The 57,671-nt window shown below is 71.2% G+C and carries 48 protein-coding genes, 2 tRNA genes, 1 other RNA gene and 3 pseudogenes (1 of these 54 only partly in view); 30 read left to right on the forward strand and 24 right to left on the reverse strand.

Annotation, left to right across the window (positions count from 1 at the left end; all coding sequences use genetic code 11):
• The 3 genes and pseudogenes from AB0959_RS11390 to AB0959_RS11400 all read left to right on the forward strand — a co-directional run.
• Positions 1-502, forward strand: a pseudogene (locus AB0959_RS11390) (glycosyl transferase); the annotation flags it as partial.
• 225 nt (positions 503-727) lie between these two features.
• On the forward strand, positions 728-2,218 hold the full coding sequence (locus AB0959_RS11395; RefSeq protein WP_366826114.1) for an MFS transporter: 1,491 nt from the start codon (positions 728-730) through the stop codon (positions 2,216-2,218).
• Between the two features lie 148 nt (positions 2,219-2,366).
• The gene (locus AB0959_RS11400) at positions 2,367-3,158 is read left to right on the forward strand and encodes a TetR/AcrR family transcriptional regulator (protein ID WP_366826115.1); all 792 of its coding nucleotides are present in this window, start codon (positions 2,367-2,369) and stop codon (positions 3,156-3,158) included.
• A 173-nt stretch (positions 3,159-3,331) separates the two neighbouring features.
• Here the strand turns inward: AB0959_RS11400 and AB0959_RS11405 are convergent, their stop codons facing one another.
• From AB0959_RS11405 to AB0959_RS11420, 4 genes are all read right to left on the reverse strand, one after another.
• Positions 3,332-3,802: a PPOX class F420-dependent oxidoreductase gene (locus AB0959_RS11405; protein WP_366826116.1), complete on the reverse strand. Its 471-nt coding sequence runs from the start codon at positions 3,800-3,802 to the stop codon at positions 3,332-3,334.
• A gap of 99 nt (positions 3,803-3,901) precedes the next feature.
• Positions 3,902-4,726, reverse strand: coding sequence for a YceI family protein (locus tag AB0959_RS11410; RefSeq protein ID WP_366826117.1), 825 nt, complete (start codon positions 4,724-4,726; stop codon positions 3,902-3,904).
• A 99-nt stretch (positions 4,727-4,825) separates the two neighbouring features.
• On the reverse strand, positions 4,826-7,336 hold the full coding sequence (locus AB0959_RS11415) for an MFS transporter (RefSeq protein WP_366826118.1): 2,511 nt from the start codon (positions 7,334-7,336) through the stop codon (positions 4,826-4,828).
• A gap of 24 nt (positions 7,337-7,360) precedes the next feature.
• Positions 7,361-7,966, reverse strand: coding sequence for a MarR family transcriptional regulator (locus AB0959_RS11420; RefSeq protein WP_366826119.1), 606 nt, complete (start codon positions 7,964-7,966; stop codon positions 7,361-7,363).
• A gap of 246 nt (positions 7,967-8,212) precedes the next feature.
• Between AB0959_RS11420 and AB0959_RS11425 the strand changes: the two genes are divergently transcribed.
• Positions 8,213-8,404 (forward strand): hypothetical protein, encoded by a 192-nt coding sequence (locus AB0959_RS11425; protein ID WP_366826120.1) that lies wholly within the window; start codon positions 8,213-8,215, stop codon positions 8,402-8,404.
• A 40-nt stretch (positions 8,405-8,444) separates the two neighbouring features.
• Here the strand turns inward: AB0959_RS11425 and AB0959_RS11430 are convergent, their stop codons facing one another.
• From AB0959_RS11430 to AB0959_RS11470, 9 genes are all read right to left on the reverse strand, one after another.
• The gene (locus AB0959_RS11430; protein ID WP_366826121.1) at positions 8,445-9,236 is read right to left on the reverse strand and encodes a hypothetical protein; all 792 of its coding nucleotides are present in this window, start codon (positions 9,234-9,236) and stop codon (positions 8,445-8,447) included.
• 126 nt (positions 9,237-9,362) lie between these two features.
• A complete protein-coding gene (locus tag AB0959_RS11435; RefSeq protein ID WP_366826122.1) occupies positions 9,363-10,283 on the reverse strand; it encodes an RNA polymerase sigma factor SigF in 921 nt (306 codons plus the stop codon).
• A 406-nt stretch (positions 10,284-10,689) separates the two neighbouring features.
• The gene (locus AB0959_RS11440) at positions 10,690-11,652 is read right to left on the reverse strand and encodes an RNA polymerase sigma factor SigF (protein WP_366826123.1); all 963 of its coding nucleotides are present in this window, start codon (positions 11,650-11,652) and stop codon (positions 10,690-10,692) included.
• A gap of 282 nt (positions 11,653-11,934) precedes the next feature.
• Positions 11,935-12,228 carry a Dabb family protein gene (locus AB0959_RS11445; RefSeq protein ID WP_366826124.1) on the reverse strand — a complete coding sequence of 98 codons (294 nt, stop codon included), beginning with the start codon at positions 12,226-12,228 and terminating at the stop codon, positions 11,935-11,937.
• A 27-nt stretch (positions 12,229-12,255) separates the two neighbouring features.
• A complete protein-coding gene (locus AB0959_RS11450) occupies positions 12,256-12,432 on the reverse strand; it encodes a hypothetical protein (protein WP_366826125.1) in 177 nt (58 codons plus the stop codon).
• A gap of 149 nt (positions 12,433-12,581) precedes the next feature.
• Positions 12,582-12,666, reverse strand: a tRNA-Ser gene (locus AB0959_RS11455).
• A gap of 90 nt (positions 12,667-12,756) precedes the next feature.
• On the reverse strand, positions 12,757-13,188 hold the full coding sequence (tadA, locus tag AB0959_RS11460) for a tRNA adenosine(34) deaminase TadA (protein ID WP_366826126.1): 432 nt from the start codon (positions 13,186-13,188) through the stop codon (positions 12,757-12,759).
• Between the two features lie 119 nt (positions 13,189-13,307).
• A complete protein-coding gene (locus AB0959_RS11465) occupies positions 13,308-13,844 on the reverse strand; it encodes a hypothetical protein (protein ID WP_366826214.1) in 537 nt (178 codons plus the stop codon).
• Positions 13,845-14,224: 380 nt separating this feature from the next.
• The gene (locus AB0959_RS11470) at positions 14,225-14,407 is read right to left on the reverse strand and encodes a hypothetical protein (protein WP_366826127.1); all 183 of its coding nucleotides are present in this window, start codon (positions 14,405-14,407) and stop codon (positions 14,225-14,227) included.
• A gap of 137 nt (positions 14,408-14,544) precedes the next feature.
• On the opposite strand from AB0959_RS11470, the gene upp reads away from it, so the two are divergent.
• On the forward strand, positions 14,545-15,180 hold the full coding sequence (gene upp, locus AB0959_RS11475) for a uracil phosphoribosyltransferase (protein ID WP_366826128.1): 636 nt from the start codon (positions 14,545-14,547) through the stop codon (positions 15,178-15,180).
• A 124-nt stretch (positions 15,181-15,304) separates the two neighbouring features.
• On the opposite strand, the gene AB0959_RS11480 is transcribed toward upp, so the two are convergent.
• From AB0959_RS11480 to AB0959_RS11490, 3 genes are all read right to left on the reverse strand, one after another.
• Complete coding sequence (locus AB0959_RS11480; protein WP_366826129.1) at positions 15,305-15,973, reverse strand: LytR C-terminal domain-containing protein; 669 nt, start codon at positions 15,971-15,973, stop codon at positions 15,305-15,307.
• Positions 15,974-16,160: 187 nt separating this feature from the next.
• On the reverse strand, positions 16,161-16,460 hold the full coding sequence (locus AB0959_RS11485; RefSeq protein ID WP_016472209.1) for a type II toxin-antitoxin system VapB family antitoxin: 300 nt from the start codon (positions 16,458-16,460) through the stop codon (positions 16,161-16,163).
• A 397-nt stretch (positions 16,461-16,857) separates the two neighbouring features.
• Positions 16,858-17,442 carry an HhH-GPD-type base excision DNA repair protein gene (locus AB0959_RS11490; RefSeq protein WP_366826130.1) on the reverse strand — a complete coding sequence of 195 codons (585 nt, stop codon included), beginning with the start codon at positions 17,440-17,442 and terminating at the stop codon, positions 16,858-16,860.
• 233 nt (positions 17,443-17,675) lie between these two features.
• Between AB0959_RS11490 and AB0959_RS11495 the strand changes: the two genes are divergently transcribed.
• The 5 genes and pseudogenes from AB0959_RS11495 to AB0959_RS11515 all read left to right on the forward strand — a co-directional run bounded on the left by AB0959_RS11495 (position 17,676) and on the right by AB0959_RS11515 (position 23,213).
• Complete coding sequence (locus tag AB0959_RS11495; protein ID WP_366826131.1) at positions 17,676-19,304, forward strand: IS200/IS605 family accessory protein TnpB-related protein; 1,629 nt, start codon at positions 17,676-17,678, stop codon at positions 19,302-19,304.
• Positions 19,305-19,348: 44 nt separating this feature from the next.
• A pseudogene (locus AB0959_RS11500) lies at positions 19,349-19,450 on the forward strand (siderophore biosynthesis protein); the annotation flags it as partial.
• 24 nt (positions 19,451-19,474) lie between these two features.
• Positions 19,475-19,954, forward strand: coding sequence for a cupin domain-containing protein (locus AB0959_RS11505; protein WP_366826132.1), 480 nt, complete (start codon positions 19,475-19,477; stop codon positions 19,952-19,954).
• Positions 19,951-20,724 carry an SDR family NAD(P)-dependent oxidoreductase gene (locus AB0959_RS11510; RefSeq protein ID WP_366826133.1) on the forward strand — a complete coding sequence of 258 codons (774 nt, stop codon included), beginning with the start codon at positions 19,951-19,953 and terminating at the stop codon, positions 20,722-20,724. Before AB0959_RS11505 ends, AB0959_RS11510 begins: the two co-directional genes overlap by 4 nt.
• A 560-nt stretch (positions 20,725-21,284) precedes the next feature.
• Positions 21,285-23,213: a copper resistance protein CopC gene (locus AB0959_RS11515; RefSeq protein WP_366826134.1), complete on the forward strand. Its 1,929-nt coding sequence runs from the start codon at positions 21,285-21,287 to the stop codon at positions 23,211-23,213.
• A 148-nt stretch (positions 23,214-23,361) separates the two neighbouring features.
• On the opposite strand, the gene AB0959_RS11520 is transcribed toward AB0959_RS11515, so the two are convergent.
• Entirely contained in the window at positions 23,362-27,303 is a 3,942-nt protein-coding gene (locus tag AB0959_RS11520; RefSeq protein ID WP_366826135.1) for a glycoside hydrolase family 2 TIM barrel-domain containing protein, read from the reverse strand.
• 336 nt (positions 27,304-27,639) lie between these two features.
• The gene (locus AB0959_RS11525) at positions 27,640-28,344 is read right to left on the reverse strand and encodes a helix-turn-helix domain-containing protein (RefSeq protein WP_366826136.1); all 705 of its coding nucleotides are present in this window, start codon (positions 28,342-28,344) and stop codon (positions 27,640-27,642) included.
• Positions 28,345-28,468: 124 nt separating this feature from the next.
• Between AB0959_RS11525 and AB0959_RS11530 the strand changes: the two genes are divergently transcribed.
• On the forward strand, positions 28,469-28,912 hold the full coding sequence (locus tag AB0959_RS11530) for a hypothetical protein (RefSeq protein ID WP_366826137.1): 444 nt from the start codon (positions 28,469-28,471) through the stop codon (positions 28,910-28,912).
• A 96-nt stretch (positions 28,913-29,008) separates the two neighbouring features.
• Here the strand turns inward: AB0959_RS11530 and rutA are convergent, their stop codons facing one another.
• Positions 29,009-30,091, reverse strand: coding sequence for a pyrimidine utilization protein A (gene rutA / locus AB0959_RS11535; RefSeq protein WP_366826138.1), 1,083 nt, complete (start codon positions 30,089-30,091; stop codon positions 29,009-29,011).
• A 312-nt stretch (positions 30,092-30,403) separates the two neighbouring features.
• Between rutA and AB0959_RS11540 the strand changes: the two genes are divergently transcribed.
• The 4 genes from AB0959_RS11540 (at position 30,404) to AB0959_RS11555 (ending at position 37,604) form a co-directional block, all read left to right on the forward strand.
• Positions 30,404-33,406: a SpoIIE family protein phosphatase gene (locus AB0959_RS11540; protein ID WP_366826139.1), complete on the forward strand. Its 3,003-nt coding sequence runs from the start codon at positions 30,404-30,406 to the stop codon at positions 33,404-33,406.
• Between the two features lie 219 nt (positions 33,407-33,625).
• A complete protein-coding gene (locus tag AB0959_RS11545; protein WP_366826140.1) occupies positions 33,626-34,414 on the forward strand; it encodes a DNA-formamidopyrimidine glycosylase family protein in 789 nt (262 codons plus the stop codon).
• Positions 34,415-34,742: 328 nt separating this feature from the next.
• A complete protein-coding gene (locus AB0959_RS11550; protein ID WP_366826141.1) occupies positions 34,743-36,254 on the forward strand; it encodes an SDR family oxidoreductase in 1,512 nt (503 codons plus the stop codon).
• An 18-nt stretch (positions 36,255-36,272) separates the two neighbouring features.
• Entirely contained in the window at positions 36,273-37,604 is a 1,332-nt protein-coding gene (locus AB0959_RS11555) for a deoxyribodipyrimidine photo-lyase (RefSeq protein ID WP_366826142.1), read from the forward strand.
• A gap of 20 nt (positions 37,605-37,624) precedes the next feature.
• Here AB0959_RS11555 and AB0959_RS11560 read toward each other — a convergent pair whose 3' ends face one another.
• Positions 37,625-38,518: a phosphorothioated DNA-binding restriction endonuclease gene (locus tag AB0959_RS11560; protein ID WP_366826143.1), complete on the reverse strand. Its 894-nt coding sequence runs from the start codon at positions 38,516-38,518 to the stop codon at positions 37,625-37,627.
• Positions 38,519-38,732: 214 nt separating this feature from the next.
• On the opposite strand from AB0959_RS11560, the gene AB0959_RS11565 reads away from it, so the two are divergent.
• The 4 genes from AB0959_RS11565 (at position 38,733) to AB0959_RS11580 (ending at position 43,613) form a co-directional block, all read left to right on the forward strand.
• Entirely contained in the window at positions 38,733-41,015 is a 2,283-nt protein-coding gene (locus AB0959_RS11565; RefSeq protein WP_366826144.1) for a hypothetical protein, read from the forward strand.
• 5 nt (positions 41,016-41,020) lie between these two features.
• A complete protein-coding gene (locus AB0959_RS11570; RefSeq protein ID WP_366826145.1) occupies positions 41,021-42,640 on the forward strand; it encodes an amino acid ABC transporter substrate-binding protein in 1,620 nt (539 codons plus the stop codon).
• Positions 42,641-42,736: 96 nt separating this feature from the next.
• Positions 42,737-43,141 carry a hypothetical protein gene (locus AB0959_RS11575; protein ID WP_366826146.1) on the forward strand — a complete coding sequence of 135 codons (405 nt, stop codon included), beginning with the start codon at positions 42,737-42,739 and terminating at the stop codon, positions 43,139-43,141.
• 118 nt (positions 43,142-43,259) lie between these two features.
• A complete protein-coding gene (locus AB0959_RS11580) occupies positions 43,260-43,613 on the forward strand; it encodes a DUF1330 domain-containing protein (RefSeq protein WP_366826147.1) in 354 nt (117 codons plus the stop codon).
• 13 nt (positions 43,614-43,626) lie between these two features.
• Here AB0959_RS11580 and AB0959_RS11585 read toward each other — a convergent pair whose 3' ends face one another.
• Positions 43,627-43,767, reverse strand: coding sequence for a hypothetical protein (locus tag AB0959_RS11585; RefSeq protein WP_366826148.1), 141 nt, complete (start codon positions 43,765-43,767; stop codon positions 43,627-43,629).
• Positions 43,768-44,136: 369 nt separating this feature from the next.
• Here AB0959_RS11585 and AB0959_RS11590 point away from each other — a divergent pair.
• Positions 44,137-44,346 (forward strand): annotated as a pseudogene (locus AB0959_RS11590) (hypothetical protein); the annotation flags it as partial.
• Positions 44,347-44,396: 50 nt separating this feature from the next.
• Here the strand turns inward: AB0959_RS11590 and AB0959_RS11595 are convergent.
• Positions 44,397-44,882 (reverse strand): ArsI/CadI family heavy metal resistance metalloenzyme, encoded by a 486-nt coding sequence (locus AB0959_RS11595; protein WP_366826149.1) that lies wholly within the window; start codon positions 44,880-44,882, stop codon positions 44,397-44,399.
• A gap of 80 nt (positions 44,883-44,962) precedes the next feature.
• Between AB0959_RS11595 and AB0959_RS11600 the strand changes: the two genes are divergently transcribed.
• The 6 genes from AB0959_RS11600 (at position 44,963) to gap (ending at position 50,006) form a co-directional block, all read left to right on the forward strand.
• A complete protein-coding gene (locus tag AB0959_RS11600) occupies positions 44,963-45,385 on the forward strand; it encodes a metalloregulator ArsR/SmtB family transcription factor (protein ID WP_366826150.1) in 423 nt (140 codons plus the stop codon).
• Positions 45,382-46,125, forward strand: a complete 744-nt coding sequence (locus tag AB0959_RS11605; protein WP_366826151.1) for an MIP/aquaporin family protein — start codon at positions 45,382-45,384, stop codon at positions 46,123-46,125. The genes AB0959_RS11600 and AB0959_RS11605 overlap by 4 nt, the downstream gene beginning before the upstream one ends.
• 27 nt (positions 46,126-46,152) lie before the next feature.
• The gene (locus AB0959_RS11610) at positions 46,153-46,626 is read left to right on the forward strand and encodes an arsenate reductase ArsC (protein WP_366826152.1); all 474 of its coding nucleotides are present in this window, start codon (positions 46,153-46,155) and stop codon (positions 46,624-46,626) included.
• Positions 46,627-46,746: 120 nt separating this feature from the next.
• On the forward strand, positions 46,747-47,832 hold the full coding sequence (locus tag AB0959_RS11615) for an FUSC family protein (protein ID WP_366826153.1): 1,086 nt from the start codon (positions 46,747-46,749) through the stop codon (positions 47,830-47,832).
• Between the two features lie 89 nt (positions 47,833-47,921).
• Entirely contained in the window at positions 47,922-48,878 is a 957-nt protein-coding gene (locus AB0959_RS11620) for a helix-turn-helix domain-containing protein (protein ID WP_366826154.1), read from the forward strand.
• Positions 48,879-49,001: 123 nt separating this feature from the next.
• On the forward strand, positions 49,002-50,006 hold the full coding sequence (gene gap / locus AB0959_RS11625) for a type I glyceraldehyde-3-phosphate dehydrogenase (RefSeq protein WP_366826155.1): 1,005 nt from the start codon (positions 49,002-49,004) through the stop codon (positions 50,004-50,006).
• A gap of 54 nt (positions 50,007-50,060) precedes the next feature.
• On the opposite strand, the gene AB0959_RS11630 is transcribed toward gap, so the two are convergent.
• A complete protein-coding gene (locus AB0959_RS11630; RefSeq protein ID WP_366826156.1) occupies positions 50,061-51,482 on the reverse strand; it encodes a DUF234 domain-containing protein in 1,422 nt (473 codons plus the stop codon).
• A gap of 291 nt (positions 51,483-51,773) precedes the next feature.
• Positions 51,774-51,861, reverse strand: a tRNA-Ser gene (locus AB0959_RS11635).
• Positions 51,862-51,956: 95 nt separating this feature from the next.
• Here AB0959_RS11635 and ffs point away from each other — a divergent pair.
• The 4 genes from ffs to AB0959_RS11655 form a co-directional block, all read left to right on the forward strand.
• Positions 51,957-52,053: signal recognition particle sRNA small type (gene ffs / locus AB0959_RS11640), an RNA gene on the forward strand.
• 246 nt (positions 52,054-52,299) lie between these two features.
• Positions 52,300-54,903 (forward strand): DNA polymerase III subunit gamma and tau, encoded by a 2,604-nt coding sequence (locus AB0959_RS11645; RefSeq protein ID WP_366826157.1) that lies wholly within the window; start codon positions 52,300-52,302, stop codon positions 54,901-54,903.
• A 167-nt stretch (positions 54,904-55,070) separates the two neighbouring features.
• The gene (gene purD / locus AB0959_RS11650; protein ID WP_366826158.1) at positions 55,071-56,336 is read left to right on the forward strand and encodes a phosphoribosylamine--glycine ligase; all 1,266 of its coding nucleotides are present in this window, start codon (positions 55,071-55,073) and stop codon (positions 56,334-56,336) included.
• 400 nt (positions 56,337-56,736) lie between these two features.
• Positions 56,737-57,671: the start of a hypothetical protein gene (locus AB0959_RS11655; protein WP_366826215.1), read on the forward strand. Its footprint extends 994 nt past the window's final position; the window shows 935 of its 1,929 coding nt (coding positions 1-935); it begins with the start codon at positions 56,737-56,739; its stop codon lies beyond the right edge, outside the window.

Raw genomic sequence — 57,671 nt, forward strand, 5'->3', positions numbered from 1 at the left:
GGGCCAGCCCCCGACCGGCGGCAACGGCGGCGCCTTGCCCGGCGGCGGCCAGAACCAGCAGGGTCAGCAGGGTCAGCAGAACCAGCGGGATGGCATGGGTGGCGGCGGCGGTGGCGGTGTGGGCGGCCTGCTCAACGGCGCGTCCGTCAGCTCCGAGGCCAAGGAACTGCTGGAGAAGAACGCGAGTGACTACACCTGGGCCGCCGCGGCCATCGGCGCCCAGAACGCCGCGAGCTACCAGCTCTCCACCGGCGAACCGGTCATGGCGATCGGAGGCTTCAACGGCACCGACCCGTCCCCGACGCTGGCCGAGTTCAAGAAGTACGTGGAGGAAGGCAAGATCCACTACTTCATCTCCAGCGGCACCGGCGGCGGCATGGGCGGCAACAGCAACGGCACCTCCTCGCAGATCAGCTCCTGGGTCCAGGAGAACTTCAAGGAGGTCACGGTGGGCAGCTCCACCTTCTACGACCTGACGCAGCCGACGAGCGGCGACAGCTGACGAGCGGCGACTGACCGTTCGGGTCTCCTCAAGGGCGGTGGCCCGGGGCTTCGTGCCTCGGGTCACCGCCTTTTCGTACGCCTTTTCGTACGCCCTCTCGTACGCACTCTCGTGCCGCCTCTCGTGCCGCTTCTCCGTCCGGCCCGGATACTGCCTTGTACGGTGTATGGGAGTCGTTCTACGGTGTATGGCGACTCATTCCCGTACACCGTAGAAGGGCCTCCCATGACGGCGCCGACGACCGCCGACACCTCACCGACCGTCCCGCAGGGGCACCCCCAACGCTGGCTGATCCTCGGCGTCATCTCGACCGCGCTGCTCACCGTGGTGCTGGACAACACCGTCCTGAACGTCGCCATCCCCTCGCTCACCCGGGAACTGGGCGCGGCCACCTCGGACATCCAGTGGATGATCAACACCTACTCGCTGGTGCAGTCCGGACTGCTGCTCACCCTGGGCAGCGCCGCCGACCGCTACGGCCGCAAGAAGATGCTGGCCGCGGGCCTGACCCTGTTCGGCGTGGGCTCGCTGGTCGCCGGACTGGCCGACTCCACGGCCCAGTTGATCGCGGCGCGGGCCGGCATGGGCATCGGCGGGGCGCTGCTGATGACCACCACCCTGGCCGTGGCGATGCAGATCTTCACGCCCGAGGAACAGCCCAAGGCGATCGGCATCTGGGCCGCGGTCAACGCGCTCGGCTTCGCCAGCGGCCCGCTCCTCGGCGGCTTCATGCTGGACCACTTCTGGTGGGGCGCGATCTTCCTGATCAACCTGCCGATCGCGGCGCTCGCCCTGGTGGCGGTCCTCGTCCTCGTCCCCGAGTCCAAGAACCCGCGGGGCGACCGCCCCGACCTGTTCGGTGCCCTGCTGTCCACGATCGGCATGACCTCCCTGGTGTTCGCGATCATCTCCGGTCCCGAACACGGCTGGACCTCCGGCCGGGTCCTGGTGACGGCGGCCGTCGCGGTCCTGGTGCTGGCGGCGTTCGCGTACTGGGAGAGCCGGATCCCGTACCCCATGCTCGACATGCACTTCTTCAGGGACCGCCGGTTCACGGGAGCCGTCTCCGGAGCGGTCCTGATCACCTTCGGCATGGGCGGCTCGCTCTTCCTCCTCACCCAGCACATGCAGTTCGTCCTCGGATACGGCCCCCTGGAGGCGGGCCTGCGCACGGCCCCGCTCGCCCTGACGATCGTGGCCCTGAACTTCTCCGGCCTGGCGGCGAAGTGGGCGACCAGGCTCGGGCACCCGGCCGCCATCGGCCTTGGCATGACGCTGATGGCCGCCGGCCTGGCGTCCATCGCCACGCTCGCCTCCGGCGGTTACGCCGGGACACTGCTGGGGCTGCTCCTCATCGGCGCGGGCGCGGCGATCGCCAACCCGGCGATGGCGCACGCCATCATGAGCGCGATTCCGCCGGAGAAGGCGGGGATCGGGGCCGGGATCAACGGCACGGTGGCGGAGTTCGGACAGGGGCTCGGCGTCGCGGTGCTGGGTGCCGTACTGAACTCGCGGTTCGCCGCGTTGATTCCGATGGCGGCCAGCTCGTTGCCGGCGGCGCTGGCCTCGGCCTCGTCGACGGAGGAACGGGCGCGGATCACCGATGCGTTTGCCTCCGGGCTGGAGACCAGTCAGTTGGTGGGGGCGGTCGCTGTGTTGCTCGGGGGTGTGGTCGCGGCGATGTTGCTGCGCAGGGCTGAGAGGGTGGGTGCCTGAGAGCTCGGTCGGTGCGGTGCGTGTGTGGCTGCGGGTAGTTCGTGGTTGATCGCGGCCACGCGGCGGAGCCGCAAATTGACACAGCCCCGCGCCCCTTGCGGGGCGCTTAGCATCGTGACCAGCTGTTGAGTGTCGAGGAAGGTGCGCCATGGTGGCAGCCGAGGGGGCGAAGCGTCGTCCTGCGCGGGCCAGCGTATGGCTGGAGGACAGGGCGCGACGCGGCGGGACGGCGCGTGGCGGTCAGCCCTCCGGCCTCGACCGGGACCGGATCGTCGCGGTGGCGGTGGCGCTGCTGGACTCCGAAGGGCTGGCGAAGTTCTCGATGCGGCGGCTGGCCGCGGAGCTGAACGTGACCGCGATGTCCGTGTACTGGTACGTGGACACGAAGGACGATCTGCTGGAGCTGGCCCTGGACGCCGTGTTCGGCGGGATGGGGGCGCCGGCCCGTATCCCGGGCGACGACGAGGAGTCCACGGCGGACTGGCGTGACCTGCTGCGCGAACTCGCCGTGGACTACCGGGCGGTGCTGGTGCGCCACCCGTGGGTGTCACCGCTCGCCGGGGCCTTCCTCAACATCGGGCCGAACTACCTGGAGTTCTCCTACGCCGTTCAGCGCGTGATCCGCAGGACGGGGCTGCCGCTCTCCGAGCAGACGGGGGCGATCTCGGCGGTCTTCCAGTTCGTGTACGGGTTCGGGACGATCGAGGGGCACTTCGTCGAGCGCTGCGCCGCGGCCGGGGTGAGCCGCGACGAGTACCTCAGCGACGCGATGGCCGAGGTGATGCGGGTTCCGGAGATCAGCCACGTCATGGAGGGGTCGAAGGAGATCATGGAGGCCCGTGGGGGCGACACGGTGGCCGAGATGTTCGAACGTGACTTCTCCACCGCCCTGGAGATCGTGATCGGCGGCATCGACGCGAGGGTGACCGCCGTCGGCTGAACGCGCTTCGGGTTCGTACGGGGCCGGGGGTGCGCCGGGAGGTCTCCGCGTGGGCGCGCCCCAGGTTTTTAGGGGCGCGGGGAACTGCGCGACCAGCCACAACGCACCCGCACCCGCACCCGCCCCGCCCCGCCCACGGACAGAACCCGGCAGAACCCGGCAGACGAGACCCGCTACTCCTGCGGAGCAAGCCGCGCAGGAAAGCCCCCCGTGGCCACCGGCCCCCACTTCACGGGCGTGACCCGGATGATCGACTTCCCCTGCTTGACCATGGCCTCCCGGTACTCGTCCCAGTCCGGGTGCTCGCCGGAGATGTTGCGGAAGTACTCGACGAGGGGCTCGACCGAGTCGGGGGAGTCGATGACCTCGGCGGTGCCGTCGATCTGGACCCAGGGGCCGTTCCAGTCGTCGCTGAGGACGATCAGGCTGACCTGGGGGTCGCGCTTGGCGTTGCGGGTCTTGGCGCGCTCGGGGTAGGTCGAGACCACGATGCGGCCCGAGTCGTCGACGCCGCAGGTCAGGGGCGAACCCTGGGGGCTGCCGTCGGTGCGGCGGGTGAGCAGGATCGCGCGGTGGCGCGGGCGTACGAAGTCCAGCAACTCGTCGATGCCGACGGAGGTGTTCGTCGCGATGTTCGGTGCCATGGTCGCAGCCTAGGCCCTGTGCGCGGGACGAGCCTGACCCTGTCGTTCCTACGCCTGCGCCCGTCCTACGCCTACGCCCGTCCTACATCTGCGCCCGTCCTACATCTGCGGCAGTGTCTCGCCCTGGACCGCCTGGATGTCCAGTTCCACCTTGAGGGTCGTGCCGATCGCGGCGATCCCGGCCTGGAGCACCTGGTTGTAGTTCATCGCGAAGTCCTCGCGGTGGAGCTGCGTCGTGGCGTGGAAGGCGGCTCGTATGCCACCCCAGGCGTCCTTGCCGGTGCCCAGGTAGGTGAGGGTGAGGTCGACGGGGCGTGCGACGCCGTGCATCGTGAGCTCGCCGTGCAGCGTCCACTGGTCGGGGCCGGCCGCCGGGGTGAGGCCGGTCGAGTGGTACGTGATCGTCGGGTGCGCCGTGACGTCCAGGAAGTCCGGGGAGCGGAGGTGGTCGTCCCGCATGCCGTTGCCCGTGTCGATGGAGTCGGCGGTGATGACGGCCTCCACACGGGACTTGGCCACGTCGTCGGGGGCCACCTCGATCCGGCCGGAGAAGTCCGTGAAGCGGCCGTGGATGGTGGAGATGCCCAGGTGCCGGGTGACCGCGGTGACCGAGGAGTGGGCCGGGTCGATGGTCCAGGGGCCGGGCGGGGGCAGCTCGGTGCCGCCCTGGCGGGTCAGGGTCACGGTGCCGATCTCCGCGCGACCGCTCGCCGTGACGATGGCCGTGGAGGCGGTGGGCGCGTAGCCGACGGCCGTGATGATCGCGGTGTACGCGCCGGGCGCGAGGGCGGTGGTGTCGTGCACCGTGCCCTCCTCGTCGGCCGACGCCCGCAGCACCTGCGCGCCGGTCATGTCGATCAGCGTGACGACCGCGTGTGACACGGCCCAACCGTCACGGGTGAGGATCTTCGCGGTCAGTCCCATCGTGGGTGACTCCTTTCATGGGGCCGGCCCGCGGGGCGCGCGTCCGCTCTGCGCGTGCTCCACGGGCCGGGGTTCGGGTGACTTCGCTTGTCGGGTGGACTACTCGCCCGGGTGGGCCAGTTCGATGTCGTGGCCGTCGACTCCCGGGCCGGTGACCGTGAGGGCGGTGGCCACCGGCGGGTAGCCCGTCGCGATGACGGTGTACTCGCCGCCGTCCAGGTCGGTGAAGGCGTACGCCCCGTCCGAGCCGGTCGTGGCCGTGCCGGCGACGTTGCCCGCGGCGTCGACCAGGGTGACGCGGGCGTCGGTCAGGGGGCCGCCGGAGGCCCGTACGACACCCTGGAGGCGGGCGCCGGAGCGCAGGTCGACCTCGACCCTGGTGACGCCGGTGCCGCCGATGTCGACGGGGAGGGCACGGGGGCGGTGGCCCGCCGCGTTCACGGCGACCGTCACCGTGCCGGGCACCAGGTCGGCGAAGGTGAACTCGCCCTGCTCACCGGTGGTGCCGGTGGCCAGCACGTCTCCGCGCACGTCCGTGACGACGACCATCGCGTCCTTGACCGGCAGGGCCGATCCGGCGTCGCGGACCATGCCGCTCAGCCCGCTGGTGCCGCTGAGCAGGATGTCGTACGAGACCGGCTCGCCGTCCACCACGATCGTGGACGCCTGGGGCTGGAAGCCGTCGGCGGCGGCGATCAGGACGTAACTGCCCGAGCCGGGCGCGTCCAGGGCGTAGGCCCCGTCGGCCTGGGCGATCGCGCGGCCCAGCTGACGTCCCCCGAGGGAGATCAGCGTGACGGAGGCCTGCGGCACCGGCGTGCTCTCGGCGCCGCGGACGTGGCCGTGGATCGGGGTGCCGCCGGAGGAGGGGCGCTCGTCGGTGGCCACCATGGCGACCGCGGCGAGCCTCTGGGTGCCGTCGGGAACGGCCTCCGCCCGGGCGGTCGTGGTCGTACCGGCCGGCACCTGCTCCTCGGCAGGGGCGGCGGCCTCGGCCACCGGCGGGAACTCCTCGGCGCCGGCCGGCTCGGCGGACGCGACCTTGGTCTTCAGCGGGACCTCCTTGATGAAGAAGGACACCAGGAGGGCCAGCAGCGCCAGGGGCGCGGCGTAGAGGAAGACGTCCGCGACGCCATGGCCGTAGGCGCTCTCCACGACGGTGCGCACCGGTGCGGGAAGCGCGGCAAGGTCGGGGATGCCCCCTCCGCCCGTACCGGCGTGGCCGAGGGCGGAGCCCTGGGCGCCGAGACCGGCGAGGCCGTCCTTGACGTAGTCGGTGATCCGGTTCGCGAGGACCGCGCCGAGCGCCGAGACGCCCATGGCACCGCCGAGGGACCGGAAGAAGGTCACCGTGGAGCTGGCGGCACCCAGGTCGGTGGGGGACACCTGGTTCTGCGTGCAGAGCACCAGGTTCTGCATCATCATGCCGACGCCGAGGCCCAGCAGGGCCATGAAGATCGCGATGTGCCAGTACTCGGTGTCGTACCGGATCGTGCCCAGCAGTCCGAGACCCGCGGTCACCAGCACGCCACCGCCGAGCAGCCACGCCTTCCAGCGCCCGGTCCGGGTGATGACCTGACCGGAGACGGTGGAGGAGACGAACAGACCGGCGATCATCGGGATGGTCATGACGCCGGACATCGTGGGCGACTTGTCCCGGGCCAGCTGGAAGTACTGGCTGAAGAACACGGTGCCCGCGAACATCGCGACACCCACGAACAGTGAGGCCAGCGAGGCCAGCGTGATGGTGCGGTTGCGGAACAGCCGCAGCGGGATGATCGGCTCGCTCGCCTTGGCCTCGACGAGGACGAAGATCAGCAGCAGCGCCAGCGTGCCGCCGACCATCGCGTACGTCTGCCAGGACACCCAGTCGTACTTGTCGCCGGCGAAGGTCACCCAGATCAGCAGCAGGCAGACCGCCGCGGTGATGAAGAGGGCGCCCGCCCAGTCCACCTTGACCTGCCGCTTGACGACCGGGAGGTGCAGGGTCTTCTGCAGCACGATCAGGGCGATCACGGCGAAGGGCACGCCGACGTAGAAGCACCAGCGCCAGCCCAGCCAGCTGGTGTCGGTGATGACACCGCCGATCAGCGGGCCGCCGACCATCGCGGTGGCGAAGGTGGCGCCGAGGTAGCCGTTGTAGCGGCCGCGCTCACGCGGGGAGATCATCGCGGCGAGGATGATCTGGGCCAGCGCGGACAGACCGCCCATGCCGATGCCCTGGACCGCGCGGAACCCGATCAGCATGCCGGGGTTCTGCGACAGGCCGGCCGCCGCCGAGCCCAGCACGAAGATGATCAGTGCGACCTGGATCAGCAGCTTCTTGGAGAACAGGTCGGCGAGCTTGCCCCACAGCGGGGTGGACGCGGTCATCGTCAGCAGGGACGCGGTCACGACCCAGGTGTAGGCGCTCTGGCCGCCGCCGAGGTCGCCGATGATCCGGGGCAGGGCGTTGGACACGATCGTCGACGACAGGATCGCGACGAACATGCCGAGCAGCAGCCCGGTCAGCGCTTCCATGATCTGCCGGTGCGACATCGGGGCGCCGCCGGGGGCGGCACCCCCGTGCTTGGCATGGGCCCGCACACCGGCTGGTGTGGTCGTTGCCATGGACTTCCTTCTCTTCGTTGCTGTTTATGCGGGTGTACGGGGGGTGTTACCTGAGGTGTTGCTTGTGGTGTTGCGGGGGGTGACTTCGGTGGAGATCTCTTCTGCAACGGGTGCGACGGGCGCGGTAACGGGTGCGGCGGGCGCGGTAACGGGTGCGGCGGGCGCGGCAACGGGTGCGGTGTGCGTGATCCGCGGGCCCGTCCGGCAGTCGCCGAAGCTTTCGCGCAGCCGGTTCAGGAGCTGGATCAGCTGACCGACCTCGTCGTCGGACCAGTCGCCCAGCCGGTCGGCCAGCAACTGGGTCGTGGCTCGGTAGAGCTCGTCGAGCCGGGCCCGCCCCTCGGGGGTCAGGCGCAGGATGCGCGAGCGCTTGTCCGCCGGGTCGGGCAGCCGTTCGATCCATCCGCGTCCGGCGACGTGGGCGACATGGCGGCTGGTCACCGACATGTCCACGGCGAGCAGCTCCGCGAGCCTGCTCATCCGCATGTCGCCGTGGCGCCCGAGCAGCGTCAGCACGCCCGCCGATCCGCCCGGGCAGTCCGGCGGCATGATGCGCTCCATGTCCCGCTTGACGACCCCGACGGCACTGAGCGAACGCGCCAGCTCCTCGTACTGCGCCTTCTCGGCCATCGCGCCTTGCCTCCCACCTTTGTTGCTTAAGGCAACCGTAATATTGATTGGTTGCTGCAGGCAAATGGATGTGGGGGTCCGAGGGCTAAAAGCTTGGCAAAGACAAGTATTGGCGAGCGTAAATGTGCAGGTCTCACGGGAGGTGTCGGGTGTGGACCGGACGGCCCACTTCCGGCGTTACCGCACCCAACAGGACAGCGCACCCGCACTTGGGCGGCTCCCCCGCATTCGCTAGGGTCCTGGGCCATGGCTAACACCCAGGGCCCCCAGGGCAACCACGACCCTGCCGGCAACACCCAGATGTTCCGCGCCTTCGTCGACGAGCCCCAGGGCCGTCAGCAGGCGGCCCCGTCCTCCGGCCCCCGTGTCGGCGTGATCGTCGGCGTCATCGTGGCCGTGGCGGTCGTCGTCGCCGTCGCCTGGCTCGCGCTGAAGTAGTCACGCGGCGGCTTGCGTCGGGCGCGGTCACTTCGGTCGTTCACTTCCACTTGACCGAGACGTCCTGTGTCTCGATGTGCATGCCCAGGGGTACCCGCCACTCCTCGACGCACACCGTCCAGGTCTTCTCGCGGCTGCTCCCGACGGCGATGGGTGCGGGGAGTTTCCTCGTGGACTCCACGGTCGCCCAGTCGATGCCGAGAGCATCGATGACATGCGTACCGAGGGTGACCTTGCCTGAACGCACCGTGGCGCCACCGGTGTTGCGGAACTCGACGGTGACCTTCTCGCACCAGCGCTTGTCGGTGGGTTTCCGCCCGGGCTCGCTCGCGCTCAGGCCCGCGGGGCCCGTGGGAGACGGTGTCGCCGTGGCGCCGCCGGCCGGTGGGCCGGAGGCGGGCGGTGGCGTGGATGCGGGGGGCCCGTCCGTCGTCGTACGACCGGAGCCGGAGCCGGAGCCGGAGCCTTGCGCCGCGGAGCCGGAGTCCGAGTCGGAGCCGTCCGGAGTGCCGGGGAGGGCCGGTTGAGCGCCCGGGCCGTTCGCCGTGCCCGAAGTGCCCTTCTCCTCGCGAGAGCCGGGCGAGCCGGGAGAGCCGGACGAGTCGGGGCGCCCGGAGTCCGCCGGTGGTCGCTCGCCCTCCAGAGGTACGAAGGCCACGTCCCCCGTCGGTCCCACGGTCGGCCGGGGAGAACCGGCTCCCGAGCCCACGGCCACGTAGCCGTCGCCGTCGGCACTCCCGCAGGACGCCAGCGCCCCGCCCAGACACACGAGTGCCGCCGAGGCACCGGCCACGGCGCCCCGACGGCCACGTATCCATGTCGCGTGAGGCATCGCGCCAGTGTGACTGACGGGGCGTCAGTTAGGAACCCCGTCGACAACGGCCGGCACGCTCGCCCAGCGGTAGATCGGCCAGTTGGCCAATCGGCCAGTCGGCCAATCGGCCAGTTGGCCAATCGGTCAGTCGGAGATCAGCCCGTCCCGCAGCTGGGCCAGCGTGCGGGTGAGGAGACGGGAGACGTGCATCTGGGAGATGCCGACCTCCTCGCCGATCTGCGACTGCGTCATGTTCGCGAAGAAGCGGAGCATGATGATGCGGCGCTCGCGGGGTGGCAGCTTGGCGAGCAGGGGCTTGAGGGACTCGCGGTACTCGACGCCCTCCAGCGCGGTGTCCTCGTAGCCGAGGCGGTCCGCGAGGGAGCCCTCGCCGCCGTCGTCCTCGGGGGCCGGGGAGTCGAGCGAGGACGCCGTGTACGCGTTGCCCACGGCGAGGCCGTCGACCACGTCCTCCTCGGAGACGCCCAGCACGGCCGCGAGTTCGGTGACCGTCGGGGAGCGGTCGAGCTTCTGGGAGAGCTCGTCGCTCGCCTTGGTCAGGGCCAGGCGCAGCTCCTGGAGGCGGCGCGGGACCCGGACCGACCACGAGGTGTCGCGGAAGAACCGCTTGATCTCGCCCACGACCGTCGGCATCGCGAACGTCGGGAACTCCACGCCCCGTTCGCAGTCGAAGCGGTCGATCGCCTTGATCAGGCCGATCGTGCCGACCTGGACGATGTCCTCCATCGGTTCGTTGCGCGACCGGAAGCGGGCGGCGGCGTAACGCACCAGCGGGAGGTTGAGCTCGATGAGGGTGTCGCGGACGTAGGCGCGCTCGGGGCTGTTCTCGTCCAGTGCGGCCAGCCGCAGGAACAGGGAGCGGGACAGGGTGCGGGTGTCGATGGACTCCGAGGCCGGCGCGGCCGGGACATCAGCAGCCGTGAGGACCGGGGGACCGGGAAGGTCCTGCGGGTCCTGAAGGTCCTGAGGGGCCTGGAGAGCGTCGGGCGCGGACTCGATCTTGTCGAGCGTGAGCACCTTCGAGCTGCCCTGGTCTGCGGACATGCCACCCCCTTTGGGTCGCGGACGGAACGCGGCGGACGCTCCGTCATAGGGAACGCAGCCTCCACCTGAATACCGGCTGCGAGGCTGCGGCAAACGCGCTTCCCGCAGAATGTCACATGTCGGCAACACGCTGTAGTGACATGTCGACATAACCAGGGTGTATCTGCCCTGGTTGATGATGGTCTGAGGGGGTTTCGGAGCACATCTGTCGGAAAGTGGGCCGATGTGTGATTCGCTCGCGGCGGTGACGACCCGGCCTTACTTTCGGTTACCCGTGATGGCCTGGGACCATGTCGGAGCCGGCGTTTCTGTGCGCCCCGCCTGCCTTTGTGCGCCCCGCGTGCCCCGCCTGCCACCTCCGACTTTCGCAGGTCATCCCGGATGCTGGACACCGTCGCGGCGTGCGTCAGGCCTCGATCCGGTTCGCCGACCGGAGCCGGGCGAAGCTACGGGCGAGTAGCCGTGAGACGTGCATCTGGGAGACGCCGAGTTCGGCGCTGATCTGTGACTGGGTCAGATTGCTGTAGTAGCGCAGGAGAAGGATGCGCTGCTCCCGTTCGGGCAGTTGGACGAGCAGGTGCCGTACGAGATCGCGGTGTTCGACGCCGTCGAGCGCCGGGTCCTCGTAACCGAGCCGGTCGAGCAGGCCCGGCAGTCCGTCGCCCTCCTGGGCGGCCTCCAGTGAGGTCGCGTGGTACGAGCGTCCGGCCTCGATGCAGGAGAGGACCTCCTCCTCGGTGATGCGCAGCCGCTCGGCGATCTCGGCGGTCGTCGGAGTGCGCCCGAAGGAGGTGGTGAGGTCCTCGGTCGCGCTGTTGACCTGCACCCACAGCTCGTGCAGGCGGCGCGGGACGTGGACCGTGCGGACGTTGTCGCGGAAGTAGCGCTTGATCTCGCCGATCACGGTCGGCATGGCGAAGGTGGGGAACTGCACGCCCCGGTCCGGGTCGAACCGGTCGATGGCGTTGATCAGCCCGATCGTGCCGACCTGGACCACGTCCTCCATGGGTTCGTTGCGGCTGCGGAAGCGGGTGGCGGCGTAGCGGACGAGGGGGAGGTTCGCCTCGATGAGGGCACAGCGCACGCGGTCGTGGTCGGGGGTGCCGGGTTCCAGGTCCTTGAGCTCGGCGAAGAGCACCTGGGTGAGGGCGCGGGTGTCGGCGCCCCGGCTGCGCTGGGGCGCGGGCTCCGGGGGTGGTTCGGCCGGCTGCTCGGGAGGCTTGGCGGGCTGCTCGGGAGGCTTGGCCGGTGGCCCGGAGGACTGGGATGGCCCGGACGGCTCGGTCGGCGGCCCCGGGGGCTCGCCCTGGGTGCGGGACGGTTCGTCTGTCGACCTGGGCGGCGCTTGAGGCGCAGTACTGGCCGGCACGGTCAACTCCACCTCCGACGCCACCTCGTGATCTGTCGACGAATCCGTCAAAACCGGTCATAGCATCACAAGTAATGCGCGTTGCGATCAAGCACCGCATATCGCCGTGTTGAGGATGCGCGGGGACGAGGGACGGCGGGTTGGGCCGTACGACGCAGCAGAGCCCTCCACCACTTCGGTGAAGGGCTCCGGCGGAGGCTCCGGCCGAGGCTCCGGCGGAGACGCTGGCGGACGCGCCGGCGGAGGCGCCGGCTGAGGGCTCTGGTGGGGTGGGGCGGCGGCTCAGAATTCGTAGTCGGCGACCACCCAGGTGGCGAACTCGCGCCACAGCGCGACGCCCTCCTGGTGTGCCGGGTGCTCCAGGTACCGCTTCAGCGAGTCGGCGTCGTCGACCGCCGAGTTGATCGCGAAGTCGTACGCGATGGGCCGCTCGGAGATGTTCCAGCCCAGCTCCCAGAAGCGCAGCTCCTCGATCAGCCCGCCGAGGGCGCGGAAGGCCTCGACGCCGGCCACGACACGGGGGTCGTCGCGCTCGACGCCGTCGTTGAGCTTGAAGAGGACCAGGTGGCGGATCATGAATGCTCCCGGGGGATTACGGGTCGGTCACTTGCCCCCGTTGGCGATCCACGTCATGAAGTCGCCGATGGCCTGGGCGGCGTTCGAGATGCCCTCGAACCCTATCTGGACGTACTCGGCGGCCTTGGCCGGGTCGGTGATGATCACGTAGAGCACGAAGACCACAGCCACGTAGACCGCGACCTTCTTTCCCTGCATTGCCACGAGGCCTCCCCCGTCTCTTGCGCCCCATGGGCCTCCGACAGACGGCGGTGAGTGTATCCCGCGCATGTGTTCGCGGGAATTGTGCCGATCGTGATGCTCACGAGGTCCACGCACGAAGGGCCCCGTCTCTCGACGGGGCCCTTCATCAGCGGTAGCGGAGGGATTTGAACCCTCGGTGACTTGCGCCACACTCGCTTTCGAGGCGAGCTCCTTCGGCCGCTCGGACACGCTACCGAGGGAGACATTACCCCAACGTGGGCCGTGGTTTGAAATCGGTATTGGTGGGCCCGGGTTCCCGCTCGGCGCCGGGGTGCCGGGCGGGTCTCAGCGGGTGCGGAAGAAGTCGGTGAGGAGCTGGGCGCACTCGGCGGCGAGCACGCCTTCGATCACCTCGGGGCGGTGGTTGAGGCGCCGGTCGCGTACGACGTCCCAGAGGGAGCCCGCCGCGCCGGCCTTCTCGTCGCGGGCGCCGTAGACGACCCGGTCGACCCGGGACTGCACGAGGGCGCCCGCGCACATCGTGCAGGGTTCGAGGGTGACGACCAGCGTGCAGCCGGTGAGCCGCCACTCTCCCAGCCGCGCGGCCGCCCGGCGGATGGCCAGCACCTCGGCGTGGGCCGTCGGATCGCCGGTCGCCTCGCGTTCGTTGTGCCCCGTGGCCAGCACGGTCGTGCCGTCCGGGGCCAGTACGACGGCGCCGACCGGGACGTCTCCGCCCGCGGTCGCGCGCTCCGCCTCGTCCAGGGCGAGCCGCATCGCGGCCCGCCAGCGGTCGCGTATCGGGTCCGGGGCGGCCGGGTCCGGGGTGACCTGGTCCGGGGCCGGGGCGACCGCTGTCTCCTCCGCTTCGGGGGTCCGGTGTGCCGGCCAGCGGCTCAGCGGACCGTCTCCAGGACCTCCGAGGCGCCCAGGGCCTCGGCGATCGCGTTCAGCGCGTCGTCGGCGTCGAGGGAGCGCAGCTCCTTCTCGCCGACGCCCAGGTCGTCGAGGACCTCGCTGTCCCCGACGGGACCGTGCGGCACGGCGGCATCGGCGGCCGGGCCGTCGTCATCGTCGTCGTCGTTCTCGGGCTCGCCGTCCTCGGTGCCATCGAGGTCGAGGGAGTCCAGGTCGGCGGCGTCGTCGCCGGGCTCCCTTCCGAGCAGTTCGTCCGTGAGCAGGATCTCGCCGTACGAGCTGCGGGCGGCTGCGGCGGCGTCCGAGACGTAGATCCGAGGGTCGTCCTCGCCGTCGACGCGGACGACGCCGAACCAGGCGTCCTCCTGCTCGATGAGCACCAGCACCGTGTCGTCCTCGGGAGAGGCTTCACGGGCCAGGTCGGCGAGATCCGACAGCGTTTCCACATCGTCGAGCTCTGTGTCGCTCGCTTCCCACCCGTCTTCGGTGCGCGCGAGCAGTGCGGCGAAGTACACCGTGACTCTCCCACTGGTCATAGGCGTGCCGGTTGGGGGTCCCCCCGGCGGAGGTTGCGGGCGGGGAGTGCGTGCTCCGAGCCCCACCCACTCGGAATCGTGGCAGAAACAGAGCGCTCAGGGGACGTCTTCGGCCCGCTGTGTCCCCCACTATTGATCGCGCGTCGCTGATCGCTCGATCTCTTGAGGGACGCGGAAGCCTGTGCTCACCGGCTTGGAGGCCTGTGCTCACGGGCCTGGAGGCCTGTGCTCACGGGCCTGGAGAAGGGTGCACCTGGGCGCTTGTCGCTGCCGTGGTGATCGTACGCGGCTCCGGGCACCGGGGCCGCACACGCTCGGATCCGGATGCGGCTGTGTGGTCTGGCGGGTACGGCGTGTTGCTACAAGCGGAACGTGCGCATACGCATGGCGTGGCGCAGGCGGGCCACCTTGGCGCGGCGGGGCTGGACACGGTCGCGCAGCTCCCGGGCCTCCGCACGCTCCCGCAGGAACCGGGCCCGGCGCCTCCTGCGCTCGGCCTCGGTCTCCCGCTGCTCCTGCCACCCCTCGTCCACGTCCGGCATAGACACACCACCCCAGTTACGTTCTTCCCACATTCCCCCGGATGGGCGGTTTGATGCGGACAGTGGGGAGAGCTTCACGGCCCGCCCTTGCCGAGCGCGACGGTCAGGGGCGGCGAAGGCCCGGATACCCTGAGGACATGCGTCTCCACGTCGTCGACCACCCCCTGGTCGCCCACAAGCTCACCACGCTGCGCGACCAGCGCACCGACTCCGCGACCTTCCGTCGGCTGGCCGACGAACTGGTCACCCTCCTCGCCTACGAGGCCACCCGCGACGTGCGCACCGAGGCGGTCGACATCGTGACCCCGGTCGCGCCCACCACCGGGGTGAAGCTCTCGCACCCGCGCCCGCTGGTGGTGCCCATCCTGCGTGCCGGTCTCGGCATGCTGGACGGCATGGTGCGCCTGCTGCCGACCGCCGAGGTGGGCTTCCTGGGCATGATCCGCAACGAGGAGACGCTCCAGGCCTCCACGTACGCCTCGCGCATGCCCGAGGACCTCTCCGGGCGCCAGGTGTACGTGCTCGACCCGATGCTCGCCACGGGCGGCACGCTGGTCGCGGCGATACAGGAACTGATCAAGCGCGGCGCCGACGACGTGACCGCGGTGGTGCTCCTCGCGGCCCCCGAGGGCGTCGAGATCATGGAGCGCGAGCTGGCGGGCACTCCGGTCACGGTCGTGACGGCGTCCGTCGACGAGCGGCTCAACGAGCACGGGTACATCGTGCCGGGGCTCGGGGACGCGGGGGACCGGCTGTACGGGGCGGCTGAGTAGGCGGCGGTTCGCGTCGGCTTCTCGGAGGCTTCCGGGCGGGTTCGCGTCGGCGTCCCGGCGGCGTCTCGGCAGCGTCTCTGCGGCTTGCCGGGTGACGTTCCGGGTGGCTTCTCCCGGTCGCTCCTCAGCAGCCCTTCCGGGCCGGGGTGGGCGTCGGGGACGGCTTGGCCAGGGCGGTCAGTGCCTTCGCGGCGTCCGCCGTCGGCAGCAGCGACTTGAAGCCGTCGCCGATGATGAGATCCACCTCGGTGGCCTTCGTGCGGGCGTCCGTCTTCAGTTCGGCGCCCTGGAGCTGGGTGCGCAGTACGGGCAGCGCCGATCCGGTGGCGGTCTTGGCGCCCAGCAGCACTGCGGCGCCGTCGACCTTCTTGTCGTACTCCTTGGTCGCGTTGCCCACGTCGCCGATGCGGAAGCCGCGCTTCTTGAGCTCCTCGGCGGTCTCCTTGGCGAGGCCACTGCGCGGTGTGGCGTTCAGGACGTTCACCGTGATCCGGTCCGGCCGGGGCAGGGTGGACTTCGCGGGGGCCGTGGGGGACGGGCTCGCCTTGGTCCGCGTCTTCGTCTTCGTCTCCGTCGGGCAGTCGGCCTTCGCACCGGCCGCGGAGGTCTTGTCGCCACCCGTGAAGACGTCGATGAGCTGCGTGGTCCCCCAGCCGATCAGTCCGACCGCGGCCATGGACGCGACGACCGTGAGAACGAGCCTGCGGCGCTTCCGAGGGCGGCGCATGCGCGGGAACTTGTCCCCCGTGATCCGGTATTGGCCGCCCATGCCGGGAGGAGTCAGCATGCTCATGGGCGCAGCGTAGTGCGCCTGGGCGGCGATTCCTACTAGATGATCATTACCCGGGGGCCGGTCCAACCCGAAAGGGCCAACCGAGGGTGGTGGCGGACGGTGTCGGCCGGGTGCGCTCCCGCCGAGTGTGGTCCGCTCGGGTGTCGCTCGGTCGGGTGCGGCCCGGTCGGGTGCGGCCTGGTGGGGGTCAGTCGTCGAGCTCGAGGACCCGGGCGTGCAGGACCTGGCGCTGCTGGAGGGCCGCGCGGACGGCGCGGTGGAGGCCGTCCTCCAGGTACAGATCGCCCTGCCACTTCACGACGTGCGCGAAGAGGTCGCCGTAGAACGTGGAGTCCTCGGCCAGCAGTGTTTCCAGGTCGAGCTGGCCCTTGGTCGTCACGAGCTGATCGAGGCGGACCGGGCGCGGCGCGACGTCCGCCCACTGCCGGGTGCTTTCCCGGCCGTGGTCGGGGTACGGCCGGCCGTTTCCGATGCGCTTGAAGATCACACGGAAAGCCTACCGGCCCAGACGTTCCGGGCGCAGCCATGGCGGCGGAGTGTGGCGCCGGAAAAGACGTGATCAACCTGGGCGAAGTGTGTGAATTCTCCAAGGTGGTGTGTCGTTTCCGGGGTCGGCGGCACCGTTAACGGAGGGCTGACGCGAGGGGCAGAGCGGGTGACACGGGGGTGCGGGAGCGGTCCGGTGTGGGCGCGGGTGCGGGTCCGGTGTGGGTGCGGGCGCGTTGTGGCTTGGGCGCCTACGCGTCTGTTCGCGGGTCGGGGGTGCGCGGTCAGCGGTGCGTTGTGGTGCCGGGGGCGCGGTGGTGCTTTTGAGGGGCGCGGGGCTGTGTCGACCCCACGGGTCGCGGCGCCGGCGTCTCGGGGCCGTGACCCGTGGGGTCCGGTTACCTGCCGGAGGCCTTCGCCGCCGCCTTCATCTGTTGCTTGTGCGCCCGGACCTTCGCCAGGGACTCCGGACCGGTGATGTCGGCGACCGAACGGAAGGAGTCGGCTTCGCCGTACGCGCCCGCGGCCTCGCGCCAGCCCTCGGGCCGTACGCCGAGTTGCTTGCCCAGCAGGGCGAGGAAGATCTGGGCCTTCTGGGCGCCGAAGCCGGGGAGGTCACGCAGGCGCTTGAGGAGCTCGCGGCCCGTGGCGACCCCGTCCCACACCGCGCTCGCGTCCCCGCCGTAGTGCTCCACGAGGTACTGGCACAGCTGCTGGATCCGCTTGGCCATGGAGCCCGGATAACGGTGCACCGCCGGCTTCTGCGAGAGCAGGGCGGCGAAGGCCTCCGGGGCGTGCACGGCGATTTCATGCGCGTCGAGGTCGTCCGCGCCGAGCCGCTGGGCGATGGTGGCCGGACCCTTGAACGCCCACTCCATCGGGACCTGCTGGTCGAGCAGCATGCCGACGAGCGCGGCGAGCGGACTGCGTCCGAGGAGCTCGTCGGCCTCGGGGTCCTGGGCGAGGTGCAGCGTGACGTTCATGCCTCGATCATCGCCCGCGACGCCGGTGATCGCCCGGTGGGGTTGTGAACTGCTGGCGGTTAACTGCGTACAGGTGTGTTCTGGCGCGCATGTGTGGGTGTCCGGGCTGCGGCACGTGCGCCTGCGCGGGCGGGAACGAAAGTTCTTCTGTCGAATGTGTGACCTTTGCCGGTGGTGGTCGTTGAGCGTGATGAGGGGTTTTTCGGTCGGCGTGGGGGAGGGGGTGTTGGGGGATGGGTGGGCTGCGGGAGTTGGCGGCGCCGTTCGTCGCCCTGGGCCCGTCCGGTGTGGCGGTCCGTGGTCGGCTCAAGCACCTGACGGTGGAGGATGAGAGGGTTCTTCGTCTGGTCGGTGACCATCTGGGCGGGCTCGCTTCCCGGGATCTGAAGGCGCGGTGCGCGGCCGGGCTGGACCACGACAGCGAGCAGTGGGCGCAACGCAAGCGGGCACTGACAAACGAGTCCTCCTCCCGGTGGGCCGGGTCGATCACCAAGGCCACCCACGATCAGTGGGCGCTGGCCAGGCGCGGACAGCTCGCGCACATCCAGAACCTGCAAGCGGGGGTGCGTACGATCGCGCACCGGCTGTCGCTGCCGGTCGGGGAGAAGGGCTCCAAGCGGGCTCCGGGCGGCTACCGCAGCAGGCAGGAGTGGCATGCCAAGTCGCGCCGTCTGCACGTGCTCGAAGACCGGCTCCAGGCGGCACGTGCCGATGGGGAGGCCGGAGTCGTGCGTGTGGTGCGGGGCGGGAAGCGGCTGCTAAACGCCCGCCACCACCTGGACGCCGCCGGGCTCACCGAGGAGGGGTGGCGCGCGCGGTGGGAGGCCGGGCGCCGGTTCCTTGAGGCCGACGGCGAGTCCGGGAAGCGGTTCGGCAACGAAACCATCCGCGTCACCTGCGACGGCGAGGTCTCCCTCAAACTCCCCGCCCCTTTGGCGTATCTGGCGAACGCCCCGCACGGCCGGTATGTGCTCGCCTGTCGGGTGGCGTTCGCGCACCGGGGTGAGCAGTGGGCCGACCGTGTCACCGCGAACCGGGCCGTCGCCTACCGCATCCACGAAGACACCACACAAGGGCGCTGGTACCTCACCGCATCCTGGACGATCCCCGCGGTGAAGACCGTGCCCCTGGCCGCGGCCCGCGCGAGGGGCATGGTCGGTGTCGACACCAACGCCGACCACCTGGCCGCCTGGCGCCTGGACGTCCACGGCAACCCCGTCGGCCAACCACTCCGCTTCGCCTACGACCTGTCCGGCACCGCCGCCCACCGCGACGCCCAGATCCGGCACGCCCTGATCCGCCTGCTGCACTGGGCCAGGCGCCATCACCTCGCGATCGCGATCGAAGACCTCGACTTCCAGGCGGAGAAGACCCGCGAGAAACACGGCCGCCGCAAACGCTTCCGCAAGCTGATCTCCGGCATGCCCGTAGCCAGATTGCGGGCCCGGCTCGTGAGCATGGCGGCGGAACTCGGCATCACCATCGTCGTCGTCGACCCGGCCTACACCAGCTGCTGGGGCGCCCAGCACTGGCAGAAACCCCTCACTAGCAAGACCAGGAAGACCACCCGCCACGACGCGGCAGCCGTGGCGATCGGCAGGCGCGCCCTGGGACACCCGATCCGGCGTCGGACGGCACCGCCCCCTGCTCACCGGAGTGATGAGCAGGGGCATCGGACCGTCCAGGCCCGACCAGGCGTCCCGGGGCGTGAGGAACCCCGCCCCCGCATCCCCGGACCACGGACACGATCCGTGCGCGCCGGTTGCGGTGGGAAAGCGGGAGACCAGGACGCCCAACACCGTTCGTGGCGTCCGGCTGAGCATGAATCCTGGCAACAGGACTCACTACCGCTCAGTCTTTAGGAACGGTACGCATGTCTGCGAAATGTCCCCGGGCGGAAAGGGGCGTGGTCCTGCCGGAGATCGGCCTGCCGGAGGTGTACCGGTCGTACAAGCGGGCGCAACTCGCCTTTCTGAGGAGGGAGAAGTCCTTCGGAGCGGGGATGTGACCGCCGGTCAGTAACCTGGGCCGGGTGACTCCCGAAGACCTCGTCGCGCACTACGGGCTGGAGCCCATCCCCCGCGAAGGCGGCCGGTTCCGCCGTACGTGGGAGGGGCCCGAGCGGTCCGACGGCCGGCCCGAGGGCACCGCCATCGTCGCCCTGCTCACCGCCGAGCCGGGCGACTACTCGGCGCTGCACCGGCTGCCCTCCGACGAGGTCTGGCACTTCTACCTCGGCGACCCGCTGGAGGTCCTGCTCCTCGCACCGGACGGCTCGTCCCGTACGGTCCTGCTCGGACCGGACGTCGTCGGCGGCCAGTGGGTGCAGTACACGATGCCCGCCGGGACCTGGATGGGAGCGCGGGTCCGCGCGGGCGGTGCCTGGTCGCTCTTCGGCTGCACCATGGCGCCGGGCTTCACGTACGAGGGGTACGAGCACGGGGACGCCGGCGAACTGGCGGTGCGGTACCCGGCTCAGGCGGCCCTGATCGCCGAGTTGGGGCGGCCTTGAGCGGCGGCGGGCTGTTGGCCGGGCAGGTCGCGCTGGTGACCGGCGCCGGGGGTGGGATCGGCCGGGGGATCGCGCAGCGGTTCGCGGACGAGGGGGCGGCCGTCGCGCTGCACCACCGGACGCGGGGCGTGGACGACCTGGTCGAGCGGGTACGAGGGGCCGGTGGGCGCGCGATCGCCCTGCGGGCCGAGCTGACGGACGAGGACGCGTGTGCCCGTCTGGTCCGCGACGCGGCCGAGTGGGGTGGCGGGCGGTTGACGGCCCTGGTCAACAACGCCGGGGTGCAGCCCGTGCGGGCGCTGCCCGGTATGACCGTCGCGGACTGGCGGGCGGTGGTGGACGCGAATCTGGCGAGTGTGTTCGCGTGTACGCAGGCGGCGGTCGAGGTGATGCGTGCGGATGGTGACGGAGGCGGCGGGTCCGTCACGCACATCGCCTCCATCGAGGCCGGTCGGCCGGCTCCGCTGCACGCCCACTACTGCGCCGCCAAGGCCGCCGTCGTCATGCACGCCCGGTCGGCGGCGCTGGAGTACGGGCCGTACGGGATCCGGGTCAACACCGTGTCTCCGGGGCTGATCGACCGGGAGGGGCTGGAGGAGGACTGGCCGGAGGGGGTGCGTCGGTGGCGACAGGCGGTTCCTGTCGGCCGGATGGGGCGTCCCGAGGACGTCGGTGATGCCTGTGTCTTCCTCGCCTCGTCGATGGCGTCCTGGGTCAGCGGGCACGATCTTGTGGTGGATGGTGGGGTGTCGGCGCGGCCTACGTGGTGACGTGGGTCCCTGTCACCCGGCTTTTCTCGCCCCCGCCGCCCCTACCCGTCCCATCCCCAGGGGCGCTGCCCCTTCGACCCCGGCCACCGGCCAAGGGGGGTGCGCCCCCTGGCCCCCCTTTTCGGGGCTCCGCCCCGGACCCCGTTCGGGGGCTCCGCCCCGGACCCCGTTCGGGGGCTCCGCCCCGGACCCTCGCTCCTCAAACGCCGGAGGGGCTGAAGGGTGCGGGGCGGCGGGGGCGAAAACCCGTCCCGCGCCTGTGAGCACGCGGCCCTTCTCATCCGTATGTATATGACAGCCATGAACGACGGATCCGGAGACACGACGTGGGCCGACCGAGGGGCGAAGAGCGAGATGGCGGACGACGGGACGACGGGACGTACGGCGGTGTCGCGACCATCTGGCCACTCGGAAGCCGGAGGAGTCATGGAGGCGAAGGCGGTCGCGGGGACGACGGACCTGCTGGGTGCCGTGCCGTCACCGGCCGCGCCCCCGGAGCCCATGATCCACGAGGCCACCGCAACGGCCCCCGGCACGGACGGCGCGGGCTTCAGCGCCTGGTGCTGCTGGGCACCGTGCTGGTCCTGTTCCTCCTCGGCGGCGCGGGAACGGCGTCCGCGCACGCCGCACTCCGCGACAGCGACCCCCGGGACGGAGTAGTCCTCAAGTCCGCGCCCCGGCAGGTCACGCTCAGCTTCACGGAGTCCGTGAGCCTCCTCGACGACTCGATCCGCGTCGTCGACCCGGACAACCGCCCCGTGGAGACCGGCGAACCGGGTCGCGCGGGCAAAAGCTCCGACACGGTCCGTGTGACGCTGCCGGCCGACCTGGGCGACGGCACCTACACGATCGCCTGGCGGGTGGTCTCCGCCGACAGCCACCCGGTGTCCGGCGCGCTGCTCTTCTCGGTCGGTGAGCCGTCGGCGACCAAGCCCGTCGCCACCACGCCCACGGAAGACCCGGTCGTCGCCTCCTTCTACAACATCGCCCGGTACGTGGCGTACGGCGGCCTCGCGCTCCTCATCGGCGTGACCGTCTTCACCGCGCTGCTCGGCGGCCTGAGCGCGGCGCTCCGCACGCTGCTCGTGGCCGGCTGGGCGGCGCTTCTCGCCTCCACGGTGGCCCTGCTCCTCCTGCGCGGCTCCTATGAACGGGGCACCGGCATCACGGAGATCCTCGACACGTCCGTCCTGGCCGACACGGCCACGAGCAGGCCCGGCATGGCTCTGCTGGCGCGGCTGGTCCTGCTGGCGGGGGCCTTCTTCTTCGTACGGGGAGCCGGCGCCGTCCGGGGAGTGGGAGCGGCGGGGGGAACCGGGGCCCGTCGGAAGGCGGTCCTCGCCGCCGGAGTCGTCCTGTCCGTCGGTCTGGCGCTGACCTGGGCGGCGGCCGAGCACGCCTCCGCCGGGATCCAGGTTCCCGCCGCGATGACGTCCTCCGTGCTGCACCTGCTCGCCATGGCGGCCTGGCTGGGCGGTCTGACGGCGCTGCTCACCGTGTTGTACCGCGCCCCGGCGGACCTGTCGGCCACCGTGGTCGCCCGGTTCTCCCGGCTCGCCTTCCTCTCGGTGAGCGTGCTGGTCGTCACCGGCGTGTACCAGTCCTGGCGAGGTCTCGGCTCGTGGGACGCGGTCACCGGGACGGCGTACGGCAGGCTGCTCGTCGCCAAGCTGTGCGCTGTGGCCCTGCTGCTCGTGGCCGCGGGCTTCTCCCGGCGCTGGACGACCCGGTGGGTGACGGCGGGCGCGACGGCGGGCGCGACGGCGGTCGTACGGGAGCGGCAGCCCGAGAAGGAAGAGACGCGGGTGGAGGTGCGGGTGCCCGAGCGGGTGGGCGGCGGTTCGGCGGACACGAGCGCGGCCGACGGTTCCGAGGCCGAGGGCGACGAGGTCACCGTACGGACGACCGAGGCGACGGACGGGACGACGACGGACCACGGCACCCCTGCCGACACCGACACCGACACCGACAGCGAGGGCCCCCAGGGCACCGCCGACGCCCACCGCCTCGCCCTCCGGCGGTCGGTCCTCGCCGAGTTCGCCGTCGCCGTCCTGGTCATGGTGATCACGACGGTGCTGACCGTGACGCTGCCCGGCCGCGCCGAGGCGGAGTCGGCGGCATCGTCCAGGACGACGGCGCCCGGCGAACCCACCGCCTCCAGCAACCTCATCCCGTTCGACGTCGGCACGCCGAACGGCAACGGCAAGATCCAGCTCGACCTCGCACCCGCCACGGTGGGCAAGAACCAGATCCAGGCGGTGCTCTTCGGCCCCGACGGCGGCATCGCGACCGTTCCCGAGGTGCGGGTGACCTTCACCCTGAAGTCCCAGGACGTCGGTCCCATCGACGCCAAGCTCACGAACCGGGGCGGCTACTGGGCGACCGACACCCTCCAGCTGCCCCTCCCCGGCACCTGGACGATGAAGATCACCATCCGTACGACGGACATCGACCAGGTCACGGTGGAGAAGAACGTGAAGGTCTCCTGACGGAGTTCGCGTTCCGGGGCGCGTTCCGTGCGGAGTTCGCGTTCCCGTCAAGGGCCCCGGCCGGCCTTCTCCCGGTCGGGGCCCTTGGTCGTGCCTTCGTGCCTGCCTGACTGCCTGCCTGACTGCCTGCCTCGTTGCGCTGGTTGCGCTAGTCGGCGAACTCACCCGCCGTGGGCCGTCGCGAGGCCCTCATCGCCTCGTCGAGGTCGGTCAGGGGGCGGAGCCGGTAGGTGTACGCGTAGTCGCGGTTGGCGAAGAGCTTGTACTCGTCGTGGGTGTGCGCGCCCCAGCTGTTGTCGCCGCCGACGCCCATCTGCCGGTGGTTGACGCGCAGGACGACCTCGTCGCGGGGCGTGAGCTGGTAGTCGTGGCGCACCCCGGACGACAGGTCCTCGGGCGTGAGGTGCGAGGCGTTGACCTCCAGCAGAGGCTCGCCGGAGACGAGCAGGCCCGCACCGCCGCGGTCGGTCAGGGCGATCCAGCGGACGTCGGTCTTGTTGCCGTTCTCCTGCGGGCGGATGTACGGGGTCCACTGGCCCGAGACGGTTCCGGAGTACACGCCCACGTCCGTGCCGTCGTTGCGGTCCCAGTAGTTCTCCTCGGGTCCGCGGCCGTAGTAGCGCAGTTGCTCGAAACGCCCCGGCAGGAACAGCAGCGTGCCGACCTCCGGGAGGTAGGGGAGGGACGAGGCGCCCGGGTGCAGGGTGTTGTCGACCTTGATCTCGCCGTTGCCGAACACCGTGTACGTGGTGCTGTACGCCGACTCGACGGTGGTGGGCAGGGTGCCGGTGACCTTGATCTCCACGGCCTTGTCCCGCAGGGCGCGCACGCTCACGTCCGTCACCGCGCGGTTCGTGCCCGCGTCGCGCCAGGTCTGGTTGCGGGTGTGCTGGCCGTTGCCGCGGTCGTTCTCGGTGGGTGCCCGCCAGAAGTTCGGCGCGGGTCCCGAGGTGATGAGCCGGGTGCCCCGGGCCTCGTACGAGGTGATGAGGCCGCTGCTCTTGTCGACGGTGACGGAGAAGCCCTTGCCCTTCACCGTGACGGCCTTGTCGCCGTCCTCGTGGCGGAGCGCCGGGACGCTCTCCAGCGCTACGGGCTTCACCGCGGGGCTGTCGGCGTCGACGGGCACCTGCTGCTTGGCCACCTCGAAGCCGGCCTTCGCCCACGGGGTGGATTCCTTGGTGGTGAACGACAGCTGGAGGAAGTACTCGGCGCCCGGAGCCGGTTCGTCCGGCAGCTTCACCGGCACCGTGACGTCCTTGCTGCTGAGGGGCGGGACGTCCAGCTGGGTGCTGCTCAGCTTTCCGCGTCCCACGACCTTCCCGTCGGCGACGAGGGACCAACGGCCGTCGAACTCACGGAGGTTGGTGAAAAGGTACTCGTTGGTGAGGGTGAGGGCCGCTCCGGAAGCACCGGGAGTCAGTGCGTCACCGGAGGCCGGCGCCGCGTTGACCGCCTGGTAGATCTGCTTGATCTCGGCCGCCTTGCCGCCCAGTCGGCGGTCGGCGGTGACGATGCCGTCCGCGCTGGAGGTCCCGTCGTTCGGGTTGTCGCCCCAGTCGCCGCCGTACGGGAAGAAGGTCTTCTCGCGGGGCCGTTTCTCGGCGAGTCCGACGGTGGCCGCGTCGAACCAGAACCGTACGCCCTCGTCACCGGGTCCGCGGCCGTCGGAGGCGAGTTCGCCCGCGCTCAGCGCACGGGCGTACACCCGCGCCCGGCGGATCGTGCCGCTGAACTCCCGGGTCGGGTTGTCCACGTCGGTGGCGAGCGCGAGGGGAGCGGTGTTGTTGCCTGGCTTGCGAGTGGTGGTCCTGGTGGCCCTCACGGCGCCGTCGACGTGGAGGGCCAGCGTGCCCGCGTCCGCGTCGAAGACTCCGGCGATGTGGTGCTCGCTGCCGGTCCACCCCTCCGGCAGGGTCCAGCTCGTGCTGATCCACTGGCCGTCGCCGTAGATGAAGAACTCCAGGGAGTCGTTCGTCTGCTTGAGGGCGTACTGGGTGTCGCCCTTGGCGAGGATCGGCTGGTGGTAGCCGGTGACGTGCGGGGTGACCCAGGCCTCCAGGGTGAGCGAGCCCGTGAGGTCGAGGCGCTCGTCGCGGGCGAAGACGGTGGCGGCGGAGACACCCTTGTCACGGTCGAAGGTGCCGCTCGCGGGGAGGACCTCACCGCGCAGCCTGGCGGGCCCGGACTCGGTGAGGATCCTGCGCGCGGGAACGGGCCAGTTCAGCGACTGGTCGACGAAGTCCCAGATCCAGCCGCCCTGGAGGACGTCGTACCGGCGGACGACGTCCCAGTACTTCTTGAAGTTTCCGTTCGAATTCCCGTTCGAGTGGGCGTACTCGATCATGACGTACGGCCGGATGTCGCTCGTGTCCTTCGCGCGCTGCTCGACCCTGGACGGGCTGTCGTACATCTCCGAGCGGATGTCGCTGATCGCGGGCCTGTCGTCGCCCTCGTACTGGATGACGCGGGTCGGGTCGTACGAGCGGATCCAGTCGTGCATGGCGACGAAGGTGCTGCCGGTCCCGGCCTCGTTGCCGAGCGACCAGATGACGACCGAGGCGTGGTTCTTGTCGCGGTGGACCATGCTCTTGGCCCGGGCCACGCACGCCTTGGTCCAGTCGGGGTGGCTGCCCGGGTACTGGTCGCGGATGCCGTGGGTCTCGAGGTTGGTCTCGTCGATGAGGTAGAGGCCGTACTCGTCGGCGAGTTCGTACCACAGCGGGTTGTTGGGGTAGTGCGAGGTGCGGACGGTGTTCATGTTCATCCGCTTGATGATCTGCATGTCCTTGACCAGGTGCTCGCGGGTGAGCGCCAGGCCGCTGTCGGGGTGCATCTCGTGCCGGTTCGTGCCCCGGAAGGACACGGGCCGGCCGTTGATCCGCATCAGCCCGTCCTTGAGGGCGAACTCGCGCAGGCCGACGCGGTGCGAGAGCGTCTCGATCACCTTCCCTGCCGGATCGCGCAGCCGCAGCACGGCGGTGTAGAGGTTCGGGTGCTCGGCGGACCAGAGGCGGGGGGAGGGCACGGCCCTGCTCGCCCGCACGGTCACGTCCTCGCCCGCGGGGGAGGACGCGAGGTCGACGGCCTGCTGGAGCGGCCGGGACCAGACGGCGTGGCCGCGGGAGTCGTACAGCTGCGTCTCGACGGAGTAGCCGCCCTTGCTCCGGCCGCCGCCCCCGTTCCCGTTCCCGTACGCGCGTACGCTCGCGGTCACGGACAGCTCGGCGGCCGTGTAGTCGTCGCTCAGCGGGGTGTCCAGCTTGAAGTCGCGCAGGTGGACGTCCGGCGTGGAGTAGAGGTAGACCGAGCGGAAGATCCCGCTCAGCCGGATCATGTCCTGGTCCTCCATCCAGTCCCCGTCGGAGAAGCGGTACACCTCCACGGCGATCTGGTTGGTGCCGGACTTCAGGTGCGGAGTGATGTCGTACTCGGCGGGAGCGAACGAGTCCTCGGCGTATCCCACCAACTCGCCGTTGATCCACACGTAGTGCGCGGACTTGACGCCTTCGAAGTGCAGGAAGGTCCGTCGCCCCGCCCAGCCGCGCGGCACGGTGAAGGTCCGCCGGTACTGGCCCACCGGGTTGTAGCGCGTGGGCGCCGCCGGGGGCTGGGCCTCCTCGCCGAGCCCGTTGGGCCCCCACCACGGGTAGGTGATGTTGACGAAGATCGGGCGGTCGTGACCGTGCATCTGCCAGACGGAGGGGACGGGGATGCTGTCCCAGTCGCTGTCGTCGACGTCCGTGCGGTGGAAGTCGGCGTCCCGGTCGTCGGGCCGGTCCGCGTAGGCGAACTTCCACTTCCCGTCGAGGCTCAGCCGGTACGGCGAGCGCGTGCGGTCACCGTCCAGCGCCTGTCTGACGTCCGCGTACGGCATGAGGGTGGTGTGCGGTGGCTGGGTCCCGACCTCGAAGACGTCGATGTGGCCGTTCCACTCCGGGGTGCCGTCGGCCGCCGTGCCCGGGCGGGTCGGCAGGGCCGAGGCGGACGACGGGGCCAGGGCGAGCGCACCGAGGACGGCGGCTCCGCCCTCCAGCAGACGCCGCCGACTGACGACCGGCCGAGGGAGGGGGGAAGCGAGGGGAGACACGTGCGAGCCGTGCGAGCTGTTTGAGCTGTTTGAGCCGTGCGAGCTGTTCGAGTTGTTCTGGCTGTGCGAGTCGTGCGGGTGCGGCATGACCGTGGCCTTCCTCGGTACGACGGCGCGCCGCACGGACTGAGGGGAGCGTTCAGAGCCCACTGGCGTCGGCTGGGCTCAACTCGCCGTGCGAAGCGGAAGTTGATGTCGAGTCAGATCGCAAGTGCTGGTGTGGGAAGCAACTGCTGAGCCGAGCCTCACCCTAGGACTCCGAACAGAACCCGAGCAATGTCTTCGTCGGACTTTGTTCGGTTCTGGTGGATGGGTGTTTCGGGGTCTGAATGTGGTCTAAACGGCCGGTTCCAGCCGGACGCAGCACCGTCCGGGTGTCGGGGCGAGGTGTGCCTCGAATCCGCTCTCGCGTGAACCGCGCAGCACCCCGCGCAGCAGGTGGAGGTTCATACCGCACACCGTCATGGTGTGCTCCCGGGCCAGCGCGTGGAAGGGGCAGTTGGCGAGGACCACGGCGTCGCCCTCACGGCACGGCTCGAACCCGTACCGCTCCAGCAGTTCGAGGACCTCCACGTCGTGCTGCCCGGCGAGCTGCTCCCCCAGTTCCTCGGCCTTGCGGTGCAGCACGTCCCGGACGCGCTCGCCGGTCGCGTCCGACTCCTCCACGGCTTGGGTGAGCAGTCGACCGGCCAGTTCGTAGCGCCGGTCGGGCAGGCTGACCGCGACCTGCCTCGGTGAGCGCCGGTAGAGCTTGGCCGGCCTGCCCGCGCCCGGGCCGGTGCGTCCGCTGCGGCGCTCGTAGACCACGTCGAGCAGCTCCGCGTCGGCGAGCCGGTCCAGGTGGAACGCCGCCGTCTGCCGCGCCAGGCCCAGGGCCGCGGCGGCCTCGTCACGGCTGACCGGGGCCGGCTGGCGCACGACGTGGTCGTACAGCCGTCGGCGGGTCGGCTCGTCGAGAGCGGCGACGGCGGAGACGTCGGCCTCGACGACGGAGGCGTCGGCCTTGGTGTCGGCGTCGTGTGCGTGCTTCGGGGCGTTCACGAACTCCAGTCTAAAACCCACTCCTCTTGACTAAAGAACGAACGCCCGCTTCTATCGTTAATGAAGGTTGTTGATAGAAGCTCCTGGTCACAGAAGCTCATGAACCTCGACAGGAGGAGAGGCCATGGCCTCCGCAACCACGACCACCACGACCACCACGCCGACCGGCCGCAAGGCACTGCTCGCCGACCCCGGCTACCAGGCATTCCTGATCCTGCGCACCGGGTTCACTGTGGCGCCGATCCTGTTCGGGCTCGACAAGTTCGCCAACCTGCTCGTGGACTGGCCCCACTACCTCGCGCCCTGGATCAACGGCATCGTTCCGGGCAGCGCCCAGGCGGCCATGTACGCGGTGGGCGTGATCGAGATCCTGGCCGGGGTCGTCGTCGCTCTCGCCCCGCGCTTCGGCGGCTGGCTGGTCGCCGCCTGGCTGGGCGGCATCATCGTCAACCTGCTGACCATCCCCGGCTACTACGACATCGCGCTGCGCGACTTCGGGCTGCTCCTCGGCGCGGTCGCCCTGGCCCGGCTGGCCCGGCGTTACCAGGGAGAGCGGCTGCGGCCGTGAGACCGGAGCGGGCACTCGGGCCGCGGCCGGAGCCGGTGCTCGGGCCGCAGCCCCGTGCTCAGGCCGCGGCCGGGTCCGCAGATCCCGGCCGAGCACTCAGGCCGCGGCCGGGCGGCCCGTCCTGGACCTCATCAGCGGCTGGACGCGCGTGCCGAAGTCCTCGACGCCTTCGAGGAAGTCGTCGAAGACCAGCATGATCCCCTTGGTGCCGGCGACCTCGGCGACCTCGTCGAGCATCCTCGCGACGGTCTCGTACGAACCGACGAGCGTGCCCATGTTGAAGTTCACGGCGCCTTCGGGCAGCACGATGGTCCTGGCGGTCGAGGAGTCGTCGGCGGTGCTGTCCGTCGCCGACTCCCCCGCCATGTACGCCAGCGCCGCCAGGTCGGCGTTGTCGTGGTAGTCCTTCCACTTCGCCTGGGCGGCGTCGTCGGTCTCGGCCGCGATGACCATGAACAGTGAGAGTGCTCCGACGTCGCGGTCCGTCCGCTGCGCCGCCTCCATGAGCGTCGCCGTGGAGCCCGAGAGGGCGAGCGGGGTGTTGACGCCGCTGCCCAGGATGAAGCTGAAGTCGGCGTGCTCGGCGGCGAATTTCATGCCGGTACCGCTCTGTCCGGCGGCGACGATGTCGATGTGGCCGTTCGCCGGGCGGGGGGACAGCACGCAGTCGTCCATCTCGTAGAAGTCCCCCTTGAAGTTGCTGACGCCCTCGCTCCACAGCTCCTTCATCACGGTGACGTACTCGGCGGCGCGGTCGTAGCGGTTGCCGAAGTGCTCGTCGCCCGGCCACAGGCCCATCTGGGAGTACTCGCCCGGCGCCCAGCCGGTCACGATGTTGACCCCGAAGCGTCCGGGGGCGATCGAGTCGACCGTCGCCGCCATGCGCGCGACGATCGCCGGCGGCAGCGCGAGGATCGGCGTCGAGGCGTACAGCTTGATCCGGTCCGTCACGGCGGCCAGGCCCGCCATCAGCGTGAACGACTCCAGGTTGTGGTCCCAGAACTCGGTCTCGCCGCCGAAGCCCTTGAGCTTGATCATCGACAGCGCGAAGTCGAGCCCGTGCTCCTCGGCCTTCCGCACGATGGCCTTGTTCAGCTCGAAGCTCGGCATGTACTGCGGAGAGCTCTTCGATATGAGCCAGCCGTTGTTGCCGATGGGGATGAAAACGCCGATGTCCATGCCGCTCCTCAGCGGGTCGGGGGTCGGGTGGCGGTTCTTGAGCCCTGACGATTGTTGATCCTTGAATCTATTCATGGATCGTTACCGCGCCGCCCGTCCCGGGGACCGGCGTGTTGCCTGCTGTGAATGTCCTTGATCGCCTCGCATCAGGGATCTTGTGCCCGCGGGGGAGGGGTGGGGAACCCCAGCGTGGTCCGAGACAACACGGTTCGGGTGGTGGGTGGTTGAGCACTTTGGAGCGCGAGGTGAAACTGAGGGCGAGATTCCGGTAACACAGTGCACCGGTTCGTTCGCCAACGATAAAATTTGCTCATGAACGCACGGCTGGCCTTGCTCAGCACGGTGGATCCGGGTCTCGCGGAAAGCGAGGTCTTCCGGCTGGCACTCCAGCACGCGGTGGCCGAACTGGGGGCCCTGGGGGGAACGATGCATCTGCGCGGCCCCATGTCCGCGCTGCGTCTGGTGTCGGTCACGGGCCTGCCTCCCGTCCTGACCCGCTCCTGGGAGATCGTCGACCAGGAGGGCCCGCTGGCCCCGGCCCGCGCCCTGCACCAGGGCAGCGGCGTGTGGGTGCCGTTCACATCCTCCGGGCACGAGCTTCGGCACGCCGCTCCCTCCGCTCCCTCCGTCCCCTCCGCGTCCTCGGGGGAAAAGGCGGGTGACGTCGTGTGGCCCGGCACCGGCCTGGCCGCGTTCCCGGTGTTCAGCGGGGACCGCAGCATCGGCGCGCTCACCGTCCTGATGGGCGACCGGGGCGAGCCCAGCCCCGAGCAGTGGGACTTCCTGCGGGCCGTCATCGCCTGGACCGAGGAGCGCATGGCCCAGGCGCCGCCACCGTCCGGGCCCGCGCAGACGGAACTGAACGGCGAACGCCTGCGGCAGGCGCTGAAGGAGGTCAGCGTCGGCTCCTGGGACTGGAACATCCAGACCGGCCACCTGATCTGGGACGAGGCCGCCCTGGAGCTGTACGGCACCAGACCGGCCGACTTCACCGGCAAGATCGAGAACTGGATGCGGATCGTCCACCCCGACGACCTGGCACCCACACTGGCGGCGGCCCAGCAGGCGATACGCGACCACGGCGTCTACGAGGCCGAGTACCGGGTGCGCAAACTGGACGGCACCTGGGGCTGGACGCAGGCCCGCGGCAGGGCCACGTACGACGAGAACGGCGAACCGTTCCGGATGATCGGCGTGGGCTGGGACAGCAACGAGCCCCGCTCCGCCCGGGACGCGCTCAGCCGGGCCCTGCGCCACATGAGCGACGGCTTCCTCGCGGTGGACGACGACTGGCGGATCACCTTCGCCAACCTGGAGGCGGAGCGCACGCTGGGCTTCTCCGAGGCGGAGCTGTTCGGGCGCGTCCTGTGGGACCTGCCCTCCGCGCGGCTGGCCCCCGGCCTGGAGAGCCGCTGCCGGAAGGCCGCGGCCGAGGAGAAGCCCACCAACTTCGACGTCCACATGCCGGACGGGCGCCGCTACCACATGCGGCTGGTCCCGGGACCCGACGGCCGTACCCTCTACTTCACCGACGTCACCGAGAGGCGCCGCCTGGAGCAGGAGCGCCGCTCGGCCGAGCTGGCCGCGTCCGAGCGTTCGGCCCGGATAGCCGAGCTCACCGCGGCACTCGCCAAGGCGACGACCTCACGGGACGTGGTGGAAGCCGTCGCCCGGCGGGTGCTGCCGCCGTTCGACGCCAGCGGGCTCCTGGTGCAGGCCGTCGAGGGAGACCGGCTCCACAACGTCGGGGCCGTCGGCTACTCGGACGACTTCATCGCCCTCGTGAACAACCGTCCCAGGACGCGGTACGGCCCGTCCTGGGACGCGATCGACTCCGGCACCCCGGTGTTCATCTCCTCGCCGCAGGAGTACGCCGAGTACGTACCCCAGCACGCCGACCTGCCCACCCGCGCCGGGAAGCAGGCCTGGGCGTTCCTGCCGCTGACGGCGTCCGGCCACACCTTCGGGGTGTGCGTCGTCTCCTTCGACCGGCCGCGCCGCCTCACCGACGAGGAGCGCACCCTGCTCAACACGATCAACGCCCTCGTCGCGCAGGCCCTGGAGCGGGCCCGGCTCTACGACGCCGAGCACACCCGGTCCCGCGAACTCCAGCGCAGCCTGCTGCCCACGGACCTGCCCGACCTGCCGGCGTGCGAGGCCGCCGCCCGCTACCTCCCCGCCGGGCAGGGCATGGACGTGGGCGGCGACTGGTACGACGTCATCCCGCTCTCCAGCGGTCAGGTCGCCCTGGTCGTCGGTGACGTCATGGGCCACGGACTGCCCGAGGCGGCCACCATGGGCCGTCTGCGCACGGCCGTCCACACCCTGGCCGACCTCGAACTGCCGCCCGACGAGATCATGAGTCACCTCAACGACATCGTCGGCGACATGGGCGAGGAGTCGTACGTCACCTGTCTGTACGCGCTCTACGACTCCACGACCCAGACCTGCTCCATCGCCCGCGCCGGACACCCGCCCCCGGCTCTGGTCCACCCCGACGGCACCGTGCACTTCCCGGAACTGGCCGCCGACCCGCCGCTGGGCGCGGCGGAGCCGCCGTTCGAGACGGTCGAGGTGACGGTGCCCGAGGGAAGCCTGCTCGTGCTCTACACGGACGGCCTCGTCGAGTCGGCGAAACGCGAGATCGACGAGGGAATGACGGACCTGGCGCGGCTCCTGCGCACCGCGCACGAGCGTGGCCACGAGAACGGCACCGGCGCGGACCTGGAGCGCCTCTGCGACACCCTGACGGCCGGCCTGCTCCCCGCCGAGCACCAGGCGGCCGACGACGCGGCGCTCCTCGTCGCCCGCCTCCACGCCCTCACCGGGGACAGGATGGCCTCCTGGCCGCTCGCCGAGGACCCGAAGGCGGCCGGCCAGGCCCGCCGCCACGTCCGGGAGCAACTGGCGGCCTGGGGCCTGGACGACCTGACGCCCACCACGGAACTGCTGGCCAGCGAACTGGTGGGCAACGTCGTACGCCACGCCAAGGGCCCGGTCAGCCTGCGTCTGCTGCACGGCCCCGAGCTGATCTGCGAGGTCTTCGACGGCAGCCTCACCATGCCCCGCATCCGCCGCGCCACGGACACCGACGAGGGAGGCCGCGGGCTGCAACTGATCACGGCCCTCTCACAGCGCTGGGGCACGCGCTACACGGCCAAGGGCAAGTGCATCTGGACCGAGCAGGCGCTGCACGGCCCGGACAGCCGCGAGGACCGGCCGGCCGACGCCCTGGAGCTGATGTTCCTGGGCACGGAGGGCTTCGACGGGGACCTGGACGTGTTCTCCCTCGGAGACGAGGAGCGGTCAGGGTGAAGCCGAGCTGACCTTCGTCCGGCGACTCGCCGACCTGCTGGAGGAGGACCCCGAGGACTTCAGCGCCGTCTGGCACGACCTCCACCGGGCGGCGGACGGCTGAGCCCCGGCGCGAGGTATCGCGTCCAGGGGGCCACCATGGACATGTGCGTTCCTGACCGAACGGCGGGAACGGCGGGAACGGCGGGAACGGCGGGAACGGCGGGAAGGACGGCCTCCATGCCCGAGCTGCCGGACGTCGAGGGGTTCCGGACGGTGCTCGCGTCCTGTGCGAAGGGCCGGGCCGTCCAGGACGTCGTCGTACGCGACACCGGTGTCCTGCACGGCGTGAGCGCACGGCGGTTGCGGGACGCGCTGGTGGACCGGCGCTTCACCGAGCCGGAGCGGCACGGGAAGTGGCTGCTCGCCCGCACCGACGGCCCCACGCTCCTGCTGCACTTCGGGATGACCGGCAGCCTGGTCTGCGGCCCCTCCCACGACACGGTCGAGGCCCACGACCGCGTCCTGTTCGCCCTGAGCGGCGGTCGCCGGCTCCACTACCGCGACCAGCGCAAGCTCCGGGGCCTCTGGCTCGCCCACGACGACTCCGAGGTCGCGCGGCTGCTGGAGGACCAGGGGCCCGACGCGCTGGCGGTGGACCGCGCGGAGTTCACGGCGGCGCTCTCCTCACGCCGAGGCAAGGTCAAGACGGTGCTCACCGACCAGACCGTCCTCGCCGGACTCGGCAATCTGCTGGCCGACGAGATCCTGTGGCGCGCGAGGCTGCGGCCCACCGTCCCCGCGAACGATCTCACCGAGCCCGACCGCCGCCGCCTCTACACCCAGATGCGCCGCACCCTGCGTTCGGCGGTCACCGCGGGCCGCGTCCCGCCGCGGGACTCCTGGCTCACCGGTCACCGCGACGACCCCGAACCGGCCTGCCCGCGCTGCGGCGCCCCCCTGCGCCGGTCCCGGATCGCGGGCCGCGGCACGGTGTGGTGCCCGCGGTGCCAGCCGGACGGGTCCTGACGGCAACCGTGACGTCGTCCGCGCGGTGAGGTTGCGGGCCCCGGCCCCACGCCCAAGCATGGGCTGAGAGGTCCGCACCCGCGCCACCTCCTCCCAGCGCCACCTCCTCCCTGCGCCACCTCCTCCCTGCGCCACCTCCTCCCTGCGCCACCTCCTCCCTGCGCCACCCCCTCCCGGGCGCCCGCCCGGCACCTGCCCCCAGCACCCGCCTTCGGAGAGACATGGACGTTCGCGCGGTCCGCCTCCGCGCCCACCGCCGGACACGCCCCCCGGACACGATCCCGGACCCGGCCCCCGGAGCCCGCATGACCGAGGGCGACAGCCCGCCATGACCGAGGACGACCGGCCGCTGCGCTGCCTGGTCACCGGTGCCACCGGTTACCTGGGCGGCAGACTGGTGCCCGAGCTGCTGGCCGCCGGGCATTCCGTGCGCTGCCTGGCCCGCTCCCCGGACAAGATGCGCGACCATCCGTGGGCCGGGCGGGCGGAGGCCGTGCGCGGCGACGTGACGGACGAGGCGTCCGTGCGGGCGGCGATGGAGGGCATGGACGTCGCGTACTACCTGGTGCACGCGCTGGGCACCGGGCGGGGCTTCGAGGAGACCGACCGGCGCGCGGCCAGGATCTTCGGCGAGCAGGCACGCGCCGCGGGAGTCCGGCGGATCGTCTACCTCGGCGGGCTGACCCCTTCCGGAGTGCCCGAGCACGCGCTGTCGCCCCATCTGCGCTCCCGTGCCGAAGTGGGCCGCATTCTCCTGGCCTCGGGGGTGCCCACCGCCGTACTGCGGGCCGCCGTGATCATCGGCTCGGGTTCGGCCTCGTTCGAGATGCTGCGGTACCTGACCGAGCGGCTCCCCGTGATGGTGACCCCGGGCTGGGTCCGCGTCCGCACCCAGCCGATCGCCGTCCGCGACGTGCTCCGCCTCCTCGTGGGGTGCGCGCGGCTGGCGCCCGACGTGAACCGCGCCTTCGACATCGGCGGTCCGGACGTCGTCACGTACGAGGACATGATGCGGCGGTACGCCGCCGTCGCCGGCCTCCCGAAACGCGTCATCCTCCCCGTGCCGCTGCTCACCCCCCGGCTGTCCAGCCTCTGGGTGGGCCTGGTCACCCCGGTGCCGGGCGCCCTCGCGCGGCCGCTCGTCGAGTCGCTGAAGCACGAGGTGGTCCGCGCCGAGCGGGACATCGACCGGTACGTGCCGGAGCCGCCGGAGGGACCGGTCGCCCTCGACACCGCGATCCGGCTGGCCCTCCGGCGCGTCCAGGACGCGGACGTGGCCACCCGATGGTCGTCGGCGTCGACGCCCCGCGCCCCCAGCGACCCGCTGCCGACCGACCCCGACTGGGCGGGCGGGAGCCTCTACACCGATCACCGTGAGCGCACGGTCGCGGCGTCGCCGCAGGCCCTGTGGCGGGTCGTGGAGGCGATCGGCGGCGAGAACGGCTGGTACTCCTCACCGCTCGCCTGGTCCCTGAGGGGCTGGCTGGACACGCTGGTGGGCGGGGTGGGCCTGCGCCGGGGCCGCCGGGACGCCACCCGGCTCCGGACCGGCGACAGCCTGGACTTCTGGCGGGTGGAGGAGATCGAGCCGGGCCGGCTGCTCCGGCTGCGCGCGGAGATGCGGCTGCCGGGCCTGGCCTGGCTGGAGATGGCCGTCGACCGGGACCCGCGGGGGCGCACGGTGTACCGGCAGCGGGCCCTGTTCCATCCGCACGGCCTGGTCGGACACGCGTACTGGTGGGGCGTGGCGCCCTTCCACGCCACGGTGTTCGGCGGCATGGCCCGTAACATCGCCGCCGCGGCCGAGTCGGCCGTCCCCGAACCGGCCCGTACCCCTTGAGCCCATGGAGAGGTGCCCGTGCGCGTCTCGGTCGCCCTGTTCACCGCGGACCTGCGGGTGCACGACAACCCGGTCCTGTCCGCCGCCCTCAAGGACGCGGAACACGTGGTCCCGCTCTTCGTCGTCGACACCGGCATCCGCCGCACCGGCTTCCTCGTGCCCAACCGGGCGGCGTTCCTCGCCGACAGCCTGGCCGACCTCGACGCGGCCCTGCGCGCCCGCGGCGGCCGGCTGGTGGTGCGCGTCGGCGACGTGGTCGAGGAGACCGGCCGGGTGGCCGCGGAGACCGGGGCCGGGGCGGTGCACCTCGCGGGCGGGGTGAGCCGGTACGCGGCGCGGCGCGAGGACCGGCTGCGCGCGAAGCTGTCGGGCGACGGACGCGCCCTGCACGTCCACGACGCCTCGGTCACCGTCGTCCCCCCAGGGGCGCTGACGCCCGTGGGCAGGGACCACTTCGCGGTCTTCACGCCGTACTTCCGCCGCTGGGAGGGCTTCTCGGGACGCCGCGTCCTGCCGGCACCGGACGCGGTACGCGTGCCGGACGTCACCTCGGCCGACCTGCCGAGCGCTCGGTCCCTCGCGCCGGGCCCCACATCTCCGGGACTTCCCAAGGGCGGTGAGACCGAGGCCCGCCGAAGGCTGCGCTCCTGGCTCTCCGGCCCGCTGGCCGACTACGAGGACCGGCACGACGACCTGGCCGCCGACGCGACCTCCCGGCTCTCCCCCTACCTGCACTTCGGCTGCCTCTCCCCGACCGAACTGCTGCACCGGGCCCGCGCCCAGGACAACCCCGGGTCGCACGCCTTCGTCCGCCAACTGGCCTGGCGGGACTTCCACCACCAGGTCCTGGCGGCCCGCCCCGACGCCGCCGCCCACGACTACCGCCCCCGGCACGACCGCTGGCGCCACGCCACGAAGGAGATCGACGCCTGGCGGGACGGCCGCACCGGCTACCCCGTCGTCGACGCGGCCATGCGGCAACTGCGCCACGAGGGCTGGATGCCCGGGCGCGCCCGCCTGCTCGCGGCGAGCTTCCTCACCAAGACGCTGTACGTGGACTGGCGGGTGGGGGCCCGCCACTTCCTGGACCTCCTCGTGGACGGCGACATCGCCAACAACCAGCTCAACTGGCAGTGGGCCGCCGGCACCGGCACGGACACCCGCCCGAACCGCGTCCTCAACCCCCTGACCCAGGCCCGCCGTTTCGACCCCCACGGGGAGTACGTACGCCGCTGGCTTCCCGACACCGACACCGACACCGAGACCGACACCGGCGCCGACCACCCGCCCCCGATCGTGGACCTCGCGGAGGCGGCCGACCGGTTCAGGCGGGGGCGGGGGACTGGCTGAGACGGTCCGGTCCGCGCGGGTCAGGTGGCCGGGGCGGGCCTCGGGCTGCCGTTGAACACCTGGCTCACGTGCCAGGAGCGGTGGGACGCCGCGATGGAGCGGATGCCCGGCTGAGGGCCGACGAGCGGGCGTCCCGCGAGCGCCGTGACATGGTCGCGGGCGGCCGGGCTGTGCCCGACGAAGCGCTGCGAGACCAGTATCCGGTGGCCGTCGCCCACGCCCAGGACGCCCTTGTCGAAGAGCTTGTGGTGCAGCGAGCACAGGCACAGCCCGTTGTCGATGTCGTCGGGGCCGCCGAACGCCCACCACCGCACGTGCGCCGCCTCCAGCCCGACCGGTACCGCGCCGATCCGGCCGTCGTAGCCGCAGAAGGCGCACCGGTACTCGTAGGCCGTCAGCACCAGCTCCCGCATACGGCGGTCCCGCTGCCCGCGCGCGCCCGGGATCCGGGCGGTCTCCGCCTGCTCCGGCTCCAGACCGACCAGGTCGCACAGCTCCTCGTGGAGCGAGGGAGGGAAGTTCAGGTCGAGGAGGACCCGCGCCATCCGGCTCAGCAGCGACGGCTCCCGCCGCAGCGCCGTCCGCAGCTCCGGCGCGAGACGCCCCGCGGCGCCGGTCTCCCGCAGGTCCCGCACCCCGGTTCCGGGGCTGCCCGGTCCACGATCGGTGCGGACCTCCCACACTCCGTCACTGACCAGGTGATGGAAGGGGTAGGCGGGCGTCGTCCTGTTCGACGGACCGTACTCGGCGAGCAGGTGCTTCAGATCCTCCTCCACCGCGCTGTAGCGCAGCTCGCCGTCCGCGTCCTGCTGGAACCGGCCGAGGGCGTACAGGAACAGCAGCGGTTTGTGCGGGGCGCGGGTGCCGCTTCTGGTCCACTGCCTCAGCTTCGCGGTGCGCTCGAGCCAGTCCATGACGGGTGATCGTAGTGGCGACGAGGACACGGGACATCAACTCCCCGCCCTGGAGCGCGACTTGCGCAGGGTGGCGCACTCACCACACATCAACTCCTTCTTCACGTCGGCATCGTTGTCCGACCAGATGGGTTCGTGTTCCACTGATTCTTTTCTGGCACATCGGTCACCGGTCATCCGTCCCTCGGGCGGGCGAGCGATTCATGGGGGGTCCGTGTGTGAAGACCTGGGGTTCGAGAAACTCCTCAGCGACGAGGGCTTTTTCGCGCGTCTGTTCGCGCGATCACCGTCGGGCGCCGGCCGCGAGCCGCTGTACGGCCCCGACCTTCCGGTGGTGCTGCTCACCGGCGGCCCGGGGATGGGCAAGGGGCGGCTGCTGCGTACGGTGCGGGACCGTTTCGCCACCAAGGTGCCGGTCATCCATCTGGACTGCGGCTCACCGCTGTACGGGGACCGGGCGCAGCCCGAGCCGGGCGCCCGCTCGGAGGCGACCGAGGTCCTGGTCGAGGTCGCCCGACGGCTGAGCGTCTGGCAGGGGACGGGCGGCTCGTTCGCCTTCCCGCGTCTCTTCACGGGCCTCGCGGTGATCGCCACCGGCGTCGCCGACGGCACCCCCGAGGCGGTCGCGACGGAGATCGAGCGGTACGAGGGACTGGCCCAGAAGCAGCGCATCCCCGGCCTGAGGACGGGCGACTTCTGGCGGGGCGTCCTGCGCGGAACGATCCGGAACCTCCTGACGACCCTCTCAGGGCAGGAGCTCGACCCGTACTCGGCGGCCGTGAGCAACGCGCTGCTGGACGCCATCTTCGAGCGCGTGGCGCCCAGGGGCCGGGCGGAACTGGAGCGGATCTACGGCGCGTATCCCGGCGCGGCCGGTCAGCCCAGGCACGGGCTGCGCAACCTCGCGGCCGACTTCCAGGCCGGCGGCGCCGCCCGGGAGGACGCGGAGAGCTTCCTCTTCCGGGCGCTGCGCGAGGACCTGGAGGCGGCGTACGCCTCGCTGTCCGGCTACATGCGCCGGGTCGGCCGGCCGGGGCTGCTGCTGGACCACGCCGAGTCGCCCCTGGGGGAGCGGCTGTTACGGGCCGTGCTCGCCGACCGCCGGGGCGGGCAGCGCGACCGCGTGGTGATCGTGGGCACGGCACGCCGGGCGGACGGCGGCGCCTTCCTGTACGGCGGTCTGCCGTCACGGGAGGCGGTGCGTCCGGCGGAGTTCCGGCCCGCCGACGGCGGCCCGCCCGCGTGGACCCGGCGCACGGACTCGGGAGCGGAGCGGGCACCGCTGGCCGGCGGGGTGCTCCTGCTGCGCATGCCGGTGCTCACCGGCGACCAGCTCCGCCGGGAGACCGAGCGAAGACAGCAGCGGGCGGAGCCGGAGGGCGGCACGAACCGTCGCCGTGTCGACGCCGCCGTGGCACGGCTGAGCGGCGGACGACCGCACACGGTCATCCGGCTCGCCGACGCGGCCGCGTCCTTCCGTATGCCGGCGGACGCCAATGACCGGGACCTGCTGGCCGCCTCCTTACGGCTCCCGGGCGACGGCGCCTCGGACCAGCCGGTGGCGGAGGTGCTGCTGAAGGAGCTGGTCCTGGACCAGCTGCCGGTGCGCCTACCGACCGAGCACCACGACCAGTGGCTCGATCTGCTCACCCATCTGTCGGTGGCGCACGACGAGGAGTGCGCGGACGTCCTGCTCCGCCACCACCAGTCGGGCCGCGTCCACCACCTGACGGCACATCACGTCTCCCAGCTGCTCACCGACACCGGGTGGCCCGCCTGCGAGCGGCACTTCATCGGGGACTTCGGGCTGCGCCAGCTGCTGGTGCACCGGCTGTACGGGCTGAGCCCCGATGGCGCCGCCTGGTACGCCGACCACCACCTGCTGCGGGACCACTACGCGGGACGCTCGGCGGACGGCGAGGGGGCGCAGGGCCAAGGTCCGGTGACCGGCAGAGGGGCGGTGCAGGGCCTCGGGGCGGCGCCGGGCGGAGGGGCCGTACAGGGTCTCAGGACGGCGTCGGGCCGCGGAGGGGCGGTGCAGGGCGGCGGCGCGTTCCGCTCGGTCACGGCGCACCGGATGAACCACCACCTGGTATCTGGCGGCGCGGACGACGTGGTCCGCCATCTGGCCGCCCGGCTGCCCGGCCGCCCCCGGGAGTGGTGCGCGGAACTGCTGGAGATCGCCCAGGCCCCGTATCCGGGCGGCGCGGACGCCCGGCGCGAGCGTGCCCAGGGCCTGGTGACCGTGGACGGTGAGGCACTGCTGCGCACCGTCGACCAGTTGCTGCACGCGGTGTGGCTGTGCGAGGAGCGGACCAGGCCGACCGGGAGGGAGACGGCCCGCACTCTGGCCAAGTTGCTGGACCTCCTCTCGATCATGGAGTTCGACGGCGCGGGACAGCTCAGCAGGACGGCCACGGAATGGAGCGGCCTGGCGGAGAACGAGCAGCCGTTGCTGCGCTGCACCTGCACCCAACAGCTCGGGCGACGGAGGTAACGGGGATGCCCAGATGGAAGAAGTTCCTCTACGCGCTGCTGGCCGCGGGGACGTTCGCGGTGGGCTTCTGGCTCCTCACCTCCATCCTCCAGAAACCGGACACCTGCGCCGACGGCATCGAGCGCGTCGACGGCGAGTGCGTCGGCGTCAACGGCGAGGGCTACGACTTCGGCACACGGGAGATCCAGGACGTCGCCGCGGCCATCGCCCGCGAGAACAAGAGGATCAAGGACCAGCCGTACGTCACGGTCGCGATGATGCTGCCGCTCCAGTCGGAGAGACCGGCGCTGCGCCGCCAGATGCGCAGCGACCTCCAGGGCGCGTATCTGGGCCAGCGGCAGGCCAACGAGGGGGAGGGGGAACCGCCGAAGATCCGGCTGGTGCTGGCCAACCCCGGGCGGAACTACGGGCACCAGGCGAAGGTCGTCGACACCCTCCTGCGGATGGCCTCCTCGCCCGACGACCGACTGCGCGCGGTCACCGGCTTCAACCTCAGCCTCGACGCCACGGAGGCGGCCGTCAAACGCCTGACGGAACACGACGTCCCGGTGCTCGCCTCCCGGATCAGCGGGGACCGGATCGCGAACGAGGACGCGGCGGACGGGATGGCGAAGCTGCGGTTCCCCGGCCTGGCCCGGATCATCCCCACCAACCACGACGCGGCCCGGGCGCTGGCCAACTTCAACGGCGAACGGGGCCGGGAGAACCTCAAGACGGTGCTGGTCTACGACAAGCGCCCCGACGCCTACACCGAGTCGCTGGCGAAGGCGTTCAGCGGAATCGAGGAGAAGGGCCCGCCCGGCCCCGCCGCGATGTCCTTCGAGTCCCCGGCGATCGACGAGCCGGGCTCGACCGGCAACCAGTTCACGCAGACGGCCAACAACATCTGTGACTCCGAGGCCGACATCGTCTACTTCGCGGGACGCACCCTGCACATGCGGATCTTCGCGCTCAAGCTCGCCCAGGTGGGCTGCAAGGACCGGCACTACACCATCGTCAGCGGTTCCGACGCGGCCTCGCTGCGCCAGATCATGACGGAGAAGGACTGGGCACAGCTGCGCGGCGAGGACGGCCGGGCCAAGGTGACGGTGCAGTACGCCGCCCCCGCCCACCCGGCCGCCTGGAGCACCGAGCTGGCCCGCTGGCGCACGAAGTGGGAGGCGGAGCACGGTCGCAGGCCCACCGAGGCGCAGCTCCCCCAGTACCTCACCGAACCCGCGCAGGCCCTGGACACCCTGAGGAACCGGATGCGGGCCACGCAGAGCGAGGGCACGAAACTCGGCTCCACCCCGAACCTGGAGGACTCCCGGACGATGCTCGTGTACGACGGCCTCGTCACCATCGGCAAGGCACTGCACCAGGCACAGCGGGGCGCCGCCGATGCCGAGCCCGGCCTCGAGGACGTGGGCAGGCAGTGGTCGCTGCTCCATTCCCGCCACCGGGTGCCGGGCACGAGCGGCCTGATATGCCTGACCAGCGGCGGCAACGCGTACGACAAGCCGGCCGCGGTCGTCGAACTGGACCCCGGCCGCGAGGGCTCCGGCAAACTGAAGTTCGTCGGCCTGGGCTGGCCCACGGGCCGGGAACAGCCGAAGAACTGTGTGATCCCCAGCAGCACGCGCTGACGGGGCGGAGCGCGAGGTACTCAGGGCTCATGTACTCGGGTGGAACTGAGTAGATGAGCCCTGGTCGGCGGCGGGGCGAACCGGAACGCTGGAGCCATGAGTCAAGGACTTCTGAACCCTGGTCGCCAGCTGTTGTCGTTCCTGCTGCTGGCTGCCGTGACGGTGGGGGCGTGGGCCGCGTGGCTGGGCTGGGACCAGCACCGTGACGTGCATCCCGACGGTTCGACGACCGGCCCGTACGAGGCGTGGCAGGTGATCGGGCTGGTGCTGACCCTTCTCGCGGCGGTGTACTGGGCGGCGTCCCGGCGCCACATCGCGGCGTGCGTGCTCGGCACCACGGCCGGCCTCACCGCCGCCGCCTACTACGACTGGTCGGACGACGCCAGCGGCCTGTACATGGTCGGCGTGGGCATGGTCATGTTGGGGAGCCTCGTCGCGACGGCGGTCGTCTCCACCGTGATCGCCTCGGTGAGGGGAAACGGGCGACAGGCCGTGGCGTGACGCCCCGGAGGAGCCCCCTGGTGGAACCTCGCTTACCTGACGGGTAATGGCCCCCGGTGCCCCGTCATGCCACGCTCCAGCCACACGGAGCGCGACCGACCGGAGGGACACCGACACCATGCCCGCCTACGCCATGGCCCACCTGCGGGACGCCGCCCCGCACCCGGAGATCGCCGAGTACATCGAGCGCATCCCCACCACCTTCGAGCCGTACGGCGGCCGCTTCCTCGTGCACGTCACGCGGCACGAGGTGATGGAGGGCAACTGGCCCGGGAGCGTCGTGGTGATCGGCTTCCCCGGCCTCGCCGAGGCGCGCGCCTGGTGGGACTCGCCCGCCTACCAGGAGATCGCCCCACTGCGCTCACGGCACATCGAGGGCGACATCATCCTGGTCGAGGGCGTCCCCGAGGGCTACGACCCGACGGCCACCGCGAAGGCGATGCGGGAGTCACTGGATGCGGCGGCTGAATGACGGGGGTGGGGTGTCAGTGCGAGACCCCCTCGGGGCGGGATCGACGCAGCGCAAGACCGCCTCGGCGCGAAATGACGATCTTTCCGAACCGCTCGTTGCCGATGAGGTCGCCGAGAGCGGTGCCCAACTGGCCGATGTCGTAAGCCGTTTTCATGACGGGCTGGATCTCCCCACGGGTGACGAGCCCACCGCCTCTGGGGGCCTGGCGCCGCGGCCGCGCGGCGCCTGGCGGCTCTGGGAACGAAACTGATCGAGAGCAGTCAGCGCCGCGGTGAGGTGAGGTCCGTGGGGGTCCGGTGGACCGCATCGCCGTACCCTTCACCGCCGCCCTCCAGGGCCTCACGCACTCGCGCTGAGCGACGCGCTCTACCGGCTCAAGCACCTGACGGTGCAGGACGAGAAGGTGCTGCGTCTGGTCGGTGACCACCTGGGCACGCTCGCCTCCCGGGATCTGAAAGCCCGTCGCGCGGCCGGGCGGGACCACGACAGCGAGCAGTGGGCCGTGCGCAAGTGGCCCCTGACGAAGAGTGATCGTGTGGGGCATCGGACCGTCCAGTCCCGATCAGGCGTCCCGGGGCGTGAGGAACCCCGCCCCCGCATCCCCGGGCCACGGACACGATCCGTGCGCGCCGGATGCGGAGCGAAAGCGGGCGACCAGGACGCCCAACACCGTTCGGAGCGTCCGGCTGAGCATGAATCCTGGCAACAGGACTCACTACCGCTCAGTCTCTAGGAACGGTATGCGCCCTGAGCCGCTGAGGGGCTGTCGGGCCGTCGCGTCCATCAGTGGCCGCAGGCGCATCCCGCGGCTGTCGTGGCCTCCTCGTCGGCCCGGCCGGTGCGGCAGCCGTCGCCGTCGGCCTCGCCGGCGGCCTCGGGGGCGGCGTTCTTGCCGAGGGTGTCGGCGTCGGCCTTGACCACGTAGACCTCCCAGGGCTCCTTGCCGGGGCCGTGGACCCACACCTTGTCCTGGAGGGCGTAGCAGCACGAGGTGTCGTTCTCCTCGAAGGTGGCCAGGCCGGCCTCCCTGAGCCGGGTGGTGGCGGCGTCGACCTGTTCGGTGGACTCGACCTCGACGCCGAGATGGTCCAGGCGCGTCTCCTCGCCGGGCTCGCCCTCGATCAGGACGAGCTTGAGCGGGGGTTCGGCGATGGCGAAGTTGGCGTAGCCCTCACGCCGCTTGGCCGGTTCGGTGCCGAAGAGCTTCGCGTAGAAGGCGATCGACGTTTCGAGGTCGCTGACGCGCAGGGCGAGTTGGGCGCGGGGCATGACATGTCTCCCATCAGCTTGCATTGATGTATCTCAATTCAGAGCTTGCGCCTTGCATCGATAAACGTCAACATAGAAGGATGTCGAATCAAGAGCTTGTGGTGCTCGGGCAGGACGAAGGGGCCGCCGACTGCTGCCCGGGGCTGCTGACCGCGCCTCTGGACGACGCCCAGGCGGCCGACCTGGCGAAGATCTTCAAGGCGCTCGGCGACCCGGTCCGGCTGCGCCTGCTGTCGCTGATCGCCTCGCGAGCGGGCGGCGAGGTCTGCGTGTGTGATCTGACCCCGGCCTTCGACCTGTCGCAGCCGACGATCTCGCATCACCTCAAGCTGCTGCGGCAGGCGGGCCTGATCGACTGCGAGCGGCGCGGTACGTGGGTCTACTACTGGATGCTTCCCGGCACCCTGGACCGGTTGTCCGCGTTCCTGACGACCGCGCGGACGGCGGATGCGACCACGCAGACCGCGAGGGCGACCACGCGGACGGCGAGTGCGACCGCGTGAGCGCGTCGCTCGGGCGCCGGGCCCTCGCCGAGGCGGTGGGTTCGGCCGCCTTGGTCGCGGTGGTGGTCGGATCCGGCATCCAGGCCACCGAGCTGACCGATGACATCGGCGTGCGGCTGCTGGCCAACTCCCTGGCCACCGTGTTCGGCCTGGGTGTGCTCATCACACTGTTCGGGCCGGTCTCCGGCGCGCACTTCAATCCCGTGATCACGCTCGCGGCCTGGTTCACCGGCCGCCGCGCTCCCGGCGGGCCGACCCTCCGGGACGTGGCCGCGTACGTCCCCGCGCAGACGGCCGGAGCGATCGGGGGTGCCGTCCTGGCCGACGCCATGTTCGCCAGGCCGCTGGTGCGGTGGTCCACCCACGACCGCTCCGCCGGTCACCTGTGGCTGGGCGAGCTGGTCGCGACGGCCGGGCTCGTCCTGCTGGTCTTCGGCCTCACCCGCACCGGCCGGGCCCACCTCGGGCCGGTCGCCGTGGCGTCGTACATCGGCGCTGCGTACTGGTTCACGTCCTCCACCTCGTTCGCCAATCCGGCGGTCACGATCGGCCGGGCCGTCACCGACACGTTCGCCGGCGTCGCACCCGCCTCGGTGGGCCCGTTCATCGTGGCGCAGGCCGCCGGCGGCGTACTCGGCCTCGCCCTCGTGGCCACCGTCTTCGCCCACTCCACCGCGGACCGGACGGGCGCCGTCCTCGCCGAGGGCGAACCCGAACTCGCCGCCCCCTCCAGCTCCTGACCCACCGAGCCCGGAAAGACACCCGCCATGACGCCTGCCGGCCAACGCCCGTCCGTCCCGTCCGTCCCACCAGTCCCGTCCACCCCGTCCGTCCTGTTCGTCTGCGTTCACAACGCCGGGCGCTCGCAGATGGCCGCCGCCTTCCTCACCCACCTGGCAGGAGAGCGCGTCCAGGTGCGTTCCGCCGGCTCCGCCCCGGCCGGCGCCGTGAACCCCGCCGTCGTCCGGGCCATGGCCGAGACGGGCATCGACATCTCGGCCGAGGTCCCCAAGGTGCTCACGGTGGAGTCGGTCCAGGCGTCCGATGTAGTGATCACGATGGGCTGCGGTGACACCTGCCCGGTCTTCCCCGGCACGCGCTACCTCGACTGGGAGCTCCCCGACCCCGCCGGACAGGGAGTGGAAGCGGTCCGCCCGATCCGCGACGAGATCGAAAAGCGCGTTCGCGGCCTGATCGACGAAATCGCCCCGGGGATCGCTGTACGGCGGGCCGCTTCGTAGCGATCTGGATAAAGTGAGACAAGATTCGCCCAGATTGACATATCCGGCGCAGGGTGAACGGGGACGACCATGGGCGGTGCGACCGAACGAGAAGGACAGCCCGTTCGCGGCGGGAAGGTCATGAGCTGGCTGTCGAAGCTGTTCGAGCTCAACCCCGCAGGACTCAACTGGCCGCGAGCGGTGGCGTTCCTCGACGTCGGGCTGGTGCCGCTGTTCGTCTTCTGGGCGATCGGGTACGAGCAGTACCTGCTCAGCGCGTTGTTCGGTCTGCTGTTCGCGGCGCTGGGCGACCCGGGGGGCGGCTACGGGCACCGCGCGTTCGACATCACAGTCTTCGCGCTGATGGGCGCCGGGGTGACCGCGCTGGGGTTCGGCATCGGAGCGGACGCCTGGGGCTGGCTGGTGCTCGCGACGTTCCTGGTCACGCTGGCGGCCGGGCTGGCCGCCGCGTTCGGGGTGCGCAGATTCGTCAAGGCCCTGCTTCTCAACGTCTGGTTCATCGTCGCCATCGGCGTCGAGTCCAGCCTTCACCAGCACGCCCACATCACCAGCTACACCTGGGCCCAGGTGCTCGCCTGGACCGGAGGGTCGGCGCTGTGGGTCGTGGTGACGTTCATCTGGTGGCTGCTGCGCGGACGGGCCGACCAGTCCCAGCCCTTCTCGGAGCTCCCGGGTGACACGTCGCGAAAGAAGCTGACCCGCCCCATGGCCCTGTTCGCGCTGATCCGCGCCCTGGTCATCGCCGGCACCATCGCACTCGCGTTCGGGCTGGACCTGTCGTACGGCTACTGGATCTCGATCGCGGCCATCATCGCGATGAGGCCGAGCCTGGAGCAGGCCACGCTCATCAGCGCACAGCGCCTTGTCGGAGCGGGCATCGGCGCCGTTGTGGCCATGTTGCTGTTGCTGGTGCCCGCGAGCGAACACGGACTCAAACTGTTCGCGGTGGAACGCGGACTCGAAGTGGTGGTGCTCGTCCTGCTGATGCACGGGGCGGCGGCCCGATTCTGGAACTACACGCTCTACAGCGCCGCCATCGCCGCGGGAGTGCTCATCCTGGTGGACCTTCCGCAGCCCTCCCACTATTCCGCCGAGGGCTACCGGGTGCTGTGGACGTTGTGCGGCATCGGGATCAGCCTGCTCGTCATGCTGCTGGCGGGCCTGTTCGCCAGACACAGGGCCGCGGCGCGACCACGGCAGGCCTGACGCCGGAGTTCTCCCGCCACTTGACCGAGCCGAGAAAGAGCAACCGGTGGGACAAAGGTCCAGCCCCGTACCCCTCGTACCCTGTCCCCGTGCCGTCCTCCCGCCTGCATCGCGTCGCCGTCCTCGTGCTCGTGGGTGCGAAGCCGCTCGATGTCGGCATTCCCGCGCAGGTGTTCACGACCCGCGCGAGCATGCCGTACGAGGTGCGCGTGTGCGGGGCGGAACCTGGTCTCGTGACCGGCGGCGACGGCCTGTCGTACTACGTCGCCCACGGCCTTGACGCGCTTGCGTGGGCCGACATCGTCTTCATCCCCGGCTACCGGTTCCCGGACCGCGACGACCCGCCGCAGGCCGTCGTCGACGCGCTCGTCGCAGCCCACGCCCGGGGCACGCGGCTCGCCGCCATCTCGACGGGCGCCTTCGCGCTCGCCGCCACGGGCCTGCTCGACGGCAGACGCGCCACGACGCACTGGCACTACTCGCGGGCGCTCGCGGCGAAGCATCCGCTCGTCCGGATCGACGAGAACGTCCTGTTCGTCGACGAGGGCAGCGTACTGACGTCGGCGGGCGCCGCCTCGGGCATCGACCTGTGCCTGCACATACTGCGCGGCGACCTCGGAGTGGCCGCGTCGAACCACGCGGCCCGGCGCCTGGTCGCGGCCCCCTACCGCAGCGGCGGTCAAGCGCAGTACGTGCCGCGCAGCGTGCCCGAGCCGCTCGGCGAGCGGTTCGCCGCCACCCGCGAGTGGGCGCTGCACCGGCTCGGCGAGCCCCTCACCCTGGAGCTGCTCGCGGGGCATGCGGGGGTCTCGCCGCGTACGTTGTCGCGGCGCTTCGTCGAGGACACGGGGTACACACCGATGCAGTGGGTCATGCGTGCCCGCATCGACGTCGCCCGTGAGCTGCTCGAGCGTTCGGAACGGAGCGTGGAGCAGATCGCCGCCGACGTCGGTCTGGGCACCGGTGCGAATCTGCGGCTGCACTTCCAGCGCATCCTCGGCACCACGCCGAGCGAGTACCGGCGCACTTTCGCCCGGGGCGAGTAGCCCGCAGCCGCGAGGCGCGTTCGTGGCGCGATCCTTTTGAACCATGGCGATCACGCCGCTGTCACGGGCGGATGCCGCACGCGACGCTGGTGGCGACCCGCAGGGACCGAAGGGACACCGCTCATGACTCGCATCGCCATCAACGGATTCGGCCGCATCGGACGCAATGTGCTGCGCGCACTGCTCGAACGCGACAGCGACAGCGGCCTCGACATCGTCGCCGTCAACGACCTCACGGAGCCCGCCACCCTCGCCCGGCTGCTCGCCTACGACTCGACGGCCGGCCGGCTCGGTCGCCCGGTGACCGCCGAGGGGGACGTCCTCGTCGTCGACGGCCGTCGCATCACGGTGCTCGCCGAGCGCGAACCGGCGCAGCTGCCGTGGGCCGAACTCGGCGTCGACATCGTCCTGGAAGCCACCGGCCGCTTCACCTCGGCGAAGGCCGCCCGCGCCCACCTGGACGCCGGCGCGAAGAAGGTACTCGTCAGCGCGCCGTCGGACGGCGCCGACGTCACGCTCGCGTACGGGGTCAACACCGACGCGTACGACCCGGACATGCACACGATCGTCTCGAACGCCTCGTGCACGACCAACGCGCTCGCGCCGCTGGCCGCGGTGCTCGACGACCTCGCGGGCATCGAGCACGGCTTCATGACGACGGTGCACGCCTACACGCAGGAGCAGAACCTGCAGGACGGCCCGCACCGCGACGCCCGCCGCGCCCGCGCCGCCGCCGTCAACATCGTGCCGACCACGACGGGCGCCGCCAAGGCGATCGGCCACGTGCTGCTGAACCTCGACGGCAAGCTGTCGGGCGACTCGATCCGCGTGCCGGTTCCGGTGGGCTCGATCGTCGAACTCAACACGACCGTCGCCCGCGACGTGACGCGCGACGATGTGCTGGCGGCGTACCGCGCCGCGGCGGAGGGCCCGCTCGCCGGCATCCTCGAGTACTCGGACGACCCGCTCGTGTCGTCCGACATCACGGGCAACCCGGCCTCGTCGATCTTCGACTCGGCCCTCACCCGCGTCGACGGCCGCCACGTCAAGGTGGTCGCCTGGTACGACAACGAGTGGGGCTTCTCGAACCGCGTGATCGACACTCTCAAGCTCCTCGCCACCCGCTGACGGGGACCGAGGGCGGTCGCCCCCGCCATCCGCCAACCAGGGCTCAGTTCCTGCTCACACTCTGCGCCAAGCGCTGAGCAGCTCCTCGGGGCCGTACACCGCCTGAAGGCCGGAACAACCGATCCCGCTGCGGGAGACCGCCACGAGCGGTACCGGCTCGTCGGTGATCGCTGCCCGGTGCTTCTGCAGCGCGGCCAGGTCGTGGCTGTCGAACGCGGAGTTCTCCAGCCACTTGACCGAGCCGAGAAAGAGCAACTGCCTGGCCACCGGCTGTCGGTCGGCGCCCACCAAGTCGATTTCGACGTCGTTGCTGCGGGTCCAGTACCCGCCGATCGCCGGGGCAGCGGGCAGGAGCCCGTCCGGAAGGAGGCGGGCGAGGGATTCCCGGACCAGGGGCTCGATCGCGCGGCCACGCCAGCTCGTCCACCGCTCCTTGATCCGGCTCAGTGTGAGATCTCCCCGCATCCGCTCGATCTCCGCCATGTGCGGATCCAGAAACGCGAGCCAGAACCGCAGGTAGGGGTCGGCCACGCGGTAGCGGCGTTCCTTCGACGGCCGCGGTGAGAGGGGCAGCTCGGCGGCCACGACCCGTTTCTCGGTCAGGACGTCAGTGGCTCGGGTGAGCGTGGTGTGGGCGATGCCGCCGGCCGCGCGCGCGATGTTGGTGAAGGTTCGCTCCCCGGATCCGATGGCACGCAGGACCTCCCTGCTCATCGCCCGCGGTGGGAACTCCGCGGCCAGGGAGCGTTCGGCGGAGACCAGCAGTGCCGAGATCGGGTTGTCCAGCGAGTCGCGGAGAAACTCCCAGACGTCCCCTCCGGCCCGCCACTCGGCGCAGATCAGAGGGAGCCCTCCCGTGATCAGAGCGGCGTCGAACGCGGCTGCCGGTGACAGGCCGAGCATCTCGCCGATGTCGGCGGGGTTCAGCGGCCCCACGATCATTTCCCGGCCCCGCTGGTGGAAGGGGCGGTCGTAGCTGTTCAGCGCCTCCATCATCGACAGATCGGATCCGACCAGGAGGAGGAGCACGGGCTTGCGGCTGAGCAGCCGGTCCCATGCCCGCTGAAGCATGCCCTCGAAGGCGTCGACGCGGTCCATGAGATACGGAACCTCGTCGATGACGACGACGCTGGGGGTGTCGTCGGGCAGGATCTCCGCAAGGAGCCTGAACGCTGCGTTCCACTGATCGGGGGTTTCCTCCGCGAACAGTCTCCGCTCCGGCAGGGTGGATCTGGCAACGGTGTCGAGCAGCTCCGACAACTCGTCCTCCGCCGTGCCGCCGGCCGCGGTGAAAAAGAGGTACGGCGTCTCGGTCCGCCGGAGGAACTCCTCGACGAGGCTGGACTTGCCCACCCGCCGTCTCCCCCGCATGAGGACACACTGCCCCGGCTTCGCCGATCCGACGGCATCCTGAACCGCCTGCAAAGCGTTGCCGAGCACACGCAGCTCACGGTCCCGCCCGATGAAGCGACGCATCTCCGACCTCCCGATGGAGATAGTATCGACAGGGATACTATCTCCGCCGATACTATCTGCGGGCTGGAGCCCGAGTGCCGGGCGCGCTTCAACCGGAAGACGCAGGGCTCCGGCAGTTCGGCCGACACCGCTCACCATGCCGCCGTCTCCGGCCCAAGTACCGGCACGGCTGCGTGCCGATCGGTGGGTCGCTGAGCCCGAACACCGACTGAGAAGGCAATTGAGACGGACAACGTCGAAGGGCCCCACCGCGAACGGTGGGGCCCTTCGACATCGTGCCCGGTGAGGCACTGGCGGAGGATACGAGATTCGAACTCGTGAGGGGTTGCCCCCAACACGCTTTCCAAGCGTGCGCCCTAGGCCTCTAGGCGAATCCTCCGCCGGAAACATTACATGACGTCGAGGAGTGCTTGCGAACTCGTTCGAGGGCGGGGGAGGGGGGACGGGTGGGGCCCGTGGATCGGGTAGGCTGGGGTCAGCCCCTCACGCGGCGCTATCTGACTGAACTCCCCCAGGGCCGGAAGGCAGCAAGGGTAGGTTGGCTCTGGCGGGTGCGTGGGGGGTCTTTCGTTTCGGGGCTTTCGGTTTCGGGTCTTCGTCGGGTCCCTCAGGGGCCTGCCCCCGTCTTGTCGTCTGCTTCCCGTGGGCTTGTCGTCTGCTTCGCGCGCCTGGGCTTCCGAGGATGCCCGGGCAGTCGCGGGCGAGGCCTGCCTCAGGGGGCTCGGCAGGAGCCTCGGTGAGGGGCTGACCTGCGGTGGTTTCCGGGGTGGGCCCTGGGCGGGGCGGGTTGTCAGTAGGCGGCTATAACCTCGTATGCGTGTCGTCTCTCGCGCTGTACCGCCGCTATCGCCCGGAGTCGTTCGCCGAGGTCATCGGACAGGGGCATGTCACTGATCCGCTGCAGCAGGCGCTGCGGAACAACCGGGTCAATCACGCGTACCTGTTCAGCGGTCCGCGCGGGTGCGGGAAGACGACCAGTGCGCGGATTCTCGCCCGGTGTCTGAACTGCGAGCAGGGGCCCACGCCGACGCCCTGTGGTCAGTGCCAGTCGTGCCAGGACCTCGCGCGGAACGGACCGGGCTCGATCGACGTGATCGAGATCGACGCCGCGTCGCACGGTGGTGTGGACGACGCCCGTGAGCTGAGGGAGAAGGCGTTCTTCGGGCCGGCGGGCAGCCGGTACAAGATCTACATCATCGACGAGGCCCACATGGTCACGTCGGCGGGATTCAACGCGCTGTTGAAGGTGGTCGAGGAGCCGCCGGAGCATCTGAAGTTCATCTTCGCGACCACCGAGCCCGAGAAGGTCATCGGGACCATTCGGTCGCGTACGCACCACTATCCGTTCCGGCTCGTGCCGCCCGGCACCTTGCGGGACTACCTCGCCGATGTGTGCGGGCGGGAGAAGATCCCCGTTGAGGAGGGGGTGCTTCCGCTCGTCGTGCGGGCCGGGGCCGGGTCCGTGCGTGACTCGATGTCCGTCATGGACCAGTTGCTGGCGGGGGCCGCTGAGGACGGTGTCACGTATGCCATGGCCACGTCGCTGCTGGGATATACGGACGGGTCCTTGCTCGACTCCGTCGTCGAGGCGTTCGCGGCCGGGGACGGTGCCGCCGCCTTCGAGGTCGTGGACCGGGTCATCGAGCGTGGGAACGATCCGCGGCGGTTCGTCGCGGATCTGCTGGAGCGGTTGCGGGATCTGGTGATCCTCGCTGCCGTTCCTGACGCGGCCGAGAAGGGACTCATCGACGCGCCCGCCGATGTCGTGGAGCGGATGCAGGCACAGGCGGGGGTCTTCGGCGCCGCCGAGCTCAGCCGGGCCGCCGATCTCGTCAATGAGGGGTTGACCGAGATGCGGGGGGCGAACTCGCCCCGGCTGCAGTTGGAGCTCATCTGTGCGCGCGTGATGCTGCCCGCGGCGTACGGCGACGAGCGTTCCGTCATGGCCCGCCTCGACCGTATCGAGCGCGGTGTGAACTTCTCCGGGGGCGGGGCCGGGCCCGCCATGGGATACGTGCCCGGGCCCGACACCCATGGGTTCGCGGGGGCGGCGCCTGCCGGAGGGCCCGCTGTTCAGGGTGCTCACGGCGCACAGGGCGCTCAGGGCGCTCACGGCGCACAGGGTGCCGCTCCGGCTGGAGTCGAGCCTGTGGTTCCGCCCGGGGGCGGGCCTGCGGCGGCTCGTGCGGCGGTGCGGTCGGCCGGGGGAACCGGGGGAACCGGGGGGCCCGGTGCAGTCGGCGGAGTCGGCGCGGCTGGTGTCGGTACCGGGGCGGGGCAGGTGCGGCAGCAGGGCGGCGGGCCCGCCGGGGCCGGGGCTCCGGCCGCTGCCGTGGAGCCCCCCGCGCCCGCGGGAGCCGACACAGGCCCTGGTGCGGGGGCGCCCGCTGCGGCACCGGGGCACGCGCCGGCCGCCGAGCAGCCTTCCGCTCCTTCCGCTCCTTCCGCACCTTCTGCTCCTGCCACTCCTTCCGTTTCGTCCGCTCCTGCCGCTCCCGGCGCCTGGCCCACCGCTGCCCCCGCGGGTGGCGGTCGGCGGCCCGGTGGCTGGCCGACGGCGGCCCCTGCGGGTGGGGGGCGCGGCGGGGCGCAGGCACAAGGAGGCAGCGGCGCTCAGGGCGGTCAGGGGGGTCGGCCGCCAGCGGCTCCCGCTCCTGCTCCCGCTCCTGCTCCCGGCCCCGCCTCCACGCCCCCGAGCGCCACGCCCCCCGCTTCCGCTCCCGCCGCCGGTGGGCTCGACCCCCGCATGCTCTGGCCGAACATCCTGGAGGCGGTGAAGAACCGCCGCCGGTTCACCTGGATCCTGCTCAGCCAGAACGCCCAGGTGGCCGGTTTCGACGGCACCACCCTGCAGATCGGGTTCGTCAACGCCGGGGCCCGGGACAACTTCGCGAGCAGCGGCAGCGAGGACGTGCTGCGGCAGGCGCTGTCCGAGCAGTTCAACGTCCAATGGAAGATCGAGGCGGTTGTCGATCCGTCGGGCGGCTCGGCGCCGATGCCGGGTCCTGCGGGTGGTTCGGCAGGCCCGGGTGGTTACGGCGGAGCGGCCGGAGCGAGCGGCCCGGGTGGTTACGGCTCCTATGGCGGAGCCGGTGGCGGTGGTGGCGGAGGCGGATATGGCGGGGCGCCCTCCTCGTCGCCCCAGTCCTCGGCACCGGCACCGGCACAGGGCCAGCCACCGGCATCGCGCCCGTCGTCCCAGTCGGGCCCGGGGTCCGCCGCGGGGGAGGGCAGACCGGCCCCGGCCACCGCGTCGGCGCCCCCGCCATCCCGCCCGGCTCCGGAGCCTGCGCACATCTCGCCCGAGGACGACATTCCCGAGGACGACGATCCCGACCTCGACGAGTCCGCCCTCTCCGGGCACGAGCTGATCGTGCGGGAGCTGGGCGCGACGGTGGTGGAGGAGTTCACCAACGAGTAGCGGACCGCTGAAGTGCGAGGGCCGCTGAAGTGCGAGGACCACTGACGTACGGAGTGGTCCCTCGTACCGGAATCTCAGGTTCCTTAGGACGAACCCACAAGCCTCCCGCCCCACCGCCTTCGGCATCCCCCACAAGGACAGCCTCCCGGGCCGGATAGGCTGACCCCGTGAAGGTCCTCGTCATCGGTAGCGGCGCCCGCGAACACGCCCTGTGCCGTTCCCTGTCCCTCGACCACGATGTCACCGCCCTGCACTGCGCCCCCGGCAACGCGGGCATCGCGGAGGTGGCCGAGCTGCACCAGGTCGACGCCCTGGACGGCGGGGCGGTGGCCGCGTTGGCCACGGAGCTCGGCGCCGAACTGGTCGTCGTGGGGCCGGAGGCTCCGCTCGTCGCCGGTGTCGCCGACGCCGTGCGCGAGGCGGGCATCCCCTGCTTCGGTCCCTCCAAGGAAGCCGCCCAGCTGGAGGGTTCCAAGGCCTTCGCCAAGGAGGTGATGGCGGGAGCGGCCGTGCCCACAGCCCGTTCGTACGTGTGCACGACACCCGCCGAGGTCGAGGAGGCCCTCGACGCCTTCGGCGCGCCGTACGTCGTGAAGGACGACGGCCTCGCCGCGGGCAAGGGCGTCGTCGTCACCAGCGACATCGAGCAGGCCACGGCCCACGCGAACGCCTGTGAGCGCGTCGTGATCGAGGAGTACCTCGACGGGCCCGAGGTCTCGCTGTTCGCGATCACCGACGGCGAGACCGTCCTCCCGCTCCAGCCCGCGCAGGACTTCAAGCGAGCCCTGGACGGCGACGAAGGCCCGAACACCGGTGGCATGGGCGCGTACTCCCCGCTCCCCTGGGCCGACCCGAAACTGGTCGACGAGGTTCTGCAGACCGTGCTGCAGCCGACGGTCGACGAGATGCGGCGCCGCGGCACGCCGTTCTCCGGCCTGCTGTACGCGGGTCTGGCGATCACGAGTCGTGGCGTACGGGTCATCGAGTTCAACGCCCGCTTCGGCGACCCCGAGACCCAGGTGGTCCTGGCCCGCCTGAAGACCCCGCTGGCCGGCGTCCTGCTCGCCGCCGCGAACGGCACTCTCGCCGACCTCGAACCCCTCCGCTGGAGCGACGACGCGGCCGTCACCGTGGTCGTGGCCTCGCACAACTACCCCGGCACCCCGCGCACCGGCGACCCGATCACCGGGCTCGACGAGGTGGCGGCCCAGGACGCCCCGCAGGCGTACGTCCTGCACGCCGGCACCAAGCGCGACGGTGACGCCGTGGTGAGCGCGGGCGGCCGGGTGCTGTCCGTCACGGCGGTCGGCGAGGACCTGACCGAGGCGCGCGAGCGGGCGTACGCGGCGGTCGGGCGCATCGGGCTCGACGGTTCGCAACACCGGACCGACATCGCGGCGAAAGCCGCGGCCGGAGCGCACGGGGCCGCGTGACCCTGGGTGTTCCCTCCCCGCTCCTGGGCCCCGGTTCCCTCTGGGAATCCGGGGCCCCATGCTTGCTCAGCGTCATCCACCTCTCCCCAGAGCCATTCCATCGAGTGACCGATGGCCCATCCGGCTGACGTGGCCCAAACGCCCCAACTAGGGTGCGGCGCAAGCAGTCCGGCACTTGGCCCACCCGGCATTGCGGTGTCAGTGGCGGGTGCCACAGTGGGGGAGTGAGCAACGCCAGGCCATCCGGAGGCGAGCGCGGTGACGTACACCGTCACGGCGGGCGCCGTGCGGTGCACGGGACGGTGGGGACGGTAGGCGCGGTGCACGAGACAGTCGGGACGGTTGGGACGGTGCACGAGACAGTCGGGACGGTTGGGGGTGACGGCCGGTCGTGACCGGTATGGGTGTGGAGGTCGGCGCGCAGGCCGCGCGTTCCCGGGCCCTCGCCGTGCTGCGCGTCCGCAGCCGGGCGGTGGCCGTAGCCCTCCTGCCCGCGGCCGTCGCCGTCGTGCTGTTCGTCGGCGGGAGCACCGGCCACATCACCGGCGCCGGCTGGCCGGTGACGCGCTGGATCATGGCGGTGCTGGCGGTTGTCGTCCTCCTCTGTGCCGCGGGCATCGCGCTCGTCGTCGCCCGTGCGAGGCCCGCCACGAGCCCCACGGTCCCGGTCGCCGAGGAGTCGGCACCCGACCTGTACCGCCTGGTGCGGGACCTGGCCGACCGGCTCGACGTCCCGGCACCCTCCGCGATAGCGCTCACCCCTGACTGCGACAGCTGGCTGGAGGACCGCACCCACCGCTCGCACGGCCCGCCGTCGGCGCGTGAGCGCGGGGGTGGGACCGGCCTGGGAGGCGCAGAGGACGGCATCTCGGTCTTCAGCGACGGAAGCGGCAGGGATACGACGACGCACGGCCGGCGCGGTGAGCCCACCGCACCCGTGCTCGTGATCGGCTCCCCCTTCCTGTGGTGGATGCGGGTCGGGGAACTGCGCGCCGTCCTCGCTCCGGTCGTCGCGGGTACGGGGCCGTCGGCCCACCCGGACATAGCCGCCGCCCGCCGTTTCGTACGAGGGCTGGACGCTGCCGTGGCGGTGACGACGGCACCTGAACGGGGCCCCCTGGTCCGGACGGTGCTGACCGGTGTGGGGTGGGTGGCCCGCCTGCTGCTGCGCGGTTGCCGCGGTCATGCCGCCGAGATGGAGCGGGGCGTGGCGGCAGCGGCGGCCGAGCGTGCACAGGCTGTGGACTACGGTCTGCGGATCGTCGCCCAGGAGCAGGTCGGCCTCGCGTACGCGGGCTGGGACCGGCTGCTCACCCGGGTCGCGCTGCCCGCCTG

Source organism: Streptomyces sp. NPDC046862 (assembly GCF_040704615.1).
In the GTDB taxonomy this organism is placed as follows: Bacteria; Actinomycetota; Actinomycetes; order Streptomycetales; family Streptomycetaceae; genus Streptomyces.

Coding starts and splice junctions, on each gene's coding strand:
- AB0959_RS11395 (WP_366826114.1), top strand. CDS start 728: ATGACGGCGCCGACGACCGCCGACACCTCACCGACCGTCCCGCAGGGG.
- AB0959_RS11400 (WP_366826115.1), top strand. CDS start 2,367: ATGGTGGCAGCCGAGGGGGCGAAGCGTCGTCCTGCGCGGGCCAGCGTA.
- AB0959_RS11405 (WP_366826116.1), bottom strand. CDS start 3,802: ATGGCACCGAACATCGCGACGAACACCTCCGTCGGCATCGACGAGTTG.
- AB0959_RS11410 (WP_366826117.1), bottom strand. CDS start 4,726: ATGGGACTGACCGCGAAGATCCTCACCCGTGACGGTTGGGCCGTGTCA.
- AB0959_RS11415 (WP_366826118.1), bottom strand. CDS start 7,336: ATGGCAACGACCACACCAGCCGGTGTGCGGGCCCATGCCAAGCACGGG.
- AB0959_RS11420 (WP_366826119.1), bottom strand. CDS start 7,966: ATGGCCGAGAAGGCGCAGTACGAGGAGCTGGCGCGTTCGCTCAGTGCC.
- AB0959_RS11425 (WP_366826120.1), top strand. CDS start 8,213: ATGGCTAACACCCAGGGCCCCCAGGGCAACCACGACCCTGCCGGCAAC.
- AB0959_RS11430 (WP_366826121.1), bottom strand. CDS start 9,236: ATGCCTCACGCGACATGGATACGTGGCCGTCGGGGCGCCGTGGCCGGT.
- AB0959_RS11435 (WP_366826122.1), bottom strand. CDS start 10,283: ATGTCCGCAGACCAGGGCAGCTCGAAGGTGCTCACGCTCGACAAGATC.
- AB0959_RS11445 (WP_366826124.1), bottom strand. CDS start 12,228: ATGATCCGCCACCTGGTCCTCTTCAAGCTCAACGACGGCGTCGAGCGC.
- tadA (WP_366826126.1), bottom strand. CDS start 13,188: ATGCGGCTCGCCCTGGACGAGGCGGAGCGCGCGACCGCGGGCGGAGAC.
- AB0959_RS11470 (WP_366826127.1), bottom strand. CDS start 14,407: ATGCCGGACGTGGACGAGGGGTGGCAGGAGCAGCGGGAGACCGAGGCC.
- upp (WP_366826128.1), top strand. CDS start 14,545: ATGCGTCTCCACGTCGTCGACCACCCCCTGGTCGCCCACAAGCTCACC.
- AB0959_RS11480 (WP_366826129.1), bottom strand. CDS start 15,973: ATGAGCATGCTGACTCCTCCCGGCATGGGCGGCCAATACCGGATCACG.
- AB0959_RS11490 (WP_366826130.1), bottom strand. CDS start 17,442: ATGAACGTCACGCTGCACCTCGCCCAGGACCCCGAGGCCGACGAGCTC.
- AB0959_RS11495 (WP_366826131.1), top strand. CDS start 17,676: ATGGGTGGGCTGCGGGAGTTGGCGGCGCCGTTCGTCGCCCTGGGCCCG.
- AB0959_RS11530 (WP_366826137.1), top strand. CDS start 28,469: ATGGCCTCCGCAACCACGACCACCACGACCACCACGCCGACCGGCCGC.
- rutA (WP_366826138.1), bottom strand. CDS start 30,091: ATGGACATCGGCGTTTTCATCCCCATCGGCAACAACGGCTGGCTCATA.
- AB0959_RS11540 (WP_366826139.1), top strand. CDS start 30,404: ATGAACGCACGGCTGGCCTTGCTCAGCACGGTGGATCCGGGTCTCGCG.
- AB0959_RS11545 (WP_366826140.1), top strand. CDS start 33,626: ATGCCCGAGCTGCCGGACGTCGAGGGGTTCCGGACGGTGCTCGCGTCC.
- AB0959_RS11550 (WP_366826141.1), top strand. CDS start 34,743: ATGACCGAGGACGACCGGCCGCTGCGCTGCCTGGTCACCGGTGCCACC.
- AB0959_RS11560 (WP_366826143.1), bottom strand. CDS start 38,518: ATGGACTGGCTCGAGCGCACCGCGAAGCTGAGGCAGTGGACCAGAAGC.
- AB0959_RS11570 (WP_366826145.1), top strand. CDS start 41,021: ATGCCCAGATGGAAGAAGTTCCTCTACGCGCTGCTGGCCGCGGGGACG.
- AB0959_RS11575 (WP_366826146.1), top strand. CDS start 42,737: ATGAGTCAAGGACTTCTGAACCCTGGTCGCCAGCTGTTGTCGTTCCTG.
- AB0959_RS11580 (WP_366826147.1), top strand. CDS start 43,260: ATGCCCGCCTACGCCATGGCCCACCTGCGGGACGCCGCCCCGCACCCG.
- AB0959_RS11585 (WP_366826148.1), bottom strand. CDS start 43,767: ATGAAAACGGCTTACGACATCGGCCAGTTGGGCACCGCTCTCGGCGAC.
- AB0959_RS11595 (WP_366826149.1), bottom strand. CDS start 44,882: ATGCCCCGCGCCCAACTCGCCCTGCGCGTCAGCGACCTCGAAACGTCG.
- AB0959_RS11600 (WP_366826150.1), top strand. CDS start 44,963: ATGTCGAATCAAGAGCTTGTGGTGCTCGGGCAGGACGAAGGGGCCGCC.
- AB0959_RS11610 (WP_366826152.1), top strand. CDS start 46,153: ATGACGCCTGCCGGCCAACGCCCGTCCGTCCCGTCCGTCCCACCAGTC.
- AB0959_RS11615 (WP_366826153.1), top strand. CDS start 46,747: ATGAGCTGGCTGTCGAAGCTGTTCGAGCTCAACCCCGCAGGACTCAAC.
- gap (WP_366826155.1), top strand. CDS start 49,002: ATGACTCGCATCGCCATCAACGGATTCGGCCGCATCGGACGCAATGTG.
- AB0959_RS11630 (WP_366826156.1), bottom strand. CDS start 51,482: ATGCGTCGCTTCATCGGGCGGGACCGTGAGCTGCGTGTGCTCGGCAAC.